At 72.0% G+C, this 56,848-nt stretch carries 56 protein-coding genes (1 of these 56 only partly in view); 36 read left to right on the top strand and 20 right to left on the bottom strand.

Annotated features, from left to right (window positions below):
* The 17 genes from EXU48_RS17045 to EXU48_RS17125 form a co-directional block, all read left to right on the top strand.
* Positions 1–716, top strand: the 3' end of a protein-coding gene (locus EXU48_RS17045) for a peptidoglycan D,D-transpeptidase FtsI family protein (RefSeq protein ID WP_165962869.1). The gene continues 1,069 nt to the left of window position 1, outside the view; the window shows 716 of its 1,785 coding nt (coding positions 1,070–1,785); its start codon lies off the left edge, out of view; it ends in the stop codon at positions 714–716.
* Positions 717–735: 19 nt separating this feature from the next.
* Positions 736–2,313, top strand: a complete 1,578-nt coding sequence (locus tag EXU48_RS17050; RefSeq protein ID WP_133108881.1) for a UDP-N-acetylmuramoyl-L-alanyl-D-glutamate--2,6-diaminopimelate ligase — start codon at positions 736–738, stop codon at positions 2,311–2,313.
* A complete protein-coding gene (locus tag EXU48_RS17055) occupies positions 2,310–3,758 on the top strand; it encodes a UDP-N-acetylmuramoyl-tripeptide--D-alanyl-D-alanine ligase (protein ID WP_133108882.1) in 1,449 nt (482 codons plus the stop codon). Before EXU48_RS17050 ends, EXU48_RS17055 begins: the two co-directional genes overlap by 4 nt.
* Complete coding sequence (gene mraY, locus EXU48_RS17060; protein ID WP_133108883.1) at positions 3,755–4,837, top strand: phospho-N-acetylmuramoyl-pentapeptide-transferase; 1,083 nt, start codon at positions 3,755–3,757, stop codon at positions 4,835–4,837. Before EXU48_RS17055 ends, mraY begins: the two co-directional genes overlap by 4 nt.
* Entirely contained in the window at positions 4,834–6,297 is a 1,464-nt protein-coding gene (gene murD / locus EXU48_RS17065) for a UDP-N-acetylmuramoyl-L-alanine--D-glutamate ligase (RefSeq protein WP_235857094.1), read from the top strand. The genes mraY and murD overlap by 4 nt, the downstream gene beginning before the upstream one ends.
* A complete protein-coding gene (locus EXU48_RS17070; protein ID WP_133108885.1) occupies positions 6,294–7,667 on the top strand; it encodes a peptidoglycan glycosyltransferase FtsW in 1,374 nt (457 codons plus the stop codon). The genes murD and EXU48_RS17070 overlap by 4 nt, the downstream gene beginning before the upstream one ends.
* Positions 7,660–8,805 carry an undecaprenyldiphospho-muramoylpentapeptide beta-N-acetylglucosaminyltransferase gene (gene murG, locus EXU48_RS17075; RefSeq protein WP_133108886.1) on the top strand — a complete coding sequence of 382 codons (1,146 nt, stop codon included), beginning with the start codon at positions 7,660–7,662 and terminating at the stop codon, positions 8,803–8,805. The genes EXU48_RS17070 and murG overlap by 8 nt, the downstream gene beginning before the upstream one ends.
* Positions 8,802–10,193 (top strand): UDP-N-acetylmuramate--L-alanine ligase, encoded by a 1,392-nt coding sequence (gene murC, locus EXU48_RS17080; protein ID WP_133108887.1) that lies wholly within the window; start codon positions 8,802–8,804, stop codon positions 10,191–10,193. Before murG ends, murC begins: the two co-directional genes overlap by 4 nt.
* Positions 10,190–11,167, top strand: a complete 978-nt coding sequence (locus EXU48_RS17085; RefSeq protein ID WP_133108888.1) for a cell division protein FtsQ/DivIB — start codon at positions 10,190–10,192, stop codon at positions 11,165–11,167. Before murC ends, EXU48_RS17085 begins: the two co-directional genes overlap by 4 nt.
* Positions 11,168–11,408: 241 nt before the next feature.
* Entirely contained in the window at positions 11,409–12,662 is a 1,254-nt protein-coding gene (gene ftsZ, locus EXU48_RS17090) for a cell division protein FtsZ (protein ID WP_133108889.1), read from the top strand.
* Positions 12,663–12,669: 7 nt separating this feature from the next.
* Positions 12,670–13,377: a peptidoglycan editing factor PgeF gene (gene pgeF, locus EXU48_RS17095; RefSeq protein WP_328591652.1), complete on the top strand. Its 708-nt coding sequence runs from the start codon at positions 12,670–12,672 to the stop codon at positions 13,375–13,377.
* A gap of 146 nt (positions 13,378–13,523) precedes the next feature.
* Complete coding sequence (locus EXU48_RS17100; RefSeq protein WP_133108890.1) at positions 13,524–14,009, top strand: cell division protein SepF; 486 nt, start codon at positions 13,524–13,526, stop codon at positions 14,007–14,009.
* A gap of 2 nt (positions 14,010–14,011) precedes the next feature.
* Positions 14,012–14,305, top strand: a complete 294-nt coding sequence (locus EXU48_RS17105; RefSeq protein WP_133108891.1) for a YggT family protein — start codon at positions 14,012–14,014, stop codon at positions 14,303–14,305.
* A gap of 88 nt (positions 14,306–14,393) precedes the next feature.
* Positions 14,394–15,083 (top strand): DivIVA domain-containing protein, encoded by a 690-nt coding sequence (locus EXU48_RS17110; protein ID WP_207947795.1) that lies wholly within the window; start codon positions 14,394–14,396, stop codon positions 15,081–15,083.
* A gap of 86 nt (positions 15,084–15,169) precedes the next feature.
* Positions 15,170–15,916 carry a signal peptidase II gene (gene lspA, locus EXU48_RS17115; RefSeq protein ID WP_133108893.1) on the top strand — a complete coding sequence of 249 codons (747 nt, stop codon included), beginning with the start codon at positions 15,170–15,172 and terminating at the stop codon, positions 15,914–15,916.
* Between the two features lie 10 nt (positions 15,917–15,926).
* On the top strand, positions 15,927–16,835 hold the full coding sequence (locus tag EXU48_RS17120) for an RluA family pseudouridine synthase (RefSeq protein ID WP_407938745.1): 909 nt from the start codon (positions 15,927–15,929) through the stop codon (positions 16,833–16,835).
* Positions 16,832–17,320, top strand: a complete 489-nt coding sequence (locus EXU48_RS17125) for a GNAT family N-acetyltransferase (protein WP_133108895.1) — start codon at positions 16,832–16,834, stop codon at positions 17,318–17,320. The genes EXU48_RS17120 and EXU48_RS17125 overlap by 4 nt, the downstream gene beginning before the upstream one ends.
* A gap of 96 nt (positions 17,321–17,416) precedes the next feature.
* Here EXU48_RS17125 and soxR read toward each other — a convergent pair whose 3' ends face one another.
* A complete protein-coding gene (soxR, locus tag EXU48_RS17130) occupies positions 17,417–17,878 on the bottom strand; it encodes a redox-sensitive transcriptional activator SoxR (protein WP_133108896.1) in 462 nt (153 codons plus the stop codon).
* Between the two features lie 51 nt (positions 17,879–17,929).
* On the opposite strand from soxR, the gene EXU48_RS17135 reads away from it, so the two are divergent.
* A complete protein-coding gene (locus tag EXU48_RS17135; RefSeq protein ID WP_235857096.1) occupies positions 17,930–19,402 on the top strand; it encodes an MFS transporter in 1,473 nt (490 codons plus the stop codon).
* Positions 19,403–19,450: 48 nt separating this feature from the next.
* On the opposite strand, the gene EXU48_RS17140 is transcribed toward EXU48_RS17135, so the two are convergent.
* The gene (locus EXU48_RS17140; RefSeq protein ID WP_133108897.1) at positions 19,451–19,657 is read right to left on the bottom strand and encodes a hypothetical protein; all 207 of its coding nucleotides are present in this window, start codon (positions 19,655–19,657) and stop codon (positions 19,451–19,453) included.
* A gap of 91 nt (positions 19,658–19,748) precedes the next feature.
* Here EXU48_RS17140 and EXU48_RS17145 point away from each other — a divergent pair, with 91 nt between their 5' ends.
* Positions 19,749–20,222, top strand: coding sequence for a YqaA family protein (locus tag EXU48_RS17145; RefSeq protein WP_165962870.1), 474 nt, complete (start codon positions 19,749–19,751; stop codon positions 20,220–20,222).
* 26 nt (positions 20,223–20,248) lie between these two features.
* Here EXU48_RS17145 and EXU48_RS17150 read toward each other — a convergent pair whose 3' ends face one another.
* The gene (locus EXU48_RS17150) at positions 20,249–21,526 is read right to left on the bottom strand and encodes an aminotransferase class I/II-fold pyridoxal phosphate-dependent enzyme (RefSeq protein ID WP_133108899.1); all 1,278 of its coding nucleotides are present in this window, start codon (positions 21,524–21,526) and stop codon (positions 20,249–20,251) included.
* A gap of 19 nt (positions 21,527–21,545) precedes the next feature.
* Complete coding sequence (locus EXU48_RS17155; RefSeq protein ID WP_165962871.1) at positions 21,546–22,415, bottom strand: endo alpha-1,4 polygalactosaminidase; 870 nt, start codon at positions 22,413–22,415, stop codon at positions 21,546–21,548.
* A 163-nt stretch (positions 22,416–22,578) separates the two neighbouring features.
* Here EXU48_RS17155 and dnaE point away from each other — a divergent pair, with 163 nt between their 5' ends.
* Positions 22,579–26,124 carry a DNA polymerase III subunit alpha gene (dnaE, locus tag EXU48_RS17160; protein WP_133108901.1) on the top strand — a complete coding sequence of 1,182 codons (3,546 nt, stop codon included), beginning with the start codon at positions 22,579–22,581 and terminating at the stop codon, positions 26,122–26,124.
* 37 nt (positions 26,125–26,161) lie between these two features.
* Here dnaE and EXU48_RS17165 read toward each other — a convergent pair whose 3' ends face one another.
* The 3 genes from EXU48_RS17165 to EXU48_RS17175 form a co-directional block, all read right to left on the bottom strand.
* On the bottom strand, positions 26,162–26,506 hold the full coding sequence (locus EXU48_RS17165) for a cupin domain-containing protein (RefSeq protein WP_133108902.1): 345 nt from the start codon (positions 26,504–26,506) through the stop codon (positions 26,162–26,164).
* Between the two features lie 117 nt (positions 26,507–26,623).
* Positions 26,624–26,875 carry an RNA-binding S4 domain-containing protein gene (locus EXU48_RS17170; protein ID WP_133108903.1) on the bottom strand — a complete coding sequence of 84 codons (252 nt, stop codon included), beginning with the start codon at positions 26,873–26,875 and terminating at the stop codon, positions 26,624–26,626.
* An 18-nt stretch (positions 26,876–26,893) separates the two neighbouring features.
* Positions 26,894–27,280 (bottom strand): nuclear transport factor 2 family protein, encoded by a 387-nt coding sequence (locus EXU48_RS17175; protein WP_133108904.1) that lies wholly within the window; start codon positions 27,278–27,280, stop codon positions 26,894–26,896.
* Positions 27,281–27,399: 119 nt separating this feature from the next.
* Here EXU48_RS17175 and hisD point away from each other — a divergent pair, with 119 nt between their 5' ends.
* Positions 27,400–28,719 carry a histidinol dehydrogenase gene (gene hisD, locus EXU48_RS17180; protein ID WP_133108905.1) on the top strand — a complete coding sequence of 440 codons (1,320 nt, stop codon included), beginning with the start codon at positions 27,400–27,402 and terminating at the stop codon, positions 28,717–28,719.
* 38 nt (positions 28,720–28,757) lie between these two features.
* A complete protein-coding gene (locus EXU48_RS17185) occupies positions 28,758–30,020 on the top strand; it encodes an MFS transporter (protein ID WP_133108906.1) in 1,263 nt (420 codons plus the stop codon).
* 24 nt (positions 30,021–30,044) lie between these two features.
* On the opposite strand, the gene EXU48_RS17190 is transcribed toward EXU48_RS17185, so the two are convergent.
* Positions 30,045–31,727: an acyl-CoA dehydrogenase family protein gene (locus tag EXU48_RS17190; RefSeq protein ID WP_133108907.1), complete on the bottom strand. Its 1,683-nt coding sequence runs from the start codon at positions 31,725–31,727 to the stop codon at positions 30,045–30,047.
* Complete coding sequence (locus EXU48_RS17195) at positions 31,724–32,338, bottom strand: P-loop NTPase family protein (protein WP_133108908.1); 615 nt, start codon at positions 32,336–32,338, stop codon at positions 31,724–31,726. Before EXU48_RS17195 ends, EXU48_RS17190 begins: the two co-directional genes overlap by 4 nt.
* 118 nt (positions 32,339–32,456) lie before the next feature.
* Here EXU48_RS17195 and EXU48_RS17200 point away from each other — a divergent pair, with 118 nt between their 5' ends.
* Complete coding sequence (locus EXU48_RS17200; RefSeq protein ID WP_133108909.1) at positions 32,457–32,717, top strand: PspC domain-containing protein; 261 nt, start codon at positions 32,457–32,459, stop codon at positions 32,715–32,717.
* 21 nt (positions 32,718–32,738) lie between these two features.
* Here the strand turns inward: EXU48_RS17200 and EXU48_RS17205 are convergent, their stop codons facing one another.
* Positions 32,739–34,958, bottom strand: a complete 2,220-nt coding sequence (locus EXU48_RS17205; protein ID WP_133108910.1) for a RecQ family ATP-dependent DNA helicase — start codon at positions 34,956–34,958, stop codon at positions 32,739–32,741.
* A 328-nt stretch (positions 34,959–35,286) separates the two neighbouring features.
* On the opposite strand from EXU48_RS17205, the gene EXU48_RS17210 reads away from it, so the two are divergent.
* Positions 35,287–37,086: an FG-GAP-like repeat-containing protein gene (locus EXU48_RS17210; RefSeq protein ID WP_133108911.1), complete on the top strand. Its 1,800-nt coding sequence runs from the start codon at positions 35,287–35,289 to the stop codon at positions 37,084–37,086.
* A gap of 121 nt (positions 37,087–37,207) precedes the next feature.
* On the opposite strand, the gene EXU48_RS17215 is transcribed toward EXU48_RS17210, so the two are convergent.
* From EXU48_RS17215 to EXU48_RS17225, 3 genes are all read right to left on the bottom strand, one after another.
* A complete protein-coding gene (locus EXU48_RS17215) occupies positions 37,208–39,163 on the bottom strand; it encodes an HNH endonuclease signature motif containing protein (RefSeq protein ID WP_133108912.1) in 1,956 nt (651 codons plus the stop codon).
* Positions 39,164–39,939: 776 nt separating this feature from the next.
* Complete coding sequence (locus tag EXU48_RS17220) at positions 39,940–40,665, bottom strand: aminoglycoside 3'-phosphotransferase (RefSeq protein ID WP_133108913.1); 726 nt, start codon at positions 40,663–40,665, stop codon at positions 39,940–39,942.
* Positions 40,666–40,705: 40 nt separating this feature from the next.
* Positions 40,706–41,110, bottom strand: coding sequence for a DUF952 domain-containing protein (locus EXU48_RS17225; RefSeq protein ID WP_133108914.1), 405 nt, complete (start codon positions 41,108–41,110; stop codon positions 40,706–40,708).
* Positions 41,111–41,498: 388 nt separating this feature from the next.
* Between EXU48_RS17225 and EXU48_RS17235 the strand changes: the two genes are divergently transcribed.
* The 11 genes from EXU48_RS17235 to EXU48_RS17285 all read left to right on the top strand — a co-directional run bounded on the left by EXU48_RS17235 (position 41,499) and on the right by EXU48_RS17285 (position 49,314).
* On the top strand, positions 41,499–42,641 hold the full coding sequence (locus EXU48_RS17235) for a histidinol-phosphate transaminase (protein ID WP_133108915.1): 1,143 nt from the start codon (positions 41,499–41,501) through the stop codon (positions 42,639–42,641).
* Positions 42,642–42,733: 92 nt separating this feature from the next.
* Positions 42,734–43,315 carry an imidazoleglycerol-phosphate dehydratase HisB gene (gene hisB / locus EXU48_RS17240; RefSeq protein ID WP_133108992.1) on the top strand — a complete coding sequence of 194 codons (582 nt, stop codon included), beginning with the start codon at positions 42,734–42,736 and terminating at the stop codon, positions 43,313–43,315.
* Positions 43,312–44,016, top strand: coding sequence for a hypothetical protein (locus tag EXU48_RS17245; protein ID WP_133108916.1), 705 nt, complete (start codon positions 43,312–43,314; stop codon positions 44,014–44,016). The genes hisB and EXU48_RS17245 overlap by 4 nt, the downstream gene beginning before the upstream one ends.
* Positions 44,013–44,633, top strand: coding sequence for an imidazole glycerol phosphate synthase subunit HisH (hisH, locus tag EXU48_RS17250; protein WP_133108917.1), 621 nt, complete (start codon positions 44,013–44,015; stop codon positions 44,631–44,633). Before EXU48_RS17245 ends, hisH begins: the two co-directional genes overlap by 4 nt.
* A 56-nt stretch (positions 44,634–44,689) precedes the next feature.
* Positions 44,690–45,421: a bifunctional 1-(5-phosphoribosyl)-5-((5-phosphoribosylamino)methylideneamino)imidazole-4-carboxamide isomerase/phosphoribosylanthranilate isomerase PriA gene (gene priA, locus EXU48_RS17255; RefSeq protein ID WP_133108918.1), complete on the top strand. Its 732-nt coding sequence runs from the start codon at positions 44,690–44,692 to the stop codon at positions 45,419–45,421.
* On the top strand, positions 45,418–46,197 hold the full coding sequence (locus tag EXU48_RS17260; protein ID WP_235857097.1) for an SseB family protein: 780 nt from the start codon (positions 45,418–45,420) through the stop codon (positions 46,195–46,197). The genes priA and EXU48_RS17260 overlap by 4 nt, the downstream gene beginning before the upstream one ends.
* Before the next feature lie 337 nt (positions 46,198–46,534).
* Entirely contained in the window at positions 46,535–47,101 is a 567-nt protein-coding gene (gene infC, locus EXU48_RS17265) for a translation initiation factor IF-3 (RefSeq protein WP_235857098.1), read from the top strand.
* A 30-nt stretch (positions 47,102–47,131) separates the two neighbouring features.
* Positions 47,132–47,326 (top strand): 50S ribosomal protein L35, encoded by a 195-nt coding sequence (gene rpmI / locus EXU48_RS17270; protein WP_133108920.1) that lies wholly within the window; start codon positions 47,132–47,134, stop codon positions 47,324–47,326.
* Between the two features lie 35 nt (positions 47,327–47,361).
* Complete coding sequence (rplT, locus tag EXU48_RS17275; RefSeq protein WP_133108921.1) at positions 47,362–47,751, top strand: 50S ribosomal protein L20; 390 nt, start codon at positions 47,362–47,364, stop codon at positions 47,749–47,751.
* Between the two features lie 34 nt (positions 47,752–47,785).
* Positions 47,786–48,661: a TrmH family RNA methyltransferase gene (locus EXU48_RS17280; protein ID WP_133108922.1), complete on the top strand. Its 876-nt coding sequence runs from the start codon at positions 47,786–47,788 to the stop codon at positions 48,659–48,661.
* Complete coding sequence (locus EXU48_RS17285; RefSeq protein WP_235857099.1) at positions 48,658–49,314, top strand: nucleoside/nucleotide kinase family protein; 657 nt, start codon at positions 48,658–48,660, stop codon at positions 49,312–49,314. Before EXU48_RS17280 ends, EXU48_RS17285 begins: the two co-directional genes overlap by 4 nt.
* Before the next feature lie 15 nt (positions 49,315–49,329).
* Here EXU48_RS17285 and EXU48_RS17290 read toward each other — a convergent pair whose 3' ends face one another.
* The 7 genes from EXU48_RS17290 to EXU48_RS17320 form a co-directional block, all read right to left on the bottom strand.
* A complete protein-coding gene (locus tag EXU48_RS17290; protein WP_133108923.1) occupies positions 49,330–50,253 on the bottom strand; it encodes a sensor histidine kinase in 924 nt (307 codons plus the stop codon).
* 64 nt (positions 50,254–50,317) lie between these two features.
* The gene (locus tag EXU48_RS17295; RefSeq protein WP_133108924.1) at positions 50,318–51,100 is read right to left on the bottom strand and encodes a hypothetical protein; all 783 of its coding nucleotides are present in this window, start codon (positions 51,098–51,100) and stop codon (positions 50,318–50,320) included.
* Entirely contained in the window at positions 51,097–52,017 is a 921-nt protein-coding gene (locus EXU48_RS17300) for an ATP-binding cassette domain-containing protein (RefSeq protein WP_133108925.1), read from the bottom strand. The genes EXU48_RS17295 and EXU48_RS17300 overlap by 4 nt, the downstream gene beginning before the upstream one ends.
* A gap of 128 nt (positions 52,018–52,145) precedes the next feature.
* The gene (locus tag EXU48_RS17305; protein WP_133108926.1) at positions 52,146–52,835 is read right to left on the bottom strand and encodes a response regulator transcription factor; all 690 of its coding nucleotides are present in this window, start codon (positions 52,833–52,835) and stop codon (positions 52,146–52,148) included.
* A gap of 47 nt (positions 52,836–52,882) precedes the next feature.
* Positions 52,883–54,187 carry a DUF6176 family protein gene (locus tag EXU48_RS25155; RefSeq protein ID WP_235857100.1) on the bottom strand — a complete coding sequence of 435 codons (1,305 nt, stop codon included), beginning with the start codon at positions 54,185–54,187 and terminating at the stop codon, positions 52,883–52,885.
* 2 nt (positions 54,188–54,189) lie between these two features.
* Complete coding sequence (locus EXU48_RS17315) at positions 54,190–55,302, bottom strand: DUF4037 domain-containing protein (RefSeq protein ID WP_133108927.1); 1,113 nt, start codon at positions 55,300–55,302, stop codon at positions 54,190–54,192.
* 62 nt (positions 55,303–55,364) lie between these two features.
* On the bottom strand, positions 55,365–56,174 hold the full coding sequence (locus tag EXU48_RS17320) for a nucleotidyltransferase domain-containing protein (protein WP_133108928.1): 810 nt from the start codon (positions 56,172–56,174) through the stop codon (positions 55,365–55,367).
* Between the two features lie 338 nt (positions 56,175–56,512).
* Between EXU48_RS17320 and EXU48_RS17325 the strand changes: the two genes are divergently transcribed.
* Positions 56,513–56,803, top strand: coding sequence for a hypothetical protein (locus tag EXU48_RS17325; RefSeq protein WP_133108929.1), 291 nt, complete (start codon positions 56,513–56,515; stop codon positions 56,801–56,803).
* Positions 56,804–56,848 lie beyond the last annotated feature (45 nt).

A 56,848-nucleotide genomic window follows, 5' to 3' on the forward strand; every position in this document is an offset into this window, starting at 1 on the left:
TGACCACGACGGGCGTGCTCGCCGAATCCGCGAACACGGGGACCGTGAACATCGGGTCCCTCATGTCGGACGCCACCCGGTACGAGTACATGCAGCGCCTCGGCTGGGCGGAGGCGACCGGGATCGGGCTGCCCGGGGAATCCGGCGGGATCCTGAACGCCGCCGAGGAGTGGGACGGCCGCCAGCGGTTCACGACCATGTTCGGGCAGGGCGTCGCGGTGACCCTCCTGCAGAACACCGGGGTCTTCTCCACGATCGCGAACGACGGTGTCCACATCACCCCACGCCTGGTGGACGGCTACGACTGCGACGGCGAGTTCATCGAGAACGAGCCGGCCGAGCCGGAGCAGGTGGTCTCGCCGGAGAGCAGCGAGCAGATGATCCGGATGCTGGAGAGCGTCGTCGGCGACGCCGGCACCGGAGGTCACGCCGCGATCGAGGGGTACCGGATCGCGGGCAAGACCGGCACCGCGCAGGTGGCCGATGAGACCGGCCAGCTCAACGACGTCGCCGCGTCCTTCGTCGGCATCGCCCCGGCGGACGACCCGGATCTGGCCGTCGGGGTGATCCTGTACAACCCGTCCAGCGGGATCTACGGCGGCACCATCGCCGCCCCGGTGTTCCACGATGTCACCGCGTTCGCCCTGCAGTCGCGCGGTGTGGCCCCCAGCACGGAGCCGGCGCAGCCGTACCCGCTGACGCCGGATGCCTCCTGAAACGGTAGATTTTCCTCCCATGAGCACCACTGGCGAAGCGGGGCGACCACGCACCCTGGCGGCCCTCGCGGACGCGTTCGGTCTGACGCTTCCGGCGACGTCCGACGCCGCCGGGATCACGCTCACCGGCGTCAGTCTGGACAACCGCACGACTGCCGACGGGTACCTGTTCGCCGCACTTCCCGGCGCGAGGGTGCACGGCGCCGCGTTCGTCGCGCCCGCCGTTGAGGCGGGTGCCGTGGCCGTCCTCACCGACGCCGCCGGGGCCGCGCTCATCGCCGATGGTGCCGAGGTCGCCCGGACACGTGTGCCGGTGCTCGTCGCGGACGACCCCCGGCTGATCCTCGGTGACGTCTCCGCCTGGGTGCACCATGAACCCGCCGAGAAGGTCCGGACGTTCGGGGTGACCGGCACCAACGGCAAGACCACCACCACCTACTTGCTCGAGGAGATCCTCTCGTCGCTCGGCGGACGGACCGGGCTGATCGGCACCGTCGAGCTCAAGGTCGGCCCCGATCGCACCCCCGCCCGGCTGACCACCCCGGAGGCCCCGCAACTGCACGCGCTGCTGACCGAGATGGTCGCCGCGGACGTCGACGCCGTGATCATGGAGGTCTCCTCGCACGCGCTCGCCCTGCACCGTGTGGACGGTGTGGTCTTCGACGTGGTCGCGTTCACCAACCTGACCGAGGACCACCTCGACTTCCACGGCGGCATCGACCACTACTTCGCGACCAAGGCTTCGTTGTTCACGCCCGCGCACGCCCGCCGTGGGGTGGTGCTCGTCGACGACGCCTGGGGCCGTCGACTGGCCGAGCAGGCAGGCATCGACATCGTCACCGTGGGCACCGGGGCGGCCGGCCGCGACGCCGACTGGATGATCGTCATCAACCACACGGCCGCCGACCACACCGACTTCACGATCACCCACTCCTCCGGACGCAGCCTGTCGACCACGGTGCACCTGCCCGGCCGCTTCAACGTCGCCAACGCGGCGGTGGCGCTGGTCATGGCCATCGAGTCCGGCACCACGCCCGCCGAGTTGAACCACGCCCTGCCGCACGGCCTGCGCGCCGTGGTCCCCGGCCGCATGGAACTGGTCGCGAACCGGCCGCGGTGCATCGTCGACTTCGCCCACAACGCCGACGCACTGCGCCTCGCGCTGGCCGCGCTGCGACCCTCGACGAAGGGCCGCCTCTTCGTCGTGTTCGGCGCGACCGGGGAACGGGACCGGGGCAAGCGGGCCGTGATGGGGCGCGTCGCCGTCGAGCACGCGGACGTCGTGGTGATCACCGACGACGACCCCCACGACGAGGAGGCCTCGGCGATCCGCGCCGAGGTCATGGCCGGGGCCCTCCGGGCGCTCCCCGCGGCGCAGCGCACCGGACGTGCCGTTGACCTGTTCGAGGTCGCGCCACGGCGCACCGCGATCCACCGTGCGATCAGATTCGCCGGGCCTGCCGATACCGTGCTGATAGCGGGCCGAGGCCACGAGACCCTGCAGGAGATCGCCGGGGTGGAGTACCACCTCGACGACCGGGAGGAGGTGCGCACCGCGATGTCAGAGCGGTCCCCCCAGCGCACCGAGGAGCCATGATCCAACTCACAGTGGCGCAGATCGCCGCCAGCACCGGCGGGCGGGTGATCTGGCCCGAGGGGACCGCTGCGCCCACGGACTCACTCACGTCGGGGGAGAACTCGGTGGTGGCCGACGTCGTCATCGACTCCCGGGAGGCCGGCCCCGGCTCGCTGTTCGTGGCGTTGCCCGGCGAGCAGGTGGACGGCCACGACTACGTGTCGGCCGCCCTGGGCCGCGGTGCGGTCACGGCCCTGGTCGCCCGTCCGGTCGCCGGGGTGAGTGTCCCGCTGGTGCAGGTCCCGGACGTCCAACGGGCTCTGGGGGACCTGGCTCGGGCGGTGCTGGCCACGCTACGCGCGGAGCGGGACGTGCTCGTGGTCGCGATCACCGGGTCCGCGGGCAAGACCAGCACGAAGGACCTGCTCGCCCGGCTGCTCGCGCCACTGGGGCCGGTGATCGCCCCGGTCGGCTCCTTCAACAACGAGATCGGGCTGCCGCTGACCGTGCTGCGCGCCGACGGGGGCACCGTCGCGCTGGTGCTCGAGATGGGCGCCGACGCGCCCGGCAACCTCACCTACCTGACCTCGATCGCGCCCCCGGACGTCGCCGTCGTGCTGATGGTCGGCACGGCCCACCTGGCCGGGTTCGGGGACCGGGACGGGATCGCCGCCGCGAAGTCCGAGCTCGTCCAGGGTCTGCGCCGCCACGGCGTCGCCGTCCTGAACGCCGACGACCGGCGGGTCGCCGCGATGGCGCCCCTGGCAGCGGGGGAGCGCGTGCTCACGTTCGCCAGCGCCGACCCTGCGGCAGACGTGCGCGCCGAGGGCGTCACCCTCGACGCGGCCGGTCACGCCCGGTTCACCCTCACGACGGCGCAGGGACGGGCCGACGTGACGCTCGCCCTGGTCGGTGCCCACCACGTCGGCAACGCGCTCGCCGCGGCCACGGTGGCCCTCGACCTCGGCCGTCCGCTCGAGGAGGTCGCGGGGGTTCTCGCCGAGGCCGGGGCCCTCAGCGCGCACCGGATGCACGTCACGACCCTCGCCGGCGGCGTCACCCTCATCGACGATGCCTACAACGCCAACCCGGACTCGATGCGGGCCGGCCTGGACGCCCTGGTCGCCGTCGCGGGCGGCGGCCGGCGCAGCGTCGCCGTGCTCGGCGAGATGCTCGAACTCGGGGACACCGGCCCAGGTGAGCATCGAGCGGTCGGGCGCTACGCCGTCGAGCGCGGTGTCGACCTGCTCGTCGTCGTCGGTGCCGGGGCCCGACCGATCGCCGACGGTGCCTTCGCGGCCGGTGCGGGCGACGCCGTCCGCACGACCGGGACCGTCGAGGCGGCCCTCGACCTGCTCGGTGCGCAGCTGCGCCACGGTGACGTGGTCCTCGTCAAGTCCTCCAAGGGGGCGGGGCTGGCGGCGCTGGCCGACCGTCTCACCGAACTCACGGAGGTCCAGCAGTGATCGCCATCCTCGCCTCCGGGGCGGTCGCCCTGCTCGTCTCGTTGTTCGGCACGCCGCTTTTCATCCGGTTCCTGGTCCACCGCAACTACGGCCAGTTCATCCGCCAGGACGGCCCGACGGCGCACTTCACCAAGCGCGGGACGCCCACCATGGGCGGGGTGGTCATCATCATGGCCACGCTGATCGCGTACGCGTTCGCGAACGTCTTCGCCGGCAGCAGGCCGAGCGCCTCGGGCCTGCTGCTGCTGTTCCTCATGGTCGGCCTCGGCGTGATCGGCTTCCTCGACGACTTCATCAAGATCAGCCGGCAGCGATCCCTCGGCCTGAGCCCGAAATGGAAGATCATCGGCCAGGGCGTGGTCGGCATCGTGTTCTCGGTCCTGGTGCTGCAGTTCCCGAACGAGCGCTGGCGGACCCCCGCGAGCACGCACATCTCGTTCTCGCGTGACCTGGGCATCGACCTCGCGTTCGCGGGCGCCGCCGTCGGCCTGATCCTGTTCGTGATCTGGGCGAACTTCCTGATCACGGCGTGGTCGAACGCGGTGAACCTCACCGACGGACTCGACGGTCTCGCCACCGGCGCCTCGATGCTCGTGTTCGGGGCCTACATCCTGGTGACGATGTGGCAGATGAACCAGAGCTGCCAGATCCTGTCCCGGGTCGGGCAGAGCTGCTACGAGGTGCGCGACCCACGGGACCTCGCGATCATCGCCGCGGCGATCGTCGGGGCCTGCTTCGGGTTCCTCTGGTGGAACGCGTCCCCGGCGAAGATCTTCATGGGCGACACCGGGTCGCTCGCCCTCGGCGGCGCCCTGGCCGGCATCTCGATCCTCACCCGCACCGAGATCCTCGCCGCCATCATCGGCGGCCTGTTCGTGATCATCGTGCTCTCCGACGTGATCCAGATCGGGTTCTTCAAGATGACCGGCAGACGGGTCTTCAAGATGGCCCCGCTGCACCACCACTTCGAGCTGATGGGCTGGGGCGAGGTCACGATCGTGATCCGGTTCTGGATCATCGCGGCCCTGTTCGTGTGCGCGGGGCTCGGCCTCTTCTACGCGGAATGGGTCGTCGGTTGAGCGCCGGTACCGCCATCGACGAACTCCGCGGGACCAGGGTCGTAGTCGCCGGACTCGGCACGTCCGGGCTCTCGGCCGTCACCGTGCTCACCGAGCTCGGTGCCCGGGTCACCGCCGTCGACGCGGACCCGCAGGTCGGCGACCGGGTGGACCTGCCGAGCGGGGTCGCCCTGATCGCGGATGCCGACCCCGAGCGGCTGGCCGAGCGCGCCCTGGGCACCGACCCGGCCATCGTGGTCACCTCGCCGGGGCTGAACCCACGCACCCCCCTGCTCGCCCACGCCGTCGATGCCGGGACCCCGGTGTGGAGCGAGGTGGAGCTCGCCTGGCAGATCTGCAGGCCCGACGTGGACTGGCTCACCCTGACCGGCACCAACGGCAAGACCACGACGGTCGGCATGCTGGCCTCGATCCTGGCCGCGGCGGGACGGAACGCGCCCGCCGTCGGGAACGTCGGCACCCCGATCGCCGAGACCGTGCTGAACTCCCGCGCCGGCGGCGACCGGTTGGACGCCCTGGCCGTGGAGCTGTCCAGCTTCCAGCTGCACTTCACCCACTCGGTCTCGCCCGTGGCCGGAGCCTGCCTGAACCTCGCCGACGACCACCTCGACTGGCACGGCGGGCGGGCCGGCTACGCCGCGGACAAGGCCCGGGTGTACTCCGGTGCCCGGGTGGCCTGCGTGTACAACGTCGCCGATCCGGCCACCCGCGCGATGGTCGAGTCGGCCGAGGTCGTCGAGGGTGCCCGCGCGGTCGGGTTCACGCTCGGTTCCCCGGGGCTCAGCGAGGTCGGCCTCGTCGAGGACGTCCTCGCCGACCGGGCGTTCGTCCCGAACCGGTCCAGCCACGCCGCCGAGCTCGGCACGCTCGCCGACCTCGCGCACCTGGCCGCCGGACCGCTCCCGCCGCACGTCGTCGCGAACGCGCTCGCGGCCGCCGCGCTGGCCCGGGCCGCGGACGTGCCCGCCCCCGCGGTCGCGCAGGGGCTGCGCTCCTACGCACCCGGCGGGCACCGGATGGAGGAGGTCGCAGAGGTCGACGGCGTCCGGTACGTCGACGATTCGAAGGCCACCAATGCGCACGCCGCCGCCGCCGCCCTCGCGGGCGTCGAGGAGGGCCGGGCGGTCTGGATCGCCGGCGGTCTCGCGAAGGGGGCCCGGTTCGACGACCTGGTCGTCTCCCGCCGGGACCGGCTCCGGGCGGCCGTGGTCATCGGGGTGGACCCCGAGCCCATCGTCGACGCACTTTCCCGACACGCCCCCGACGTCCCGCGAACCGTGGTGCCCGCTGGTGACACTGAGGTCATGAGGACGGCAGTGACCCGGGCACGTGAGCACGCCCGGCCGGGCGACGTGGTCCTGCTCGCGCCCGCCTGCGCCTCGATGGACCAGTTCCGCTCCTACGCCGAGCGCGGTGACGCCTTCGCCGCCGCCGTGACCGACCTGGCGGCGGGCCGATGACCACGGTCGAGGCCCCGCGCCGGACCGCGACCCGCCCGGCCCGGCGACCCACCACCCGGGCCGGCGCGAGCCGCGCCACGCCCCCGCGTGCCGGCGGCACCAGCCGGGCCACGTCCGCTGGATCCACGCCACGCGCGGGCCGCGCGAAGGTCGCATCGACGGCTCGCACAGCCACCTGGAGCTCACCGGCGACGAGCTACTACCTGGTCGGCGGCTCGACCCTGCTCCTGCTCCTCCTCGGCCTGATCATGGTGCTGTCCGCCTCCACCGTGTACTCGCTGCGGGACTCCGGTGGGGCGACGCCGTTCGCCGACTTCCTCAACCAGGCCAAGTTCGCGCTCGTCGCCGCCCCGGTGGCGTACGGGATCTCCCGCCTTCCGCCACGGCTGATCCGCAGGCTCGCCTGGATCGGCATCATCGGCGCCCTCGGGCTGCAGCTGCTGGTGTTCACCCCGCTGTCGCTGAGTCAGGGCGGGAACTCGGGCTGGATCCACATCGGCCCGCAGAACCTGCAGCCCGCCGAGTTCTCCAAGCTGGCGCTGGCGGTCTGGCTCGGCGCCGTGCTCGCCGCCAAGGGCCCGCTGCTGAAGCAGTGGTCGCACGTGCTCATGCCCGCCGTGCTCGTCGCGGGCGCCTTCCTCGGCATCGTGCTCTACACGCACGACCTCGGCACCGCCCTGATCATGATCGCCCTGGTCGGCGGCGCCCTGTGGGTGGCCGGAGTGCCGCTGTCGATGTTCTCGGTGGCGGCCGCCGGGATCACCGCCGCGGTGGCCTACCTCGCGGTCTCCTCGGACAACCGCCGCGACCGCCTGCTGAGCTTCCTCTCCCCGGAGACCGCCGACCCGATGGGACTCGGGCTGCAGCCCCGGCACGCGCTCGGCGGCCTGGGCACCGGTGGCATCTCCGGAGTGGGCCTCGGCGGTTCCCGGGAGAAGTGGCTGTGGCTGCCGGAGGGGCACAACGACTTCATCTTCGCGATCATCGGCGAGGAGCTCGGCCTGCTCGGCACGCTGCTCGTCCTGGTCCTGTTCGGTGCCCTCGCGGTCGGCCTGACCAGGATCATCAAGCGACACCCCGACCCGTTCGTGAAGATCACCACCGCCGCGATCGGCTGCTGGATCATCGGCCAGGCCCTGATCAACATCGGCGTCGTGATCGGGGTGCTGCCCGTGATCGGGCTGCCGCTGCCGCTGGTCTCCGCCGGTGGCTCGGCCCTGGTCACCACGCTGGCCGCGCTCGGCATCGTGCTCGCGTTCGCGCGTTCGGAGCCCGGTGCGAAGGAGGCGCTCGCCGCGCGCAAGGCGTCGGTGCGCCGGTCCCTCGCCGTGATCGCACCGCGCCTGGCCTCGGGTAAGGCCCGTGGCTGATCTCAGCGTCGTCCTGGCCGGCGGTGGCACGGCCGGACACGTGAACCCGCTGCTCGCCACCGCGGCGGAACTGTGCCGCACCGAGCGCGACACCCGCGTCCTCGTGCTCGGCACCGCCGAGGGCCTCGAGGCGGACCTGGTGCCCGCGGCGGGCCTGGGTCTGACGGTCATCCCCAAGGTGCCGTTGCCGCGCCGACCGTCCACCGAATGGCTGGCGTTCCCCGGACGCTGGCGCGCCGCCGTCCGGACCGCGGCCGACGCCCTCGACGCGGCCGACGCCGACGTGGTGGTCGGGTTCGGCGGCTACGTCGCCACCCCCGCCTACATGGCGGCCCGACGGCGGGGCGTCCCGATCGTGGTGCACGAACAGAATGCCCGGCCCGGCCTGGCGAACCGTGTCGGCGCGAGGTTCGCGGCCGCCGTCGGCGTCACCTTCCCCGACACGCCCCTGCCCGGTGCGACGCTGGTGGGGCTGCCGCTACGGCCCGCGATCGCCGACCTGGTCGCCGCGCGGGCCACCGACGCGCCCGGTGCGGCCCGGCACGGGGCGCGATCCCTCGGTCTGGATCCCGACCGGACCACGGTGCTGGTCACCGGTGGGTCGCTCGGCGCGCTCCGGCTGAACACCGCCGTGCCGCAGGTCGCGGCCCAGTTCGTCGCTTCCGGGGCCCAGGTGCTGCACCTGACCGGCCGGGGCAAGTCCGCGGGGGTCACCGAGGCCCTGGCGGACGCGGGTGACGACGTCCGGGCCCACTACCACGTGCGCGAGTACCTGTCCGAGATGGAGGACGCGCTGGCCTGCACGGACCTCGTGATCGCCCGTTCCGGCGCCGGCACGGTCAGCGAGCTCAGTGCCCTCGGCATCCCCGCCGTGTACGTGCCGCTGCCCGTCGGCAACGGTGAGCAGCGACTGAACGCGGCGGCCACCGTGGCGGCCGGTGGCGGCATCCTGATCCCGGACGCCGACCTCACCGCCCAGTGGCTGACCGAGCGGGTCCTCCCGCTCGTCGCCGACGCCGAGCGGCTCACCGAGATGGGTCGTCGGGCGGCATCGGTGGGGGTGCGCGACGGCGCCACCCGTCTCGCCGACCTGGTCCGCGGCGCCGCTCGTCGCGACGCGCGGGGGTCCGCCGCATGAGGGTCCACTTCATCGCCATCGGCGGCGCCGGGATGTCCGTCGTCGCCGAACTCATGCTCGCCCGCGGACACGAGGTCAGCGGTTCGGACAGCCAGGCATCCGACGTCCTGGACCGGCTCGGCCGGCTCGGCGCGCAGGTACACGTCGGCCACGACCCGGCGCATGCGGCCGGGGCCGACCTCGTGGTGGTCTCCTCTGCGATCCGCACCGACAATCCCGAGCTGCTGGCGGCGCACGCGGCCGGCACCGAGGTGATCCACCGGTCCCAGGGTCTGGCCCTGGCCGCCGCCGACACCGACTTCGTGGCCGTCGCCGGCGCGCACGGCAAGACCACGACGTCCTCGATGCTGGCGGTCGCGCTGCGCGAGGCCGGGCTCGACCCCTCGTTCGCGATCGGGGGCCGGGTGCTGGCGCTCGGCACCGGCGCGCACCTGGGCACCGGCACCGTGTTCGTGGCGGAGGCCGACGAGTCCGACGGCTCCTTCCTGAACTACACCCCGCGCGTGGCCGTCGTCACGAACATCGAACCGGACCACCTCGACCACTACGGCACCGCCGACGCCTTCGAGGCCGCGTTCGACGACTTCGCCGCCCGGGTCCGGCCCGGTGGTGCGGTGGTCGCCTGCGCGGACGACGACGGGGCGCGTCGGTTCACCGAGCGGGCCCGCTCGCGCGGCGCCCGTGTCATCACCTACGGGCTCGCCGACGACGCCGACGTGCGGATCACGGGAGTCGACCTGGGCGCCGGGTCGTCCTCCTCCCGGCTGCGCGCCGCCGCGGGCGAGTTCGAGCTCGACCTGGCCGTTCCCGGTGCGCACAACGTTGCGAACGCGACCGCCGCCTGGGCAGCCGGGGTGGAGCTCGGTGTCGACCCGGCGACCATGGCGAACTCCCTCGGTACGTTCAGCGGCACGGCGCGCCGCTTCGAGGACAAGGGCACCGCGGCCGGCGTCCGGGTGGTCGACGACTACGCCCACAACCCCACCAAGGTGGCGGCCGCCGTCGCGACCGGCCGCCGGGCCGTCGGTGCCGGCCGGCTGCTTGTGCTGTTCCAGCCGCACCTGTTCTCGCGCACCGAGGCGTTCGCGGCCGAGTTCGCCGACGCCCTCGCCGGTGCCGACGAGGTGGTCCTGACCTTGATCTACCCGGCCCGGGAGGATCCCAGGCCCGGCGTCACCTCCGCACTGATCGCCGACCGGCTGCCGGGGGCGCGGTACCTGCCCGACCACCTCGAGGCCGCCCACGCCGTCGCCGCCGCCGCACGGCCCGGCGACCTCGTGATCACCGTCGGAGCCGGCGATGTGACCCGGCTGGGCCCGGTGATCCTCGCCGACCTGGCCGCGCGGGAGGACCGGCCCTCGGGGCTCGCACCGGAGCCGGGCCGATGAGGGCGCCGGCCAAGCCGCGCCAGACGAGGCCCACCACCGTCGCCAGGGCCGCGCCGCCGGCCACGCCGGCGGCGACGCGACCGGCCACCAAGACCACGGCGGGAGCAGCCAAGAAGACCGGGGGCGCCGCCAAGAAGACCACGGAGTCCGCCGCTACGCCGAAGGGGCCGAAGGGGCCGCCGACCACGCTCGTGAAGCCGACCTCCGCCGTCGGCCGGGGTGCCTCGACGGTGAGCCGGGTCAGCGGCCAACTGGCCGAACGGGTGGCCGAGCGCCGCTCGGCCCGGCGCCGGCTGCGGTGGCGCACCCTGGCCTGGATCGGTGCCGGCATCCTGGTCGTCGCGGCCCTGAGCTGGCTGGTCCTGTACTCCCCGGTGCTCGCCCTCGAGGAGGACGAGGTCACGATCAGCGGGACCACCCAGATCGTGACCGACGCCCAGGTCCGGGAGGTCGTCACGGCGCAGGCCGGCGTGCCCCTGGCCCGCCTCGACACGGCCGGCATGGCGGGCGGGATCGAGGCGTTGACCGGTGTGCGGGACGTGCAGATCAGCCGGGTCTGGCCCTCCGGCATCGAGGTGGTGGTCGAGCCACGGGTGCCGGTCGCGAGCGTTGCCGCCGAGTCCGGCGGGTTCGTGCTCCTGGATGCCGAGGGCGTGCAGCTGGCGCAGACCGAGGCACCGACCGAGGCGCTGCCGGTGATCACCGTGCCACTCGGCCAGGACAACACCGCGGCTTCCCTGCAGGCCGTCCTGACCGTGCTCTCGGAACTGCCACCCGAACTGCTCGCCGAGGTCGCCGACGCGGGCGCGCAGACCCCGAACCAGGTCCGCTTCACCCTCACCGACGGTGCCGAGGTGATCTGGGGGAGCGCGACCGACGGGGAACTGAAGGTGAGGGTGCTGGCCACGTTGCGCGGCATCCCCGCCGCTGTCTACGACCTGTCCTCGCCGCTGACCCCGATCACCAGGGAATGAGCCCGGGACCCGTGGATCGAAACCCGCGGCGCGACACGCCCGCGTGGTGATTGCCGATCGAGGCAGCGACACCTAGCGTCATGGACATCGAGAAAATGACATAACTCTCAACCTCAGGTTGAGGTTGAGAGTTGAGGGTCCCAGGGGTCGTCCCCGGGTGACCCACGAGTGGGAAGCACGATCGGCCGAGGCCGTGACTGAGGGCCCAGTACCGAGCGACTGGCGAACGAGAGGGACTGACGTGGCGGCACCGCAGAACTATCTGGCGGTCATCAAGGTGGTGGGGATCGGCGGTGGCGGCGTGAACGCCGTCAACCGCATGATCGAGGTCGGGTTGAAGGGCGTGGAGTTCATCGCCGTCAACACCGACGCCCAGGCCCTGTTGATGAGCGACGCCGACGTGAAACTCGACGTCGGCAGGGAACTGACCCGGGGTCTCGGCGCCGGCGCCGACCCGGAGGTCGGCAAGAAGGCGGCCGAGGACCACGCCGAGGAGATCGAGGAGGTCCTGCGCGGGGCGGACATGGTCTTCGTCACCGCGGGCGAGGGTGGCGGCACCGGCACCGGCGGCGCGCCGGTGGTGGCGAAGATCGCGCGCTCCCTCGGGGCTCTGACGATCGGCGTGGTCACTCGCCCGTTCACGTTCGAGGGTCGCCGACGCGGCGTCCAGGCCGACTCCGGCATCGACGCCCTGCGTGCCGAGGTGGACACCCTGATCGTGATCCCGAACGACCGGCTGCTGTCGATCAGCGACCGGAACGTGTCCGTGCTGGACGCGTTCAAGTCCGCCGACCAGGTGCTCCTGTCCGGTGTTCAGGGCATCACGGACCTGATCACCACGCCCGGCCTCATCAACCTGGACTTCGCCGACGTGAAGTCGGTGATGCAGGGCGCCGGCAGCGCGCTGATGGGGATCGGGTCCGCACGCGGGGAGGACCGCGCGGTGCAGGCGTCCGAGCTGGCGATCTCCTCGCCGCTGCTGGAGGCGAGCATCGACGGCGCCCACGGGGTGCTGCTGTCCATCCAGGGTGGCAGCGACCTCGGGCTGTTCGAGATCCACGAGGCGGCCCGACTGGTCCAGGAGGCCGCGCACCCGGAGGCGAACATCATCTTCGGTGCGGTCATCGACGACGCCCTCGGTGACGAGGTCCGGGTCACCGTGATCGCGGCCGGCTTCGATGCGGGCGGCCCGAAGGCGGCCAACCGCGCCGACCAGCAGCAGAACAAGCCGAAGCAGAGCGCCGCCCCGGCGGTCCAGCAGCGGACGCAGCCGCCGGCCGTCGTCGAGCCTCCCGCCGAGCGCGTCGAGGAGGTCACGCCGGCGCCGCGCCCGGCGGCCCCTGTGCGCGAGCCGGTGCCCGTGGCCCAGGCCGCTGGGGAGCGGGGCTCGCAGAACGGCCAGCCGACCCAGGGGCTGGAGGTGCCACGGGTCTTCGACGAGCAGCCTCGCAGCCGTCGCGACGACGACCTGGACGTGCCCGATTTCCTCAAGTGAGGTCCTCATCGCAGACCTCGGCCCGGGCGCCGTCGGCGGCTTCACCACTCGCGCCGGCGGCGTCAGCCGCGGGGTGTACGAGTCCCTGAACCTCGGCGCCGGGGTGGCCGACGAACCCGCCGCTGTCGCGGTGAACCGCCGCCGGGTGTCCGACCGGTTCGGGCGCCCGGTGGCGTTCCTGACCCAGGTGCACTCCGACCGCGTCCACGAGGTGACCGGACCACCGCCGGCGGGCACGGTCGCCGTGGCCGAGGCGGACGCCCTGCTGACCGCCCGCGTCGACGTGGCCCTCGGCGTGCTGGTCGCCGACTGCGTGCCGATCCTGCTCGCCGGTGACGGGCTGGTCGCGGCCGTTCACGCGGGGCGGCGGGGCCTGGTGTCGGGTGTCCTGACGCACACCCTCGCGCGGATGGCGGCCGCCGGGTCGCCGGCCGGGCGCGCGGCCATCGGGCCGTCCATCTGCGGCAGGTGCTACGAGGTTCCCGAAGCCATGCGCGCCGAGGTTGCGGCGCGGATGCCGGTGGTCGCTGCGACCACGTCCTGGGGCACGCCGGCCCTCGACCTCGCCGCCGGGGTTCGAGCCCAGCTCGCCGACGCCGGGGTGCCAGAGGTGCACCACGAGGCCCGGTGCACCCGGGAGGACCCGGACCTCTTCTCCTACCGCCGGGACGGCGTGACCGGACGGTTCGCGGGCGTGATCGCCCTCGAGGCGTGAGCGGCGGCGTGTTCGAGCCGCGGCGACACGCCGCGACCGGTGCCGGACGGCTCGGGAGGGCTGGTCTAGCGTCTGAGGCAACGACACCCACCCCACCCCGACGGGCGAGAACCACCCGCCGCCCGGCGAACACATGAGGAGCAGGCATGGCCGGAGCGCTGCGCAAGACGATGATGTACCTCGGGCTCTCCGAGGCTGACCGTGAGAACGCCTACGACGACCGGCTCGTGGACACCCACGACGTCGAGGACTCCTACGACGACTACGACGCGTACGAGCCCGTCGAGGAGACGCCCGCCCAGGAGGCCCAGGTGACACCGATCACACGCGCGGCGTCGCACACCGGCGCGAACCTGCGCCGCATCACCACCGTGCACCCGCGTACCTACAACGACGCGAAGGTGATCGGTGAGGCCTTCCGGTCCGGCACCCCGGTGATCATGAACCTCACCGACATGACCGACGCCGAGGCCAAGCGTCTCGTCGACTTCTCCGCCGGTCTCGTGTTCGGGCTACGGGGCGCCATCGAGCGCGTGACGAACCGGGTGTTCCTGCTCTCGCCCGCCACGGTGGAGGTGGCGACCGAGTCGCACGAGCCCGACACCAAGGCCCGGTTCTTCAACCAGAGCTGACCGTGGCGTGGGTCGTCGGGGTCATCTATCTGGTCCTCCTGCTGTTCCTGATCCTCCTGCTGGTCCGGGTGGTGCTGGACTGGGTGATCCAGTTCGCCCGGGAGTGGAAGCCTTCCGGCGTGATGCTGGTGGTCGCCGAGGTGGTGTACACCGTCACCGACCCACCGCTGAAGACGCTCCGTCGGCTGATCCCGCCGCTGCGCCTGGGTGGCTTCTCCCTCGATCTCGCGTTCCTCGTGCTGATCATCGTGGTCTCCGTGCTGATGGCCATCCTGCGACCGCTGACACCTGCATGAGGTGCAAGTACCGAGAAGTCCGCTACCGTGAACCTGCGTCAGTGACACACTGTCGCTGATCCGAACGACCTAGACCGAGGTGACGACTATGGCGCTGCTGACGGCAGACGACGTCCTCAACAAGAAGTTCCAGCCGACCAAGTTCCGTGAGGGCTACGACCAGGACGAGGTCGACGACTTCCTCGACGAGATCGTGAACACCCTGCGGGTGGTCGGCGGCGAGAACGAGGAGCTCAAGGCCAAGCTCGAGGCGGCGGAGCGTCGCGTCTCCGAGTTGTCCGGATTCGCCGGCGGTGGCGAGGCAGCCGCCGCCTCCGTCGAGGACACGACGCAGTTCGCCGCGGTCGGCGACCAGCCCGAGGCCGAGGCGGCCCCCGAGGCCGAGGAGGCACCGGCCCCCGCAGCCGCGGCCGCCTTCACCCCGCCGTCCGCCGGGACCGAGCCCGAGTCCGCGACCGGCATGCTCCAATTGGCCCAGCGGGTCCACGACGAGTACGTCAGCAACGGCAAGGCCGAGGCCGACCGGATCGTCTCCGACGCCACGGCCGAGGGCGAGCGCCTCACCCGCGAGGCCGACGAGCAGCGGGCCCGCACCCTCAACCAGCTCGAGGGTGAGCGTTCCCTGCTCGAGCGCAAGATCGACGAGCTGCGGGTGTTCGAGCGGGACTACCGCACGCGCCTGAAGAGCTACCTGGAGGGCCTGCTCTCCGACGTCGAGGGTCGCGGCAACGTGTCCTCGTCGTACTCGGACCAGGCCGGCGAGTCGCGCCGCCCGTAGGTCGTAGCGCACCATAGTTCCACCACGGCGGCGGGCCTCCGACCAGGGGGCCCGCCGCCGTTCCTGAGCCGGAGAGGGCAGCACCCATGGACCGTTCGACGGAGCCGACCCCGTCGGACGCCGAGCAGACGCACCGCTCGACCGACTCCTCGGCCGGTGGCCGCCACCAGGCCACCGCGCCGGCCCGGCGCCGGCGCCTGCTCGCGCTGTTGGTCGGGCTCACGGTGGTGGTGCTGGTCGTGGATCAGGCGACCAAGTACCTCGCGGTGACCCGGCTGGAGCCGGGTGAGTACGTCCCGGTCATCGGGGACTTCCTCGGGCTGAGCCTCGTGTTCAACTCCGGGGCTGCCTTCTCGTTCGCGGAGGGTTCCACCTGGATCTTCACGATCGCGGCGACCGTGGTCACCACCGTCATCATCGTGGTGGCCCGACGGCTCGGGTCGCTCGCGTGGGCGATCGCCCTCGGCGCTCTGCTCGGGGGTAACCTCGGCAACCTCGCGGACCGGCTGTTCCGCGAGCCCGGGTTCGGCAAGGGCCACGTGGTCGACATGATCAACTACAACAACTGGTTCGTCGGCAACGTCGCGGACATCGCGATCGTGCTCTCCGCGATCGGGATCGCGGTCCTCACCTTCCGCGGCCTCGGCGTGGACGGTCGCCGCCTGGCTCCGGCCGGCCCCGACGCGGAGGCGACCACCGACGACGAGGCGAGTTCCGCCGTCGAGCCGGAGGGGACCGGACCCGATCGGGACCCGACCACCGACGAGGAGGCGAGCACCGCCGTCGAGCCCGGTGACGGCGCGACGACCGCCGACGGCTCCGACCGTGGCTGACACCCGCGCGATGCCTGTCCCGGACGGGCTCGCCGGCGAACGCGTCGACACCGCGCTGGCCCGGCTGCTCGGTCTGAGCCGTACCCGCGCGGCCGAGCTCGCCGCGAACGGCGACGTGCTCCTGGACGGGCGCCCGCTCGGCAAGTCCGACCGGCTCACCGCGGGCGGCTGGCTCGAGGTGACCCTCGCGGACCTCGCGCCGACGCCGGCTGCGCCACCGGAGCCGGTGCCCGGCATGGCCATCCGGTTCGACGATGAGGACGTCGTGGTCGTGGACAAGCCGGTCGGAGTCGCCGCGCACCCGAGCCCGGGCTGGACCGGGCCGACGGTCGTCGGTGGACTGGCCGCGGCGGGGTACCGGATCTCCACCTCCGGCGCACCGGAGCGGCAGGGCGTGGTACACCGACTCGACGTCGGCACCTCCGGCCTGATGGTCGTGGCCAAGAGCGAGCGCGCGTACACCGTGCTCAAGCGTGCGTTCAAGGAGCGCACCGTCGAGAAGGTCTACCACGCCGTGGTCCAGGGGCATCCGGATCCGTCGACCGGCACGATCGATGCCCCGATCGGGCGGCACCCCACCCTCGACTACAAGTGGGCCGTGGTCGCCGACGGCAAGGACAGCGTCACCCACTACGAGACGCTCGAGGCGATGCGGCGGGCGTCCCTGCTCCAGATCCGGCTGGAGACCGGCCGGACCCACCAGATCCGGGTGCACATGAGTGCCGTGCACCACCCGTGCGTGGGTGACCTGACCTACGGAGCGGACCCGAGCATCGCCACGGAACTGGGCCTCACCCGGCAGTGGCTGCACGCGATGCGGCTCGGCTTCCACCATCCCGGCACGGGGGAGTGGCTCGAGGTCACGAGTTCCTACCCGGAGGACCTCGCCCTCGCCCTGGAGAGGCTGCAGGCGCCGTGAGGGTGGTCCGGATCGACCCGGCGGACCCCGCGGCACTGGCCCGGGTGCACGCGATCCGGTTCGAGGTGTTCGTCGGCGAACAGGGTGTGCGCGCCGACGAGGAACTCGACGACCTGGACGCCCGGCCGGGCACCTCGCACGTGCTCGTCACCGACGACCCCGACGACGCCACCGGGGCCGCCGACCTCGGCACCGCACGGCTGCTCGCCGACCCGGCGCACCCGGGCACCGTGCACGTCACCCGGGTCGCGGTGCGGGGCCGGGCCCGACGGCGGGGCGTGGGCGGGGTGCTGATGGTCGCCCTCGAGGAGATCGCGCTGGCCGAGCACGCGGCGGGGGAACCGGCGACGGTACGGGTCGAGCTGTCCGCACAGGAGGGCGCGCTGCCGTTCTACGCGGCCCTCGGCTACGCGATCGGCACCGACCGCTACCTCGACGCCCGGATCTGGCACCGCGACGCCGTGAAGGTGCTCACGGCGCGCTGACGTCCGGCACTCCGCCCGGCGAGCAGGTCCAGGCGAGCGAGTCGGGCACGGGCGGCTCGGTCGGCGTGAAGCGGCTCGGTCGGCCGGACGCGACACTCAGCCGACGTCGTCCCAGCGCCGCGGGCCGGCTCCGGTCTCGCCGAGGGTGTCCGACGGGTTCTGCAGCGTGCAGGTGCGCAGGCTCAGGCAACCGCAGCCGATGCAGCCGGTCAGGTCGTCGCGCAGGTGCTCCAGCGCCGCGATCCGCTCGTCGAGTTCGGTGCGCCAGATCCGGGACAGCCGGGCCCAGTCCGCCTTCGTCGGGGTGCGGCCCGAGGGTAACGACTCCAGCGCCTCCCGGATCCTGGCCAGCGGGATCCCGACCCGTTGGGAGACCCGGATGAACGCGACCCGGCGCAGCGTGTCCCGCCGGTAGCGGCGCTGGTTCCCGGGCGTGCGCTCGGCGCCGATCAGCCCCTGCCGCTCGTAGAAGTGCAACGCCGACGGCGCCACCCCGCTGCGCGCGGAGAGTTCGCCCACGGTCAGCACGTGCGTCTTCCCACCCTCGATCCGGGGCATCGTCGAAACCTCCTTGACCTCAACCACTGTTGAGACTCTAGCCTGCTCGTCATGACCCCATCCGTGGCCGCGGAGCCACCCCTGACCGTGCTCGGCCCGCGGCTGCGCTGGATCAGCATCGGCATGTGCGCCCTCGTGTTCCTGGCCGCGTTCGAGTCCCTCGCGGTGACCACGGTGATGCCTGGCATCAGCGCCGCTCTGGACGGAGCCTCGCTGTACGCGCTGGCGTTCTCGGGCCCGCTTGCGGTCGGCATCATCGGGATGGTGGTCGCGGGCCAGTGGTCGGACCGGACCGGGCCGCGGAGTCCGCTGCTGGCCTCCCTCGCCCTGTTCGTGGTCGGGCTCGCCATCGCCGGGCTCGCCGGCTCGATGGAGATCCTGGTCGCCGGGCGGCTCCTGCACGGACTCGGTGGCGGGGCGATCACGGTGGCCCTGTACGTGATGGTCGCCCGGATCTACCCGGCCGACCTGCACCCGCGGATCTTCGCGGGCTTCGCCGCCGCCTGGGTGGTGCCCTCCCTGGTGGGACCGTTCCTGGGTGGGCTGGTCGCCGAGCATCTCGGCTGGACCTGGGTGTTCCACGGCGTGATCCTGCTCGTCGTCCCGGCGGTCCTCATGCTGCGACCTGCGCTGCGCCGGCTCGCCGCGGACACCCCGAGTGCCCGGGCGCCCTGGCGCCCGGCCACCGTCGGCTGGGCGGTGCTGGCCGCGGCCGGGGTGCTCGCTGTCGACATCGCCTCCGCCACCGGGACCACCGGGGGCCGGGTTGGGGCCGCCGCCGCGTTCATCGTGGTGCTCCTTGCGCTGCGTCCGCTGCTGCCGACCGGTGCCCTGCGGGCCAGGCGCGGTCTCCCGGCCGTCATCACGCTGCGCGGCGTGCTGTCCGGGGCGTTCCTGGGCGCGGAGGTCTACCTGCCCTACCTGCTCACCGACGTCCACCACGTGAGCCCGGTACTGGCGGGCTTCGCCCTGACGTTCGGTGGGCTCGCGTGGGCGCTGGCGTCCCAGATCCACGGGCGGGTCGCGGCCCGGGTCAGCGACCGGGGCGTGCTGCGCCTGGGCACCAGCCTGGTGCTGTTCGCGATCGCCGCCTCGATGCTGACCAGTCTGCTCGCGGCCCCACCGCTGGCCACGGTGATCGTGTGGACCTTCGCGGGCGCCGGCATGGGGCTGGCCTACCCGCGGATCTCCACGATGGTCCTCGCGATGTCCACGGACACCGACCGCGGGTTCAACAGTTCGGCGGCGACCATCGCCGACTCCATCGGCGGTGCCGTGGCCCTGGCCGGGACGGGCGTCGTGTTCGGCACCCTCACCGGCGGCCCGACGGCGAACGCCCCGTTCACCGGGGTGTTCGCCCTGGCCACGCTGTTCGCCGTGGGCGCCGCGCTCCTGGTGCGCCGGGCGGCCGCCTCACGCCGGGCCGGCTCCGAGACGCGCGCCGCACCGGCCGCCGGTCCTGAGGCGCCCACCGCCGGTCCCGAGGCGCCCACCGACCCGGACGAGGTCACGGTCGCGGCCTGACCGCGAGTGCGAAGTTGCCGACCTCGTCCACCAGAACGGAGCGCGCGCCTACAGGTGGCCCGTCTCGGGGTCGATCTGCGCGAGGAATCCTCGGATCTCGGCCTCGAGGAACCGGGCATCGAGGTCGGCGCCGGTGTTGCTGCCGATGCTGAAGCCGTACCCGGGGTTCGGCCCGGTCAGCCAGGTGAGGTGATAGGTGCCGGCCCAGCGGCGCACCTCGAACCGCTCGCCGTCGACCGTGACGGTCTCGACCATGGACATAGGTTTCCTCCCGCCGTGCCTCGACCAGTGGGCCGGGCGTACCGGACGCCTCCATCCTCCCAGACCGCCCGGTACTGTTCACGGCGTGCTGGAACTTGCCGCGGCCTTCGGCTACTGCCTGGTCTCGGCGATCCTGATCGTGCTGCCCGCCGAGGTGTACCTGCTCACGATGGCGGTGGTCTCGGAGGTCCCCGCGGTGTGGCTGGCGCTCGCCGGAGCGCTCGGGCAGGTGGCCGGCAAGATGCTCTACTATCTCCTCGGCCGCGGCGTGCTGGACCTCGCCCACCTGCGCAAGCGGTCGACGGCGAAGGGTCGGTGGGTGGACCGCATGGACCAGGTCGAGACCTGGTGCCGGCGGCACGTCTGGGGTCCGAGCCTGGTCACCGCCGTCAGTGCGTTCGCGGGCGTGCCGCCGTACGCGCTGGTCAGCGTGCTCGCCGGGACGGTGCGGATGCGTTGGTGGCTCTTCGCGCTGATCTCCGTCGCCGGACGCTGGTTGCGGTTCTGGGCCGTGATGGCGGTCCCGCACCTGCTTCCGGACACCCTGTTCGGGATCTGAACCGGACAGTCGAGACCGGCGGACCCTCAGTGGCCGAGCACCCGCAGCCGCCGCACCGCCTCGGTGAGCACCTCGGTCGACTTCACGAACGTGAACCGGACCGTCGTGGCCAGGGCCGTGTCGGCGTCGGACCCGGCCCGGGTGAACGCCGAGGTGGGAACGCCGACGACGCCGGCCAGGGCGGGAAGTTCCCGGCAGAGGTCCGCGCCGGTATCGATGCCGGTGGGCGCCAAGGTGCCGGCGAGCAGGTCCGCGGCGTCGGCGATCACGAAGTAGGTGCCCTGGGGCCGGATCACCGTGAACCCGGCGTCGGTCAGTCCCGCACAGAGCAGGTCCCGGCGCCCGGCCAGCGATGCGGCGAGGTCACGCACCCAGGTCGCGTCCGGACCCGACCCGGTCTCGAGCGCGAGCGCGGTGGCGATCGCCGGCTGGAACGGCGATCCGCTGACGTAGGTGAGGAACTGCTTGACCGCCCGGACCGCGTCGACGAGTCCCGCCGGACCGCTGACCCAGCCGATCTTCCAGCCGGTCAGGGAGAACGTCTTGCCGGAGGAGGAGATGGTCAGGGTGCGCTCGGCCATGCCGGGCAGGGTCGCCATCGGGACGTGCGTGACGCCGTCGTAGGTGAGGTGTTCGTAGACCTCGTCGGTCACCACCAGGGCGTCGTGCGCGAGCGCCAGGCGGGCGATCTCGGTCAGTTCGGCGCGGGTCAGCACGGCGCCGGTCGGGTTGTGCGGGGAGTTGAGCAGCACCACCCGGGTCGCCGGGGTGAACGCGGCCCGCAGTGCGTCGAGGTCCAGACGGAAGCCGTCGGCCGGGTCCTCGCCAGGCCGCAGCGGCGCGCTCGTGTGCCTCGCGCCGGCGAGGGCGATGACGGCGGCGTAGGAGTCGTAGAACGGTTCGAGGGTGAGGACCTCGTCGCCCGGACCGGCCAGGGCCAGGATCGCCGCGGCGATGGCCTCGGTGGCCCCGGCGGTGACCAGGACCTCGGTGTCCGGGTCCGGAGACAGCCCGTAGTGACGCTCCTGATGGGCGGCGATCGCCTCGCGCAGCTCCCGGATCCCGGGCCCCGGCGGGTACTGGTTGTGTCCGGCCGCGATCGCGGCCGCCGCGGCCGCCTTGACGGTCTCCGGGCCGTCGGCGTCGGGGAAGCCCTGACCGAGGTTCAGCGAGCCGGTGCTGGCGGCGAGCGCGGACATCTCCGCGAAGATCGTGGGCCGGGGCGCACCGGAGGCACCGAGCAGGCCCGCGGCGGCGGCCACCTCGCGCCAGGGTCCACGCGGCAGCGCGCTCAGTTCAGCCATCCGCCGACAGTATCCGCACTCACGGGCACCCCGCTCGCCACTCGTCGAGGTCGCGGTTCTTCAGGACCAGCGAGAACCCGGCCAGGGCAGGGTCGGAGCAGTATCCGTGGAAGGCGTCGGTGTCCGTCCGGTCGGTGTACTCGATCGCGAACACCGGCCGGCCGGCGTCGAGGTAGCCGCTCACGTCGGCGCACCAGCCGTCGGCCGCACAGTCCTCGGTGACGGCGAAGTCGAACTCCCCGACGAGGTCCTCGGTCAGGTCGGGCGCGTTCTTCTGCCCGACGGCGAGTCCCCGCTCGTGCGCGGCGCTCGCCCACCAGAGGGCGTAGGCGACGGCGTCGGCGCGGGTCAGGTCGAAGCCGGTCGCGGTGTCGTAGGAGTCGATGTTGTCCGGGTCGACGGCGTCGAAGCCCGCCGCGGCGCACCCATCCAGTCGTGCCTCCATCAGCGGCGCGAGGACCTCCAGACGGCGGATGTCCAGGAAGCGTTCCCCGTCCCAGCCCGGGTAGGCCGCCCCGATCACCTCGGTGGGGAACTCGTCGGCGTCGTCTCGCCAGTCCTCCCACGCGCCGGCGTTGACGTAGCAGATGGTGTGCGCCCCGGTCGCAGCGAGGGCGGCGACCCGGTCGGGTGCCGTGTCGGCGCCGTCGAGGTCGTACACGTCGACCCCGTCGAGTTCGGCGAGCTCCGCGCCGGGCTCGGCCGCGAGCACGATCTGCCAGGAGGGCACGGTCGGCCCGGCCTCGGGTGACCACCGGTCCGGATCTCCTGCACCACCGGCACCACCAGTACCTCCGGCACCGTCGGCGCACCCGACCGACACCGCCACCAGCGCAAGGGTCAGCACCAGCGGCGCCGCCCGCCGTCGGCCCCGAACCGTCCGCACCACCCGCACAGCGTACGGTTCGCGCCCGGCCCGGGCGCCGCCGTCGGAGATCGGGAAGCCTCCCGAGCGGCCCTGAACGGGACACGCCGGGCGGGACACGCCGAGGGCGCCGGGCACGCCGGACGGCCTACCCGAAGTGTCGGCGGCTCGACCTAGAATCTCCTGCATGTCCGACGATTTCGTGCACCTCCACGTCCACACCGAGTACTCGATGTTGGACGGGGCGGCACGGCTGGACGACCTGTTCTCCGAGGCGCAGCGGCTCGGCCAGTCCGCGGTCGCGACCACGGACCACGGATATCTGTTCGGCGCCTACGACTTCTGGTCGAAGGCCCGCAAGTACGGCATCAAGCCGATCATCGGCGTCGAGGCGTACGTCACCCCGGGCACGTCCCGCTTCGACAAGACGCGCGTGCGCTGGGGCGAGGCGAGCCAGGCGGGCGACGACGTCTCGGCGCGCGGCGCCTACACGCACATGACCCTGCTCTCGCGGACCACCGCGGGCATGCACAACCTGTTCCGGATGAGTTCGCTGGCCTCGCTCGAGGGGCAGCTCGGCAAGTGGCCGCGGATGGACCGGGACCTGCTGTCCACCTACTCCGAGGGCCTGATCGCCACGAGCGGGTGCGCGTCCGGTGAGATCCAGACCCGGCTGCGCCTGGGCCAGCGCGACGAGGCGGTCCGGGCGGCCGGGGAGCTCCAGGACATCTTCGGCAAGGAGAACTTCTACATCGAGATCATGGATCACGGTCTCGACATCGAACGGCGCACGTTCGCGGACCTGATCGAGATCGCGAAGGAGATCGGCGCGCCGCTGCTGGCCACCAACGACCTGCACTACACCAAGGAGGAGGACGCCCACGCGCACGAGGCGCTCCTGTGCGTGCAGTCCGGGGCCACGCTCGACGAGCCCACCTACGATCAGGGCGGCAAGCGGTTCGCGTTCGGTGGCCAGGGCTACTATCTGAAGTCCGCCGCCCAGATGCGCGAGCTGTTCCGGGACTACCCGGAGGCCTGCGACAACACGTTGCTCGTGGCCGAGCAGTGCGACGTGACGTTCACCGAGCAGGTCGGCAAGTACATGCCGCACTTCCCGGTGCCCGAGGGCGAGGACGAGATCTCCACCTTCGTGAAGTCCGTGGAGGTCGGTCTGCACAAGCGGTTCGGCGAGACCGTCCCGGACGAGGTCCGCAAGCAGGCCTCCTACGAGATCGACATCATCACCTCCAAGGGGTACGCCGGCTACTACCTGGTGGTCGCCGACTTCATCAACTGGGCCAAGGACAACGGCATCCGGGTCGGGCCAGGCCGTGGCTCCGGAGCCGGGTCCATGGCCGCGTACGCGATGAGCATCACCGAGTTGGACCCGCTGCAGAACGGGCTGATCTTCGAGCGGTTCCTCAATCCCGAGCGGATGTCGCTGCCGGACTTCGACATCGACTTCGACGAGCGTCGCCGCGGCGAGGTCATCAAGTACGTCTCGGACACCTACGGCGAGGACAAGGTCGCCTACATCGTCACCTACGGCACCATCAAGGCCAAGCAGGCTTTGAAGGACTCCTCCCGGGTGCTCGGCTACCCGTTCGGGATGGGGGAGAAGCTCACCAAGGCGATGCCCCCGGCGGTGATGGGCAAGGACGTCACCCTCACGGGCATCTACAACCCGCAGGACAAGCGGTACGCCGAGGCGGACGAGTTCCGCAAGGTCGTCGAGCTCGACCCGGACGCCCAGCGGGTGCTCGAGACCGCCCGCGGCCTGGAGAACCTGAAGCGCCAGTGGGGCGTGCACGCGGCGGGCGTCATCATCGCCAGCGAGCCGCTGATCGACATCATCCCGATCATGCGCCGGGAGCAGGACGGCGCCGTGATCACCCAGATCGACTTCCCCGCCGGGGAGGACCTCGGCCTGGTGAAGATGGACTTCCTGGGGCTGCGCAACCTGACCATCCTCGACGACGCGCTCGACAACATCGTCGTCAACGGCAAGGAACCGGTGGTCGTCGAGGACCTGCCCCTGGACGACCGCCCCACCTACGGTCTGCTCTCGCGTGGCGACACCCTCGGCGTGTTCCAGCTCGACGGCGGCGGCATGCGGTCGCTGCTGCGGCTGATGCGGCCGGACAACTTCGAGGACATCTCCGCCGTCGGCGCCCTGTACCGGCCGGGCCCGATGGGCGCGAACTCACACACGAACTACGCCCTGCGCAAGAACGGCCAGCAGGACATCACCCCGATCCACCCCGAGCTGGCCGAACCGCTCGAGGAGGTCCTCGGCACCACCTACGGCCTGATCGTCTACCAGGAGCAGGTGATGGCGATCGCCCAGCACCTGGCCGGGTACACGCTCGGGCAGGCCGACCTGCTCCGGCGGGCGATGGGCAAGAAGAAGCGCGAGGTGCTGGACGCCGAGTTCGACAAGTTCAGTTCCGGCATGGTCGAGCGCGGTTACTCCGCGAAGGCGATCAAGACCCTCTGGGACGTGCTCGTCCCGTTCTCCGACTATGCGTTCAACAAGGCGCACTCGGCCGCGTACGGGCTGGTCTCCTACTGGACGGCCTACCTCAAGGCGAACTACCCGACCGAGTACATGGCCGCCCTGCTCACGTCGACGCGGGACGACAAGGACAAGTCGGCGCTCTACCTCAACGAGTGCCGCCGGATGCGGATCACGGTCCTGCCGCCGGACGTGAATGCCTCCGCGGCCACGTTCACCCCGGTCGGGTCGGACATCCGGTTCGGCCTCGCCGCGGTGCGTAACGTCGGCAACAACGTGGTCGCCGCGATCGCCGCGGCCCGCGAGGAGAAGGGGGACTTCACCTCTTTCACGGACTTCCTCGAGAAGGTGCCCGCGGTGGTCTGCAACAAGCGGACCATCGAGTCACTGATCAAGGCCGGCGCGTTCGACTCCCTCGGCCACACCCGCCGTGCGCTGCTGATGGTGCACGAGCAGGCGGTGGACTCCGTGATCGGGGTCAAACGCAAGGAGGCGGAGGGCCAGTTCGACCTGTTCGCCTCGCTCGGCGGTGGGGACGCCGACGGCGGAGGTTTCGCCGTGGAGGTCCCGGACCTTCCCGAGTGGGACAAGAAGCAGAAGCTCGCCTTCGAGCGGGAGATGCTCGGCCTGTACGTGTCCGATCACCCGCTGTCCGGCATCGAGCACGTGCTCACCCAGGCGGCGGACGTCTCGATCGCGACCCTGAACGCGGACGAGGCCCGCCCGGACGGGTCCACGGTGACCATCGCGGGGCTGATCACCTCGCTGCAGCGCAAGATGTCGAAGCAGGGCAACGCGTGGGCAGCGGTCACGATCGAGGACATGGAAGGCTCGGTCGAGGTGATGTTCTTCGGCGAGACCTACCTGGCGTACTCCACGATCCTCGCCGAGGACCAGGTCGTGGTGCTGCGCGGGCGGGTCCGACGCCGGGACGAGGTCATGCAGTTGCAGGCCATGGAGGTCTCCATCCCGGACGTGTCCGTGGGCGACGACGCACCGATGCTGCTGTCCATCCCGACGAACCGGTGCACCACGCCGGTCGTCGAGCAGTTGCGCGACATCCTGTCCACGCACCCCGGGGTCACCGAGGTGCACGTCAAGCTCACCGAACCCGGGCGGGCCACGGTGCTCCGGCTCGAGGACGGCCTGCGGGTGGAGCGCACCCCGGCGCTGTACGGCGACCTCAAGGCGCTGCTCGGGCCGAGCTGCCTGGTCTGAGCCCGGCGCCGGCCGCCGCCGGACGGGCCGGACCGGTTCATTCCAGCCAGGTGGTGACGAACCGCTCGTTGGCATGGATGTGCACGGCCTCGTAACCGTCGGAGCCGGTCCGGAACGTGTGCGGGGTGTCCGCGGGGGCCACCAGGATCTGCCCGGCGTGGCCCTCGAGCTCGACGTCGCCGATCGTGAACGTGGCCGAGCCGCGGCGGATCAGGAACGTCTCCGCGTAGGGGTGCTGATGCAGGCGGGGGCCGACCCCGGCGCGGGAGGTGGACTCGAGGATCAGCGAGATCCCGGCTCCGCCGGGCAACTCCTCGTAGTTCTCGGCCCACTCCTCGCCGTCGCTGCGACCATCGGTGCGGTTGATCACGAGGCTGTCCATCGCTTCACCGTAACCGCGGACCGTGACGGCCACCAGGGTGCGCGCGTGCTCGCCGGCCGCGCCGGCCCGCGGCCGTGCCACCGGGCGCCACCGGGTCCCACCCGGCCGGCCACCCGCTCAGACGGGCCTGACCACCCGGAGCCGCCGGACGCCGTCGGGCAGGTCCACCTCGACCAGGTCGCCGGGGTGCAGCTGCCGGCCGCGGCGGGACTCCGCCTCGCCGTTGACGTCGATCGCCTCGTCGGAGAGCAGGGCGCGCGCGGTCGCGCCGTCGTCGGCGATGCCGGTGAGCTTGAGGAACTGACCGAGGCGGATCATGTCGTCACGGATCTCGACGTCGGTGGGCTGGTCGGGCTTCGGCGTGGCCATCGGGCCAGTATCCCAGCCTCACGAGGCGTCGACGGTGACCCAGGCCGCGCGCCACTGGGGTGCCTCGAACGGCTCGGCCCAGTACGCCGTCTCCCGGGCGATCCGGCGGTCCCGGAACTCGAAGATGAACACGCTGCGGTAGGCGGCCCCGCCTCCGTAGTCCAGCGTGGCCTCGAGGACCACCAGATCCGCGGCGGTCAGGATCCGTCGCGGCGTGACGGTCGGCAGGCCCGGGAACGCCCCGTAGACGGCCCGGCGGTTGTCGCCGCCGATCACCTGTTCGCCGGACTGGGGCCAGTCCATGACGGCGTCCTCGTGGAACAGCTCGTCCATGACCTCGGTCCGCTTGTCGTTGAGGCACTGGACCAACCGCTCGACGACGGCTCGGTTCTCGATCTCGTTCATGACGACCTCCTGGCCGCTCTCGCACGCTCCATCGCGTGCGGACCAGGCAAGTGTAGGCCCGACGTCGTCAGGGTACCTGGGAGTTCGGGCCGGTGGCCCGACGCCCTAGACTCGTGCGCGTGATGCGAACGATCGACCTGCGTGGCCGGGCACTTCCGGCGTCCGAGCTGCGAGCGGTGCTGCCGCGCGCCGAGGTGGACATCGAGGTGGCCATCGGGCGGGTCGCACCCATCCTCGACCGGGTCCGTGCCGAGGGCGCCCCGGCCCTGTACGCCTACGCCGAGCAGTTCGACGGCGTCCGGCCGGCCAGTCTGCGGGTGCCGGCCGTGGTGCTCGCAGCCGCCCTCGAAGAGCTCGCGGTCGACGTGCGCGTGGCCCTCACCGAAGCGATCCGGCGGGCCCGGCTCGGCCACGAGGCGCAGCTGCCCACACCGCGGACCACCGCGTTCGGACCCGGTGCCCGCGTGCACCAGAGGTGGATCCCGGTGCAGCGGGTCGGCCTGTACGTGCCCGGCGGGCTCGCGGTGTACCCGTCCTCGGTGGTGATGAACGTGGTCGCCGCGCAGGTCGCCGGCGTGGAGTCGCTCGCGGTCGCCAGCCCGCCGCAGAAGGACAACGACGGCCTGCCGGACCCGACGATCCTGGCGGCCTGCGCCCTGCTCGGTGTCGACGAGGTGTACGCCGTCGGGGGTGCCCAGGCGATCGGGATGTTCGCTTACGGGCTGCGCTCCGAGGGGCCCGAGGACTCCTGCGAGCCGGTGGATGTGGTCACCGGACCCGGCAACATCTACGTCGCTGCCGCGAAGCGGGCCGTGCTCGGGGTCGTCGGCATCGACGCCGAGGCCGGCACCACCGAGATCGCGGTGCTCGCCGACGCCGGCGCCGACCCCCGGTTCGTCGCGGCGGACCTGATCAGCCAGGCCGAGCACGACCCGGCCGCCGCGTCCGTGCTGGTGACCGACTCCGAGGACCTGGCGGCCGCCGTCGCCAAGGAGATCGAGACCCGCGCCACCACCGCCAAGCACGCCGCGCGGATCCGCGCGGCCCTGAGCGGTCCCCAGTCCGGCGTGGTGCTCGTCGACGACCTCGACCACGGCATCGACGTGGTCAACGCCTACGCCGCCGAGCACCTGGAGATCCAGACGGCCGACGCCGCCGCCGACGCTGCGCGGATCCGCAACGCGGGAGCGATCTTCGTCGGCCCGTACTCGCCGGTTCCGCTCGGGGACTACATCGCCGGCTCGAACCACGTGCTTCCCACCGGCGGCACCGCCCGGTTCGCCAGCGGGCTCGGCGTGCAGGCGTACCTGAAGTCGGTCCAGGTGATCGACTACGACGAGGCCGCCCTGAAGGAGGTCACGGACGACCTCGTCGCGCTCGCCGAGTCCGAGGACCTGCCTGCGCACGGTGAGGCCGCGCTGCTTCGTCGCGGGGACTGAGAACCCTTCCGACGACGACGGAGGACCGGGGGACGGGCATGAGCGAGGAACGACTGCGCACCCGGCCCGGGTTCGTGCGGTTCTGGACGGCGTCGACGGCGGCCGGGTTCGGCTCCTACGTCAGCGCCCTCGCGCTGCAGGTCCTCGTGGTGCAGGTCCTGGAGGCGGGCGCGACCGGCGTCGGCCTCGTCAACGCCGCCCGCTGGCTGCCGTACCTGCTGTTCGGCATCGTCGCCGGGGTCCTGGTGGACCGGGCCCGACGGCGGCCGGTGCTGGTGGGCGCGGACGTCGCCCGTGCGTTGCTGCTGACCGCGGTGCCCGCGCTGGCGCTCACCGGATACCTGAGCGTGTGGTCTCTGATGGTGGCGATGGCCCTCTTCGGGCTGATGTCGCTGCTGCATGACGCGGCATCCCAGTCCTACCTGCCGCGGCTCGTGCCGGGACCGCTCCTGGTCCGGGCGAATGCCCGGCTCGACCAGAGCGACGCGCTCGCCCAGACCACCGGGCCGGTCGTCGCCGGAGCCCTGGTCTCGATCCTGACCGCGCCCTGGGCGATGCTGGTGGACGCCGCCACCCGCCTCGTCTCCGCCTTCATGATCGCTCGGATCCCGATCGAGGAGGCGCCGTCGCAGAAGCTGACCCTGCGCGGGGTCGGCCGCGAGGCGAGGGAGGGGCTGGGCTGGCTGTACCGGCACCGGACCCTCGGCCCGCAGACGATCGGCACCCATGCGTGGTTCCTGTTCAATGCTGCCGCCGGTGCCGTGCTCGCCCCCTACGTGCTGACGGAGCTGGGGCTGAGCGCGTTCACGCTCGGACTGGTCCTCGCGATCGGCGGCACGGGTGCCCTGCTCGGCAGCCTCAGCGCGGTTCGGCTCGGCACCCGCTTCGGGGCCGGCCGGGTGGCGATCGCCTCCATGGCCGTCAACGGCGTCGGCTGGGCGATCATGGCGATCGGTGTGGGCCCGTGGGCGGGCGCGCTGCTGGTCGGTCTCGGTCAGGCGGTGCTCGGCTACTCGATGGGTACGTCCAACCCGAACGAGATGGGCTACCGGCAGGTCGTCACCCCCGATCACCTGCAGGGCCGCACGAACGCCACGGCGCGCTCCATCAACCGCGCCATGGTCGTCGTCGGCGCACCCGTGGGTGGGCTGGTCGGGGACGCGATCGGGTTCCAGCCGGTCCTGCTGGTCACGGCTGTCGGGTTCGTGGCGATCGCGGCGATCCTCTGGCTCACCCCGTACCGGGGCGCCCGGCTCGAGGAGCGCCCGGAGCCCGGCGCCGGGCCCGGTTCCGACCAGTAGGTGCGGCCGGCGCCGAGACCGCGGTCAGTGCCGGGCCAGGATCGCGGTGACGTCCGTCCCGGCCGGCAGCACTCCGTACTGCGCCGCCCGGTCCGCACCGAGGCGGGCCGCGACGAACGCCTCGGCCGACGCCGTCGGTGAGTGCCGCAGCATGAGCGAGGCCTGCATCGCCAGGGCGAGGGCCTCGGTGAGCCCGCGGGCGCCAGCCTGGCGGTCCACCGGTTCCTGGCCGGCGGCCGCGGTCAACAGTTCCCGGACCCGGCGAAGGTGTGCGTCGTAGGTGGGGTGCGCGCCGGCGGTGGTGGCCAACTCGTCGAGGACCGCCTGCACCGAACCGGGCTCGCGGGCGAGCGCGCGCAGGACGTCGAGGGCGATGACGTTGCCCGAGCCCTCCCAGATCGCCATCACCGGCTGCTCGCGGTAACGCATCGCGAGCGGGAACGCCTCGGTGTACCCGTTCCCACCGAGGCACTCCAGCGCCTCGAACGCGTGGTGCGGCCCACGCTTGCAGACCCAGTACTTCGCAAGCGGGGTCGCGAGGCGGCGGAACGCGACGTCCGCCTCGGAGGCGTCGTCCTCGTAGGCCGCGGCCAACCGAAGAGACGTGAGGGTCGCGGCCTCGGCCTCCAGGGCCAGATCCGCGACGACCGCGGCCATGGCCGGCTGGTCGACGAGCCGGGACCCGAACGCCTGCCGGTGTCGGACGTGCCAGAGCGCCTCGGCCACCGCCTGGCGCATGCCCGCGGTACTGCCGAGCACGCAGTCGAGCCGGGTGCGGGCCACCATCTCGATGATGGTGCGAACGCCACGTCCCGGCTCGCCCACCAGGTGGCCGACGGTGCCCTCGAACTCGACCTCGCCGGAGGCGTTGGACCGGTTGCCGAGTTTGTCCTTGAGTCGCTGGATCCGGAACACGTTAGGGGTCGCATCCTCCAGCACGCGGGGCACCAGCAGGCAGGACAGCCCTTCGGCGTTACCGTTGCGGGACGTCTGGGCGAGCACCAGGAACGCGTCGGACATCGGCGCCGAGCAGAACCACTTGTGCCCGGTGATCAGGTAGTCGCTGCCGCCGGCGTGCTCGCCCCAGGTGGTGTTGGCGCGAACGTCCGAGCCACCCTGCTTCTCGGTCATGGCCATACCCAGGAGTGCGCCGGGCTTCGCAGCCGGCTCGGCGAGGGCACCGTCGTAGCCGCGGGCGAACAGTCGCGGCAGCCAGCGATCGGCCAGGTCCGGCGTGGTGCGCAGCGCCGGGACCGCCGCGTGCGTCATCGACACCGGGCACGCGTGCCCGGGCTCGACCTGGGCGAAGAGCATGAACGTCGCGGCCCGGGCGACGTGCGCGCCGGGACGGGGGTCAGACCAGCCGCTCGTGTGCGCACCGTGCGCGACCGCCTCGGCGATCACCCGGTGGTAGCCGGGGTCGTAGTCGACGAGGTCCACCCGGCGGCCCCACCGGTCGTGGCTGCGCAGCAGCGGAGGGCGGGTCTGCGCGGCCACCGCGTCGGCCTGGAACGCGGCCGACCCGATCAGGGCGCCCGCCTGCTCAAGCACCGGCAGCCCCCACCCCGCACCGAATGTGGCCACGGCGTCGACGAGAACCGTGTTGCTGGTGAACTCGTTGACGTCCTCCCGCGCGGGTGCCTGGTTGACCACGTCGTGGGTCTCCCGGGCCCGTGGGTGCGTCGACTCCCGCTCGATGTCGGTCATGGCCGCAGGGTGGCCAACCACTGCTCGGTCTCGCGGGAGGTCCGCAGGCGCACCACGGTGGGAGTCTCGGGCTCCGCCCCCGGGCCGCCGCCGGCCGCGTCCCCCGGAGTCTCGCTCGGCACCCGCCCGCGACCCGGCACGGTCGACGGGTCGGCGGCCCAGCGCCGGATCCGCTCCCGCTTGCGGGCCCAGCTCTGGAAGTGCCACCTGATGATCGAGTCCTTCGAGAAGGCCTGACGCCAGGACTCGGTGTTGCCGTTGCACATCTCCTCACGGGTGATCGCGCGGGAGAGGGTCCGGCGAACCAGCCGCTGCAGGGAGAACCAGCGCGGGTAGTCGAGGGCGACGATCAGCTCGACCCGGGCGAGCGGCACGTCGACCCACTTGCCGTAGGCGGTGTCCATGACCCAGTGTTCCCGGGCGCAGATCTGCTCGGCGAGCCGGCGCTGCTCCTCAGGCGGCCGTTCGGTCCAGCCCGGAAGCCACCCGATCTCGTCGTCCACGGAATGCCATGGCAGGCCGCGGGCCTCGCCGATCCTGCGGGCCAGGGTGGTCTTGCCCGAACCCGTGACGCCGTAGACCAGGATCCGCCGAGCACGTGCGTCGTCCATCGGGCCATGCTGGCACACGGTGGGTGTTCCGTCAGGGTCCCGCTCGAGCCGATCCAAGGGGGGCGGTCAGGGCGATCCCGGATGTTGCGGTCGCCGATTGGCCCGTACCGTTGAGGACATGGACGCAATCTTCGACACCATCCGCAAGTTCGGCTTCCGCCGGGGGCCCAGCCGGATCCTGGGCGGCCTCGGTGGCGGGATCGCCGAACAGACCGGCGTCAGCGTCGGTCTCGCCCGGATCCTGATGCTGCTGCTCGGCCTGCTGCCCGTCATCGGCTGGGGCACCTACCTCGTCGCCTGGCTGCTGCTGCCCTGGCAGGACGGCTCGATCCCGCTCGAGCGATTCATCCGCCAGCTGACGAACAGCCGCACCCAGTAGCCCGCGTGCCCTGCCTGCCGCTCAGGCCTGTGCGAGCACGAGCGGCAGGACCGCGCCGGCGCCCGCGCGCCGCAGCAGCATCGCAGCATAGGCGAGCGTCCAGCCCGAGTCGGTGTAGTCGTCCACCAGGACGACGCTCTTTCCGGCCAGACCGGTGGCGGCCGCATCGGACAGGTCCAGCTCGAGCCGGCGTGCCACGGCCGCCAGGCGCTGGGCGGAGTTCACGTCATGTCGACCCGGCCCGCGTTCCGGCGCCGGCGCGACCCGCCCCACCATCGGGACCTTGAGCAGGCGGGCGACCCCCTGTGCGAGGTGCTGCACCAATTCGGGGCGGGTGGCCGAGTCCACGAACACCACACCGTCGGCGTTCGGTGCCCAGTCGGCGACCACCCGCATCAGCGGCGTCCGCAGGCCGACCGGCAGTTCGCCGTCGGGCGTGGACCCACCCACCGGCGCGAACAACTCACGCAGCGGCACCGACCACCCCAACCCGTCCAGCCGCGCGATGGCGCGACCCGTTTGCGCCCGCTCGCCCTCGCCCAGCCGTCCGCGCAGGTCCACCCCGAGCTCGGACATCCCGCTGGGCCACTGCCGCCGCGGTGTGATCTCGATGCCCGGGGTGTCCAGGCGCTCGCGGGCCGCCTCCACCACGTCCAGGTCCGGCGGCTCCGGCACGGTGACTCCACCGCAGTTGTCACAGCGCCCGCAGCGTTCGCCTTCCGCCAGTTCCGGGTCGTCCAGGTCCCGGCGCAGGAACGCCATGCGACATGCGTCGGTGCGTTCGTACGCGATCATCGCGTCCTGCTCGGCGACGCGGGCCGCCTCGACCCTCTCGTAGCGGTCGGCGTCATAGGCCCATTCCTGACCCGTGGCCGCCCAGCCACCCTGGACCCGGCGCACTGCGCCGTCCACGTCCAGGACCTTGAGCATCATCTCCAGCCGGGTCCGGCGCAGGTCGACCTGCGTCTCGAGGGCCGCCACGGACAACGCCCCCTCGCCGAGCATGGGCAGCGCGTCGATCGCGGTGCGCACGTCGGAGGCCTTCGGGAATGCGAGCGAGCCGAAGTAGTCCCAGATCTGCTTGTCCTCCGCGCCGGGCAGCAGGACCACGTCCGCGCGTTCGACGGCGCGTCCGGCGCGGCCGACCTGCTGGTAGTAGGCGATCGGCGACGGCGGCGCACCGAGGTGGATCACGAAGCCCAGATCCGGCTTGTCGAAGCCCATCCCGAGGGCGGAGGTGGCCACCAGCGCCTTGACCCGGTTCTCCTTCAGGTCCGACTCGAGTGCCTCCCGCTCGCTGGGGTCGGTCGCGCCCGTGTACGCCTGCACCGCGTAGCCGGCGCCCCGCAGCTGCCGGGCGACCTCCTCGGCGGCGGCCACCGTCAGGCAGTAGACGATCCCCGAACCGGCGTAGGAGCTCAGGTTGGCCGTGAGCCAGGCGATCCGGGTCGGTTGGTCGGGCAGGTGCGCGACGGCCAGGTGCAGGGAGGGCCGATCGAGCCCACCACGCAGCACGAGCACATCCGTGCCGAGCTGCTCGGCGACGTCCGCGGTCACGCGCTCGTTCGCGGTCGCCGTGGTGGCCAGAACCGGGATGCCGTCGGGGAGGTCGTCGAGCAAGGTGCGGATCCGCCGGTAGTCGGGCCGGAAGTCGTGACCCCAGTCCGAGATGCAGTGCGCCTCGTCCACGACGACGAGTCCGGCGCTCGCGGCCAGGCGGGGGAGGACCTCGTCCCGGAACGCCGGGTTGTTCAGGCGCTCCGGTGAGCAGAGCAGCACGTCCACCTCGCCGGCGGCGATCTGCTCGTGAATGGCGGCCCACTCGGTGGTGTTCGCCGAATTGATCGTCACGGCGCGGATCCCGGCCCGCGATGCCGCCGCGATCTGGTCACGCATCAGCGCCAGGAGCGGGGAGATGATCACGCTCGGCCCGGCGCCGTGTTCGCGCAGGAGTGAGGTGGCCACGAAGTAGACGGCGGACTTGCCCCATCCCGTGCGCTGCACCACGAGAGCCCGACGGCCGTCGTCGACCAGCGCGGCGATGGCCCGCCACTGGTCGTCGCGCAGTTCCGCGGCGTCGGAGCCCACCAGGCGCCGCAGCACGGTCGTTGCCCGCGCCCGGGTGTCGATCGGTGCGTGACTGTTCGTGGTGTCACCGTTCCGCTCGTCATCGTTCGGTGCGGCTGTGCTCGGAGCGGTGAGGCCGGCATCCGCGGTGTCGCTCGCTGGTGTCTCACTCATCGACGGCAGCCTTTCATGCCGGGCCGACACACGCGCGCGGCCTGTGGATCGACCTGGTCCACCAGCCCGGAAGTGTGTCGCGAAGTGTCCTTCAATGTCTAGACGATGAGGGATCGCGTCGAGCACTTGTGTTACCCAGGGGTGTTCGGTTCATGCCGATTGAGGCGAACTGGCGGAGTCATCGTCGATGATTCCAGCCGACAGTTCGCCTCGAGGTGCCATCTCCGTCTAGGCTGACGACTAGACGTAGCGGCGTCCATGCCGCACAATCCAGTGGTCCGTCCGGCCTCTGGCGACGGACAGACCTACCACCCCTTGGAATCGAGCCATGACGCCCCACTCCCTTCGTGCCCGTGCCGGTACTCGCGTCGGAGCCGCGACGATCGCGGCCGTGCTGATCCTCGTCGGGTTCGGAAGCCCGGCCTGGGCACAGCCAGCCGCGGACGACACGACCGCACCCGCCGAGGAGACGTCCGAGCCGGTCGAGGGCGAGACCCCGCAACCCCAGCCCACCGACCCGACGGACGGCGGCCCGACGGACGGCGACCCGACGGCGCACCCCACCCCCGAGGTGACGGAGCCACCGACTGACGAGGACGGTTCGACCGCCGCACCCGACGAGTCGTCCGCGAACCTGGTTGCGCCGCAGTCCGTGACGGCCGCGGCCGTTCCGATCCTGGTCGCCCCGCTGCGCCCGGGCACGTACCGCATGACGTCGGCGCAGGGACCACGGTGCGCCCCGACGATCAATGCCTCGCTTGCCCACATGGGGCAGGACATGGCCGCCCCGCTGGGCACGCCGATCTATGCGATCGCAGCCGGGGTCGTGCGCTACGCGAGGCCGGAGGCCTCGGCCGGGCAGTGGATCGTCATCGAGCACGTGATCGACGGCCGCATCGTCAGCAGTTCCTACTCGCACTCGCGTAACGCCACCGAGTTCGTCCGCGCCGGCGACCGGGTGGCGGCCGGCCAGCGCATCGCCACCGTGGCCTCGACCGGTGTCTCCACCGGGCCGCACCTGCACCTTGAGATCTGGGAGGGTCGCTACGGCAACGCAGCCGGCGGGAAGGTCGTCAACCCGGACACCTGGCTCGCTGCCCGCGGCGTGTCCCTGCGCGCCGGGGCGACGTCCGTATCCACGGTGAAGCCACCGACCTCATGCACCTACTGGGCGGCCGGGACGACAACCCTGTACGCGTCCCCGTCACGCAGCGCCGCGATCGTCACCATGGTCCGGGGTGGAACCGTTCTGACCACCCCCGGTGCCGGTGTGAAGACCAACGGGTTCATCCAGGTCACCACCTCGGGCACCACCGGGTGGGCGCCGGCGGGCCAGGTCTCCCCGAAGCGCACCAGCGTGACGCCGATCCCTCGCCACGTCGTCAACCTCGACTACACCGGTGATGGCGTCTCCGACGTCCTCGCGGCCGACGCGGCCGGACGCCTTCGCCTGTACCCCGGGAACGGCGCCGGGGGATGGGCGAGCTCCCGGCAGGTCGGTGCCGGCTGGTCCGGGTTCCAACTGATCGCTGCCAATGACTTCAACCGGGACGGCCGGGCCGACATCTTCGGTGTCGACACGACGGGACGCCTGTACTTCTACGCGGGCACCGGCAACGGCGGGTTCTCCACGCGGGTAGCCTTCGGGCGCGGCTGGTCCGCCCTGACCAACGTCTTCTCACCGGGTGACTTCAACGGTGACGGGAAGGCGGACCTGGTCGCCACCGACAGCGCCGGCCTTCTCTGGCTCTACCGAGGCAACGGCTCCGGTGGATTCTTACCCGGCCGCGTCCAGATCGGGCACGGTTGGCAGATGTTCACCCAGGTCATCGCCGGTGGAGACGCGAATCGCGACGGCCGTCCGGACATCCTGGCGGTAAACCGCTCCGGCCGACTGTTCGGCTACTTCGGCAATGGAACCGGCCGCTTCACCGGGTCACGGCAACTCGGTCACGGGTGGTCCGGTCTTCAGGTGCACGGTGTCGGCGGGTTCGACCTGGACGCTTACGACGACTACCTGGCGATCACGGCAGACGGGCGGATGTACCTCTACCGCGGTTCCCCGTCGGCCTGGGTGGGTGCCGGTCAGCAGGTCGGCCGCGGCTGGTCGACGATGCGCCTGGCCTGATCCGGCGCCGTCCGGGTCCTGCACCGCCTCGACGGTGGCGCCAGGTTTGCTCACGGACAGCCGTCCGTGTGGGGCTAAGTGGCGGGGACCACCCGCCCGTGGTCGCGCCGGCCGCCGGGTCTCACGCAGCCGTGGCGTCCGGGCGAACTTGCCCGTCCTCCGTGCGAGGTCCGTCGGCGACGTTCTCCTCGGCTCGGGCCTGCTCGTTCTGTCGGTGGATGTCCCAGTTGCCCATGACGGTGCTGACGGCGTCCACGAGGTGCAGCGGGCCGCCGCCGATGGGGGTCAGAGGGTGGTTGGGATCGCGGAACTGGTCGGGGTCGGATGCTTCCGCGGAAGCGACGCCTGGACCTGATTCGTCGCGGATCGTCGGAGCTGCGCCGGATTCGGGGCTCGTCGGCCCTGATCCGGCGAGCTCCTTCGGCGTGGTCGTGGCCACGGGGGCTGCGACGGGCTCGGACGTGTGCGCGGCAACCGTAGAAGGGGCCACGGTGACTGGCGGCGTTGGTACCGAGGTGAGGATCCGGCCGTCGGGGGTGGTGAAGAAGACGGTCCCGTCTTCTCGCAGGGTGATGTCGTAGTTGCCTTCGTGGAGGAGTCGGTGGTGGGTGGCGCAGAGCAGGACCAGGTTGGTCAGGGTGGTCGGGCCGCCGTCGGCCCAGTGGTGGATGTGGTGGGCGTGGAGGTAGGCGCGGCGGTGGCAGCCGGGTGCGCGGCAGCCGTGGTCGCGGGACCAGAGTGCGCGTCTGAGGGCGGCGTTGGTGCTGCGTACGCGTGGGCTGACCTCGAGGGTGCGGCCGGGGCGGGCGTTGGGCACGACGGTGAATCCGGAGGTGTGGTTGGCGTGTAGGTGGGTGACGACGCCGGTGTCGCAGGTCAGGCGGCGCGCGGTCTCGGGGTGCAGGGCCGGGCCCAGCTCCAGGTGTGGCCCGATCAACTTCGCCGTGTCCGGCGGATCCTCCTCAGCCGTGGCCGGGTCGGCCCCCGGCGCTTCCGCGGAAGCGCCGGGGCCGGCGATGCCTGTGATTGGGGTGACGGTGGTGAAGCCACCGCGTTGCGCGCCGTCCTCGACTGCCTCGTGGGTGGCGTCATCGGAGCGCGCCGCTGGATCGCTCCTGAGAGTTCGGGTGTCCTCGCGCCCGAGCCCGTCGGCGGTCTCGGTGGGCTCGAGGACCTCGGGTTCAATGGGGCCGGCCGTGTCCGTGGGTGCGGGCCGCGCGTTGGCGAGGTCGTCGAGGGTGACGTGCAGGACGGTTTCGCCGCGTCGCTGGCCCCGGGGGGTGTGCGCACCGGTGGAGACCGCCGCCTGATCACCGGTGGTGGCGGCGTGGCCGGGGTGGGCCACGACGGACTGTTCACAGATCAGGATCAGCGCATCGATGAGGGCGTGCCCGTGCACGACACTCTCCCGCAGCCAGGGCGGTGGTTCGGGATCCGTGGAGTGCCCGGCGTCGGTGTCCTTGAGGTAGTCACCGACCCGGTTCAACTCCTCGATCAGGACCGCGGCGTCCTCCGGCGAGCACCGCCCGGAGAAGGAATAGGAACCATCGAGTTCCTCCCGGAAACGCAGGTGCCGCTCACCGTGGAGCTGGTTCACCTCATCCAGCGACCGCGCGGTGCGCACCCCGGCCACGAACCGCTCCAACTGGTTCGCGGTCGCCGACGCGGCCACGGCCAGCAGTTCCGGTTCGGTCTCGGCCGTGGCGACTCTGGTGATCGCCCGGACCTTCGAGAACGACAAGTGCCCGGCCGCGAACACTGCCGTGGTACCCGGTAGGACGGTCAGAGCATGCGCGATCCGCACATGTTCACGGGCGGTGGTCGCCGACATCCCGCACCGCCAGGACAGCCAGTTCACGCAGGAAGCGAACCCGCCCGTGTTCCAACCCTGACGATCATCGAACTCGGCCAATAACAGCAGGAACCGACACGTCGACGCCGCGATCTTGACCGCCAACCCGGACAGCTCCGCCTCGATCTCCTCCAACGGCCGCACCTCGCCAGGATCGAGTGGGGCTGCACCGGGATCGTCGGACAGCCGACTCGCGGGTTGGGTCTGGAAACTGGCTGTGGTCATGGCAACCTCCTAGTTGAAACACCTGTTCTAATCGTAGGCTCGGGCACCGACAACGTGATCGGGGCTTGTGGATGGCTGGTGCGGCTGCGTCCGCGGGGCGCTTCCGCTGAGGCGGTCTGCGGTCGCGAGGGCGGGCGCCGGCGGGGACGAGACGCTTCCGCTGAAGCAGTCTCGGGTCACGGGGACGGCGCGCCGGCGGGGAGGGGGCGCTTCCGTTGAAGCGGTCTCGGGTCACGGGCCGGGGGTGTCGGCGGGGACGGGATGCTTGCGAGAAGCGGTCAGTGGTCGCGGGGGACGGAACGCTTCCGCTGGGGTGTGTGCGGACGGGACGGGACGCTTCCGCGGAAGCGTGTCGTGGATTCGGATCCCGGTCTGTCGCAGCGCACATCCGGGGCGCGCCGACGAGGCGGCGGCGAATGGTCCGCACGTGCGGTGGCGCAGTGACGGGGCGCTTCCGGGGAAGCGGTGGGCGATCCGTGGACGGCCGTGCCCGGGCTGCTGCCTGCGCGGTGGTCGATCGCCGCGCCAGCCCGGTGAGTGGGCGTATGGCGCGATGTGCTCGGTCCCGACGATGGCTGCGTCGCGTGGCGCGCTCGGTCCGACTATTGCTGCATCGCGTGCGGACGATGGATGCGTCGCGTGGTGCGCTCGGACCCGACGATGGCTGCGTCGCGGTGCGCTCGGTAGCCACCGCCAGCGTCGCTGGTCCCGGAAAAAGCGCGCCGAGGCTCTCCACGAGAATCAGGCGAGCGAGCGGACTCCGGGAGGTGCGCCGGTCACGTCGCGTTCCACAGGTCGCGGTAGTACTCCAGGCGGGCGCGGTCTGGAGCGAGACCGTATGCCTCGATGAGCGCGTCCTCCCAGCCCGGCCCGTAGTTCCATTCCGTGCTCATGGAGGCGACCGCGATGTCGGCCCACCGGTCCGCGACGCCCATCGCGCCGAGGTCGACATGGCCCACCCAGGACCCGCGGTCGTCGAGGAGCGTGTTGGGGCAGCACGCGTCGCCGTGGCACACGACGGGCCGGTCGACGGCCGGTGGCTCCCGTAGGGGGTCCGGCACGCGGATGCCGCGGGCGGCCGCGTTCGCCAGGCGGGCGGGCACGCCCCAGTCGAACGGGCAGCCGTCGACCGGCAACGCCTCGTGCAGAGCCCGGAGTCCGGCGCCGACGGCGCGCACGGCACTCGCCGGATCCGCGATCCAGCGGGCCGCGACCGCCGACTCCCCCTCGAGCGCGGCCGTCATCAGCCACTCATGCGTCGCGTCGCCACCCTCAGCGATCACGCGTGGCACCGCGGTGTACGAAGCGGCCCAGACCAGCCGGGCGGCCTCGGCCTCCATGGACGTCTCGGCGTTCTTGGGACCGTACTTGAGGTAGCGCCCGTCGTCCGTGCGGAAGGTCACCCCGCCGAGCCCGTTGCGCCACACGGGAGTCAGCCGTGCGTCGCCTGCGAGGCGTCGAACGGGCCGTGGTTCGGCAACGGGTTCGCTGGGGATCGACACGGCTCCATCCTGCCGCTTCCGCGGAAGCGCGGACCGAACCTCAGTCGGGACGAGCGGTCGAGGCCGCCGGGTCCGCGCCCCCGTCGGTGAACCCGAACCGACCCGTCGCGTCGAACATCGCCCCGCGCACGGCCACGACCGCGGCCACCGGCAACGGCCCGCCGTACACATGCGGGAACGGCTCGGGTGCGCCGTCGAGCGCCTCGACCCGCACGGTGCGCCCGGCCGCCTCGAGAGCCGCGACATCGATCTCGAGCACCACCAGGGGCTCCGGATCGTCGGCGTAGAACGCCTCCGCCACCCCGGCGACCTGTCGCTCGTAGGAGCAGTGCAGGTACCCGACCTGCTCGATCGTGGCGCCGCGGGTGGACACGGCGTACTCCCCGGTCGCGGACGCGGCGGCCCAGTCGGCGGCGTGGGCCAGATGCAGGATCGTCTCGCTCATGCTCGCGAGCGTACGGTGCCCGACGGCGGAGCGCGCCGAGTCCGGTGGGGTCGCCCCGGTCGTGGGGCGAGAGACGAACGGCCGGGTTCCGCCGAGCGGCCGGGCGCCGGGCCGCCGGCTTCGAGCGGGTTCGCCGGGCCGCCGGCTTCGAGCGGGTTCGCCGGGTTGCCGGCTTCGAGCGGGTTCGCCGGGCCGCCGGCTTCGAGCGGGTTCGCCGGGCCGCCGGCTTCGAGCGGGTTCGCCGGACCGCCGGCTTCGAGCGGGTCCGCCGGGCCGCCGGCTTCGAGCGGGTCCGCCGGGCCGCCGGCTTCGAGCGGCGGAGCGCCGGACCTGTCCGAACAACGGGCGCCACGAAGGGTGCGCGCTGCGACCCTCCTAGACTTACCCCGTGACCGGTGACCCGACGACCCAGCCCGCCCCCGCCGTCGTGCTGCCCCTGCGCGCCGACCTGGTCGGCGAGGTGCCCTACGGCGCCCCGCAGTTGGATGTCCCGCATCTGTTGAACGTCAATGAGAACCCGTATGCGCCGCCGGCCGACGTGGTCGCGGACATCGCCCGGTCCGTCGCGGCCGCGGCCTCGGACCTGAACCGGTACCCCGACCGGGACTTCCCGGGCCTGCGTCAGGACCTCGCCGACTACCTCGCCGCCGAGTCCGGCGCCGACGACCTCGAGGTCGCGAACCTCTGGGCCGCGAACGGCTCCAACGAGGTGATGCTGCACCTGCTGCAGGCGTTCGGCGGCCCCGGGCGAAGCGTGATGTCCTTCGCGCCCACCTATTCGATGTACCCCGAATACGCCCGGGACACCCTCACCCGGTGGGTGGCCGGCACCCGCCGGAGCGACTTCGGCCTCGACCCCGACGAGACGATCGCCCAGATCGAGAACGAACGTCCCGCCGTCGTGCTCCTCGCGAGCCCGAACAACCCGACCGGCACCGCCGTGGACGTGGCCACCATCGACGCGATCGCGTCGGCGACCACCGGCACCGGCCCGGACGGTGCCGCGACCGTGCTCGTGGTCGACGAGGCCTACGCGGAGTTCCGGCGCGTGGGCACCCCGAGCGCGTTGAGCATCCTGGCCCGGCACCCGCACCTGGCGGTGTCCCGGACGATGTCCAAGGCGTTCGCATTCGCCGGTGCCCGCCTGGGCTACCTGGCCGCGGCGCCCGCTCTGGTCGACGCCCTGCAGGTGGTCCGGCTGCCGTATCACCTGTCCGCGGTCACCCAGGCCGTGGCGCGCGCGGCGCTGCGACACCGCGACGTGCTGCAGGCGCAGGTCGCGCAACTGCGTGACGAACGGGACGCGACCGTGGCCTGGCTGCGGGAGTTGGGCTTCACCGTCGCGGACTCGGACGCGAACTTCGCATTCTTCGGCCGGTTCACCGACCGGCACACGATCTGGCAGGGTCTGCTCGATCGCGGCGTGCTGATCAGGGAGACTGGTCCCAGTGAGTACCTGCGCGTCTCGATCGGGACGGGCGAGGACATGGCCGCGTTCCGCGGCGCATTGAAGGAGGTGACCGGCCGGTGAGCGAGTCCAGCCAGGTCGAAACGCCCGTCGAAACGCCGGTCGAGACGCAGAGCCCGACGGCGCCGGCTCGGTCGGCGCCCCGCACCGCCCGGGTGGAGCGCACCACGTCCGAGTCCAGCGTCGTGGTGGAGCTCGACCTCGACGGCACCGGTGCCGTCGACGTGTCCACGACGGTGCCCTTCTTCGACCACATGCTGAACGCCCTGGGCAAGCACTCCCTGATCGACCTCACCGTACGGGCGACCGGTGACATCGACATCGACGCGCACCACACCGTCGAGGACACCGCGATCTGCATCGGGGAGGCGCTGCGCCAGGCCCTCGGCGACAAGGCCGGCATCTCCCGGTTCGGGGACGCCCTGGTCCCTCTGGACGAGGCGCTCGCGCAGGCCGTCGTGGACGTCTCGGGCCGGCCGTACATCGTGCACACCGGTGAGCCCGAGGCGCAGGTCTATCACCTCGTCGGTGGCCACTTCACGGGGTCCCTGACCCGGCACGTGTTCGAGGCGATCGCGCTGCACGCAGGCATCTGCCTGCACATCCGCCTGCTCGCCGGCCGCGACCCGCATCACATCGTCGAGGCCCAGTTCAAGGCGCTGGCGCGCGCCCTGCGGTTCGCGGTCGCCCGAGACCCGCGGGTCACCGGCGTGCCCTCGACCAAGGGCTCGTTGTGAACGAGGGCCGGCCCGACGGCGCCGGCTCGCCCGAGGAGTTCGACGAGGCCGCGTTCGAGGCCGCCTTCGAGGAGGCCTTCGGTGCGACCGCCGAGCCCGACCGCACGTTCCGGCGTGCCGCCGACGCCGACGGCGACTCCGCGGAACCCACCGTCGACGGCGGCGCCGCGCCCGGGGCCGAGCCGCTCTACGCGCCGGACGGAGTCCGTAAGCGCTCGGTGGTGGCCGTCGTGCTGACGCCGATCACCTCCGCGCCGGCCCTCGCCGGGCTGTGCGCGATCGCCAAGATCGACGCGGACATCGTGCCGGTCAGGCGTGGCAGTCTCGCCGTGCGGGTGATCCCGCAGTCCGACCAGGTGGACCCGGAGGAGTTCCTCACCGGGGCACCGGCCGCGGCCGTCGACCTCGCCGCGACGCTGTCCCGGACCGCGAAGGCCGGAGTCATCCTGCTCATCTCCCGCCTGGGGGAGGGTGACGAGGGCCTCACCGGCACGATCAGCGGGCGCAGCTACGTCAATGGCGACCCGGGCGAGGAGGTCAGCGCCGGCCTGATCCTCGCGAACGCCGATGACGTCCTGGAGAACCTGCTGCTCGGCGTCATCACCCCGGAGGAGGCCCCCGGCCACCTGAAGCCGGCGAACCTGACCCGCTGGCAGGCCGGCCGGCTGTTCGGGCGGACCCAACGGAAGAAGAAGCCGTGAGCGCACCCGCGCCCACGGTCGTCGTCCTCGACTACGGCTCGGGGAACGTCCGCTCCGCCGTCCGTGCACTCGAGCGCGTCGGCGCGCAGGTCGAGCTGACGGCGGATCCCGATGCGGTCGCCGCAGCGGACGGTCTGGTGGTTCCCGGTGTCGGTGCGTTCGCTGCCGTCATGACCGGCCTGAGGGAGGTCGGTGCAGCACGGATGATCGAGCGCCGGCTCTCCGGTGGCCGCCCGGTCCTGGGCATCTGCGTCGGCCAGCAGGTCCTGTTCTCCGCCGGCGTCGAGCACGGCGAACGCACCGAGGGCTTGGACCAGTGGCCTGGTGTGGTCGAGCGCCTGGACGCCTCGGTCGTCCCGCACATGGGCTGGTCCACGGTGACCCCGCCCACCGACAGCGTGCTCTTCGAGGGGATCGCCGATGAGCGCTTCTACTTCGTGCACTCCTACGCCGCGCGCACCGCCCCCGACTATGCCCGGGTGACCTGGGCGACGCACGGCGTGGAGTTCGTCGCCGCCGTCGAGAACGGCGCCCTGAGCGCCACCCAGTTCCACCCCGAGAAGTCCGGTGACGCCGGTGCACACCTGTTGCGCAACTGGCTCGCCACCCTGCGCTGAGTCTCCGGGCTGAGCCTCCGCCTCGACCATCCCCGTTGGAAGGACCCCGATTCCCCGTGACCACTCGCCTCGAACTGCTGCCCGCCGTCGACGTCGCCGACGGTCAGGCCGTGCGCCTGGTCCAGGGCGAGGCCGGCTCCGAGACCACCTACGGCGCCCCGATGGACGCCGCGCTGGCCTGGCAGTCCGGTGGCGCCGAGTGGGTGCACCTGGTGGACCTGGACGCGGCGTTCGGGCGCGGTTCGAACGCTGAACTGCTCGCCGAGGTGGTCGGCACCCTCGACGTGGCAGTGGAACTGTCCGGCGGCATCCGCGACGACGCCTCGCTCGAGCGTGCGCTGGCCACCGGCTGCCGCCGGGTCAACCTCGGCACCGCCGCTCTGGAGAACCCGGACTGGACCGCAGCGGCAATCGCGCGGCACGGCGACCGGATCGCCGTCGGGCTCGACGTGCGCGGCACCACCCTCGCCGCCCGCGGCTGGACGAAGGAGGGCGGCGACCTGTGGGAGGTCCTCGCCCGCCTCGACGCCGACGGCTGCTCCCGCTACGTCCTGACCGACGTCACCAAGGACGGCACCATGCGCGGCCCGAACCTGCACCTGCTCCGCGAGTTCTGCGCCGCCACCGACGCCCCGGTGGTCGCCTCCGGCGGCATCTCCAGCCTGGAGGACCTGTCCGCCCTGCGGGGCCTGACCGACCTCGGCGTCGAGGGTGCGATCGTCGGCAAGGCTCTGTACGCCGGCGCGTTCACGCTCGGCGAGGCGCTGGACGTCGCCGGCCGCCCGTGAGACCGGCGCCCGACCGGCTGCCCGACGGTCGCCCGCTGCCGGACGGCGGCGGGCGGTCCCTGCCGCCCACCCCGAAATACGCGGGGGACGACGGCGGCACCGACCCGTCGCTGGCCGCGGCGCTCTCGGAGCCCGACGGCGGCGCGCGCCTTCGTGCGGTCGTGCGCGCCCTGGGCGGGGCGCGGGTGCTCGTGCCCGTGGTGGCGCACCTGGAGGAGCGAGCCGACGCCGTCGGGCACGAGATCAACGGCCACGAGGTGCAGGTCGCGGGCGAGAAGAGCGCCTCGGCCGCGATGGTCACGGTGGCCACGCCGGACGGGCGCGCGGCGGTCCCCGTGTTCTCCGGGATGGCCGCCCTGACCGCGTGGCGCGCGGACGCCCGGCCGATCCCGGCCGAGGGGGTGCGGGCCGCGCTGTCCGCGGCGGCCGACGCCGACGGACTGCTGGTCCTGGACCCGGCCGGGCCGGTGCCGGTCCTGGTGCCCCGCCCGGCCGTCTGGGCGATCGGCCAGCAGCGCGAGTGGGTGCCGGCCGTCGATGACCCGGAGGTCGCGGAGGCGATCCGGGCGGCCCTGGCCACGGTGCCCGGCGTGGTCGAGGTCCGGGTGCAGCCGGGGGAGCGGGCCGAGGTCAGGGTGGTGCTGGGGTTGCGGCAGGGGCTGGACCGGGCCGGCCTGGATCAGGTGCTGCGCGACGCGAGTGGCGCGCTGGCCGCTCAGCAGATCGTGGCCGAGCGGGTGGACTCGCTGGAGTTGCGGGTGGTCGGCGCGGGTTGAGACCGGTGCCACACCGGCCCCGGGTGGTCCGCGACCGCCCTCATGCTAAAGTTGGTCATTGACCGACCGGTCTCGCTTCGGCACGACCGGTGTGCAAGCGGAGTTTCTCCCACCTTTGCTCGACCGGAACGGATCATGCCGCCGACAGGGTACGGGTTCAGGTCGAGGGTCCTGCCGGACCCTCAGTACCGGCCGAGGCGATTCGTGCCGGAACAGACCCGAGGCCTCCGTGTGCACCGCACCCGGAGGCCTTTTCCGTGCGGCGCGGTGAACCGACACGACTTTCTCTCGTAAGGAGCACCACATCAGCGAGCCCCGCATCAATGAGCGGATCCGCGTGCCTGAGGTGCGTCTGGTCGGGCCGAACGGTGAGCAGGTTGGCATCGTTCGGGTCGAGGACGCCCTGCGACTGGCTGCGGAGGCCGACCTGGACCTGGTCGAGGTCGCCCCCGAGGCGCGCCCACCGGTCTGCAAGCTCATGGACTTCGGCAAGTTCAAGTACGAAGCCGACATGAAGGCGCGTGACGCCCGGCGCAACCAGGCGAACACCGTCCTCAAGGAGATCCGGTTCCGGCTGAAGATCGACCCGCACGACTACGGCACCAAGAAGGGCCATGTCGAGCGGTTCCTCAAGGCCGGCGACAAGGTCAAGGTGATGATCATGTTCCGCGGGCGTGAGCAGTCACGTCCGGAGATGGGCATGCGCCTGCTGCAGCGGCTCGCCGAGGATGTGGCGGAACTGGGCCACGTCGAGAGCACCCCGCGTCAGGATGGTCGCAACATGACGATGGTGCTCGGCCCGAACAAGAAGAAGACCGAGACCCGCAACGAACAGCGCCGCCGCGCTCAGCAGGCCGCCGCCAAGGCGGAGCCTGCCGACGCGGAGGCCACCGAGGCCGGCTGACCCCAGCCGGCTACCAACAAGGAACAAGAGATGCCGAAGAACAAGACGAACTCCGGTGCCAAGAAGCGCTTCCGGATCACCGGTTCCGGGAAGGTCATGCGCCAGCGTGCCCGCCACGTCCACAAGTTCCAGGAGCGCCGCGCCAGCCAGGCCCGCCGCCTCGTGAACGACGTCGTGGTCTCCCCGGCCGACGAGAAGAAGATCAAGAAGCTGCTCGGCAAGTAACGCCGCGCCCTACCACCGAGATTTAGGAGTACGACGTGGCACGCGTCAAGCGGGCGGTCAACGCCCAGAAGAAGCGCAGGACGACCCTCGAGCGGGCCAGCGGTTACCGCGGCCAGCGCTCGCGCCTGTACCGCAAGGCCAAGGAGCAGGTCACCCACTCGCTGACCTACGCCTACCGGGACCGCCGGGCGAAGAAGGGTGACTTCCGTCGCCTGTGGATCCAGCGGATCAACGCCGCTGCCCGCGCCAACGGGATCACCTACAACCGGTTCATCCAGGGCCTGAAGGCCGCGGGGGTCGAGGTGGACCGTCGCGTCCTCGCCGACCTCGCCGTCACGGACGCCACCGCCTTCGAGGCGCTGGTCACCCTGGCCAAGAGCAACCTGCCCGAGGACGTCAACGCGCCGGCCACGCCGGCCGCCTGACCCACTCGAAGCACAGACACACCCGAACGCCCGGATGATGCCCGATCCGGACCTGACCAACCCCCGCGCCGAGCGGGTGAAGGCGGTCCGGGGCCTCGCCGGGCGTTCGGCGCGCTCCCGGCACGGTCAGTTCCTCGCCGAGGGACCACAGACCGTGCGGGAGGCCGTCGCGTTCGCGGCCGAGCACGTCCGGGACGTCTACCTGACGCCGCAGGCCGCCGAGCGCTACCCCGAGATCGTCGACGCGGCCCACATCGCCGGCCTGTATCTGCACCTGGGCAGCCCCGAGGTGCTCGACGCGATGAGCCCGGACGCCCAAGGGGTCCTCGCGGTCCTGAACACCTGGGACACCCCGCTCGCGTCGGTGCTGGCCGCCGACCCGGCGCCGCGCCTGATCGCACTGCTGTCCCAGGTGCGCGACCCGGGCAACGCGGGCACCGTCATCCGGGCCGCGGACGCCGCTGGGGCCGATGCGGTGATCCTGACCTCCGCGAGCGTGGACGCCCACAACCCGAAGGTGGTGCGCGCCACCGCCGGCTCCCTGTTCCACGTCCCGGTCGTCACCGGGCTCACCCTGGACGATGCGGTCACCGCTGCGCGCGCCGCCGGGATGCAGATCCTCGCCGCCGACGGCGCCGGCGCCGTCGACCTGGACGAGCTCGCCGAGTCCCCGCGCTCCGGGGCCGACGGCGCCGGCGGCGCCGACCTCGCCGCGCCGACCGTCTGGGTGTTCGGCAACGAAGCCTGGGGTCTGGGTGCACCCGAACGCGCGCTCGCCGACGCCGTGGTCCGGATCCCGATCCGAGGCCGCGCCGAGTCGCTGAACCTGGCCATGGCCGCCACCCTGTGCCTGTACGCCTCCGGCCGGGCACCCAGGCACCGCCGCCCGTGGGAACCGACCGAGTGGTGAGCGGACTGCCCGCGGCACCGGACGCCGTCGTGCCGTTGGTGCGGCGGGTCCGCGGCCTCGCGGCCACCCGCGACCGGGTCCTCCTCGGCGTGGTCGGCTCGCCCGGCGCGGGCAAGTCCACCCTGACCGATGCCCTCGGTGCGGCGCTCGAGTCGGACGGGCTCCGTTGCGCCGTCGTCGGCATGGACGGGTTCCACCTCGCGCAGGCCGAGCTCGAGCGCCTCGGTCGGGCCGACCGCAAGGGTGCGATCGACACGTTCGACGGCGACGGGTACCTCGCGCTGCTGCGGCGGCTGCGTGCGCAGCGCCCGGGTGACGACGTGATCTACGCGCCCCGCTATCTGCGTGGCGCGATGGAGCAGCCGATCGGCAGCCACACGCCGGTCGCCGGCGACGTGCGGGTGCTGCTCACCGAGGGCAACTACCTCCTCGCCGACGTCCCGCCCTGGCACCGGGTCCGTGAGGTCCTGGACGAGATCTGGTTCCTGCGCACCGACCCGCTCGTCCGGCGGGAACGGCTGCTCGCCCGGCATCTGGCGAACGGCAAGACCCTGGAGCGCGCGCTCGCGTTCACCGACGGCTCCGACGCCCGCAACGCGAAGCTCATCGAGGCGACCGCCGGGGCGGCGGATCTGGTCGTCGACTGGGACTGACCGGCGCTCGGAGCGCTACGGTCCGGCGGGTCGACGGGGAACGGCGACCCAGAGCACGAGCCGATCCTCGGGGCTCTCCTTGCGATGCTCGAGCGTTGCCGAGGCGCAGCCGCCCAGCTGCCGGGCCAGCACGCTGACGATCGACAACCCCAGCCCGGTGGTGCGGTCGGAGCGCGAGGAGTCGGCTGTGAAGAAGCGCTCGAACAGTCGGTCCGGGTCGACCGCGGCACCCGGCGGGAACGGGTTCGCACACCGGATCTCGACGTGGTCGCCGGTCGTCACGACTGCGACCTCCAGATGGCCCTGCCCGTGCTGGGCGGCGTTTCGGACGAGGTTCTGCACGATCCGGGTCAACTTCTCGCGGTCCGTGGTGACCAGGACCGGGCCGGGCGGGTCGAAGCGGACGTCGAGGCCGGCGTCCTCCAGTGATTGGGTCGCCGCGAGCAGGACGTCGGCGACCAGGATCGCGACGTCGACCTCCTCGTGCACGATCCGCGGCTCGGCCTCGAGTAGGTAGCTGTACTCGTAGAGCCGTTGGACCAACGTCTCCAGTTCGGTCGCGTGCCGCTGCGCGACGGCGAGCTTGGCGCGCTGGTCGGCGTCCAGGTCGGAACGGCCGAGCAGTTGTTGGTAGCCGCGCACGGCGGTCAGCGGGGTGCGTAGGTCGTGGCTGATGTCGGTGATCAGGGCACGGAACCGCAGTTCGTCCCGGTGGGACCGGACCTCGGCGTCCCGGGTCGCCCGGAGAGCCTCGTCGGTTCGCACCGCGAGGGCCTCCAGCGCAGGGTTGATCAGGTCGAGGGTGATCGTGGTGCGTTCGTCGCCACGCAGGCGCGAGGTGAGCTGCCGGGTGAGGGTGCGGACCTGGCGCACGATCAGCGCCAGGTAGACCAGCACCGCGACGAGGGCAGTGGCGAGCAGAACGATCGCGGTGACCACGGTGCCCTCCCGGTGTGGCTGTCCCCGGGCGCGGACGGCGCCCCCTGCGGGCCACTGTAGGGCGCTACTTGACGTCCGCCCGGCGGAAGAGCAGCCACGCCAGCGCGCCCATCGCGGCGATGAACACCACCGAGACGGCGGTAGTGGTCAGCAGGTCACCGGTGCTGCTGTCCGGGAGCGGCATCCGGTCGGCGGAGAACGGGGTGAGCCCGGCGATCGCCTCGCCGGGAGCGGTGTCCGAGACGGTGCTGACGAGCAGGTCCGCGACGAACGACCAGACGAAGCCCGTCGCCATCACCACGATGGGCCGCTTCAGCACGAAGGCGAGCGGGATGCACACAGCGAGCTTCGCGGCGTAGAGCAGCCCGGTCACCACACTCACCGCGACCAGGTGGACGACGCCGCCCGCGTCGAGCTCCACGGAGTCGGCCGTGAGCAACGCGAACGTCGTCGGGAGCGCCGGCTCGAAGGACGCGCCCGTTGCCCGCCCCACGAGCGCGGCCAACCCGTAGGGCAGGCTCACCAGGATCACCGCGAGCGAGGCGGTCATGGCCTTCGAGGCGACGACCGGTCCGCGGCCCGCCGCGAGCAGTGCGGCGTGGACGGACTTCGTCTCGAAGGGGCGGGCGATGGCGAGACCGATCAGCAGCGGGCCGAGCAGACTGATGATCAGGATGTCGCTGACGCCCTGCACACCGCTCGCGGACGCGGGATCGAGACCGCCGCTCGCCAACCGGTACTGCAGGAAGGTGTAGAGCGCAGCGGCTGCGCACGCCACCAGGACACTGACGGTCATCGCGGTCGAGTGGCGTTGGACATAGAGGTCGGCCTGCAGTTGGTTGATCATGATCTCCCCGCTCCGGTGACGGTGAGGAAGAAGCTCTCGAGCGACTCTCCCTCAGGGCTGAAGGCGGTGGGCCACACGTCCTGGCGGACCAGGGTGCGCAGCACGGACTCGGCGTCGTCGAGGTGCGAGGTGAGCCGGACCGAGCGGTCCGGCATCACGGTGAAGTCCGACGTCCCCAGGCCCTGCTCAAGAACGGTGGTCAGGCGCTCGGTATCGGGTGCCTCGATGCGTAAGAACCTCTGCGTCTGCGCATCGAGCTCGGCGAGGGTAAGGGTCCGGCGCACGGCGCCGCGGTCCACGATGATGTAGTCCGTTGCGGTCTGGTACAGCTCCGGCAGGTTGTGGCTGGAGAGCAGGACCGTGATGCCGCGCTCGATCGCGAGGTCCCGGATGAGGCGCCGCACCTCGACCACTCCGGCGGGATCCAGCCCGTTGACCGGCTCGTCGAGGACCAGCAGTTCCGGCGCCGAGATCAGGGCCAGCGCGATTCCCAGGCGCTGGCGCATGCCGAGCGAGAAGTTCGAGACCCGCTTGCGGCCGGTGTCGGCCAGCCCGACGAGCTCCAACAGCTCGGTCTCGACGTTGGGGTCGGGCACGCCGCGGATCAGACGGTGCACGTGCATGTTCTGCCGCGCCGTCATCGCACCGTAGGGCGTCGGGGTCTCGATCAGGGTCCCGATCCGGGCCAGGTCCTGCTGCCGTGGACGCTCCGCGTCGGAGCCGAACAGACTGATCGTGCCGGCGGTCGGGATCGCCAGTCCCGAGATCATCCGCATCAGGGTGGTCTTGCCGGCCCCGTTCGACCCGATCAGGCCGTACACGCGACCACGCTCCATCCGGATGCTGACGTCGTCGACCGCACGCTGCTCGCCGTACCGTTTGGTGAGCCCGCGGGTGACGAGTACCTCCTCGGTCATGCCGATCTCCTCCGCCGGTTCCCGGGCCGATCGCGGCCCGGATCTTCTGGACGTCACCGACCGTACGGACCGGAGGTTCAGCCGACGTCAAGTGGCGACCGAGAGGGTGTGGAAAGGGTCAAGAAGCGTCAGGATCGCGTCAGGACCCGCCGCAACCGGTACCCGAGGCCCCAGACGGTCTCGATCGGATCCGAGTCCGGGGCTGCGTCGCGAAGTTTGGCGCGCAGGTTGGACAGGTGCGTCTTGACCGCGGCGTCGTCGCCGACGAACGGCTCCTCCCAGACGGCCTCGTAGATCGACGGACGTGACCGGACCGTGTCCGGGGACTCCAGCAACAGGCGCAGGATCCGCAGCTCGGTCGCGGTCAGCGCCACCGGCCGGCCCGCGATCGTGGCGCGTGCCGAGGCCGGGTCGAGTGTGAGGTCCCCGTGGGCCAGGGACCGGTCATCGGTGGCCGGGTGCGCGCGGCGCAGCAGGACCTCGATCCGGGTCGCCACCTCGGTGAGGTCGAAGGGCTTGGTCACGTAGTCATCGGCGCCCAGCCGCAGCAGGTCCACCTTGGTGACCACGGCATCCCTCGCGCTGAGCACGAGCACCGGGACGGAGCTGTGCCTGCGGATCTCGGTCAACAGCACCGATCCGTCGACGTAGGGGAGCATCAGGTCCAGCACGACGAGGTCGACGGGGGCGCCGGCCAGCGCGGCGCGTGCGGCGAGACCGTCACGGACCCCGCGCACCTCGTGGCCCTCGGCGGTCAGTGTCTCGACCAGCAGGGCGTTCACGTCGGCGTTGTCCTCTACCACCAGGATCTGCGCCATGAGGGCAACGCTAGCGGTCCGATCGTCGACTGGGACTGACCGGCGCCTCAGGCCTGGCCGGTCCGGCCGAACCGGGTCAGGGCGTCGAGGATCGGTGCCGGCGCGAGCAGGAACATCGGGGTGAGTTCCTCCCACCCGCGTTCCTTGACCCGCCGGGCGAACGCCTCGTGTGCGGCGTCCACCGGGTTCGATGTGTCCAGACCCGACCCGTCCGTGCCCAGGAGGGCGAGGTGGTACATCCACACCGACCCGTCCGCCTCGGTGTGCTTGAACGTTGCCTCGAACGCCGCTCGCTCGGCGGGGAGCGTGGCTTGGCACTCCGCGTAGCGGTCGGTGAGCATCTGCATCCAGATGCCGAGCTCGGCCTCCTTGCCCGGCAGGATCCGGGCCCGGGACAGCTCCAGTCGGAGGCCGTCGGGCACGGTGGCGGGCATGGGGTGCGGGGGCGCGTCCGGGGGATCCGGGCGGAACGGGGTGTTCGCCTGCCGATCCACGGCGTCGGTGCCCGCCTGATCGCCGGCGGGGCCGGGCCCGGCGACGGGTGCGCGCCCGAGCACCATCAGGTGGGCCGAGGCGCCGATGAGCGTGGGCTCACGCTCGATGCGGCGGATCGCCTCGAGCACCCGCCGCTGCGCCGCACCGCCGTCGAGCAGGTCCGCCATGGTGGGCGCGGAGCCGGACGGTCCCTCGATGGCGATCGGGCCGTCGACGTCGAGACCCGCGGCCGCGACCTCGGCGGTCAGTTCCTCGGGGCGGTGGAAGTACGCCGTCGTGAACCACCCGCGGACGTTGGCGGGGTTGAGGTGTCGTCCGGTCGCCACGTCCGCGGCCACGATCTCGGCGAACTCCTCGCTCTCCAGATGCGAGGCTCCGATGGCGTCCAGGGTCGAGGCGAAGCGGCTGATCCCGACGGCAACCACCACCCCGCCCGGCCGCAGCACCCGGCGTGCTTCACGTAGGGCGAGCGCCCGGTCGTCCGGCTCGGTCAGGTGGTACAACGGGCCCAGCATCAGCACGACATCCACACTCGCGTCCGCGACGGGCAGGTCTCGCGCATCGCCCAGCGTCGCCGAGCGCAGCGGTGTGGCCGACGAGGCACTCGCCGCGCTCGCCTCCTCGACGTGCCGTGGCACCGGGTCCAGCAGGTCCACGGTGTACCCGCGCTCGGCCAGCCAGAGGGCGTAGGCACCCGGGCCGCCGCCGACGTCGAGCACCACGGCCGGTGCCGGCGGCAGGAGCCGGCCGAGCAACTCCTGCGTGCGGACCCGTTCGAGCAGACCTGGGCCCTCGCTGAGCCGGCCCGCCTCGCGGCCCTGGTCGTAGTAGTCGCGGATCTCGTCCTCGATCGGCATGGCTACGGCGTCCCGTCGTCGGTGGGTGGAGGAGCAACCGCCCCGGCGGCGCGACGGCGTCGGGTCGGGTCCGTCAGCACGGCCACGTTGCCGACCCACTGCTCGAGGGAGCCGACCTCGGGCGGCAGCGCGAGCACGTCGGGGTCGGTGAGCGACGCCCGCAGGGGGCCATCGTGGGAGACCAGGGAGCGGAACGGCCGGTCCCAGAAGTTCTCGATGGCCGGGGTCGGCGTGGGCAGGCCGAGGTCCCGCTGCCGCGCGCTCAGGACCTGCAGGGCCTCGACGAGGGCAGCCTCCCGCCCGCGCCACCCCGGCGCGGTCACGGCTGCGGCCAGGGCGGGCGCGGCCGTCGAGGCGTGGGGGAGCGCTGCGAACAGGGTGCCCCGCCACTTCGGGTAGGGCGGCCAGGACCGGTCGAGGAGGAACCCGAGGTGCATCGCGATGTCGACGAGACGGGCGGTGATGACAGCGGCCCCGGTCTCGTCACCGCGGGTCCCGGTGCGGCCGACGAACGGCAGTTCCTGGGTGAGCCGAGCCCAGTCCGCGGCGAGCAGGTACCGCCACAGGTCGTCGGGGTACCAGGCGAGGCGCCGCCGCAGTTCGGTGAGCGTTCCGGCGGTGTCGATGAACACCGCGCCGGCGGTGACCTCGAGCATCGCCTGCCCGGTCACGCCGAGCCAGTCCGTCACGGTCAGGTCGGTGCGGGTGTCCAGCCCGGTCCGGGACTCCACGAAGTCGTGGGCCTCGGCGACCTCCACCTGGTGGCCGACCGCCGGGTGCCAGCTCGTCGGGAACCGGGTCGGCAGGCCCGCGTACGTGCGCGGTAGCTGTGCCTCGAGGAACCCGTCGACATCGGCGACGGAGCCCGCCGGCACCAGCAGGGTCAGCCGCAGGCCCCAGTCGTGGTCGCGGGACATGGCGTCGTCCAGGCCGAGCACGTCGGAGCCGCTGCCGAGCCGGGCCGCGGCGTGTGGGAGACCGGGCCACCTGGTCCCGACCAGTGGACCCACCACGTCACGGTAGTAGGCACCGGCGAGGGCGATCCCGGACCGGACGCCGACGTCGTCGGCCCTCGCGCGATCGGACCACACGGGTGCCGTCGGTGCCTCATCCATGCCGCGACCCTGTCATGCTCCGGCGCGGCCGGGCCAGGGCTTTCCGGAGGCACCCCCGGCGTTCAGAGCCCGGCGGCGTCCTCGATGACGCGGTTCATGAGGTCGGCGGTGCTCACCCGCCAGTGCTCGCGCGGTGGCGCGGCGGGCGGGGCGTGCCCGGTCAGTGAGGCCAGTGCCACGGCCACGATCGGTTCGACATCCCGCCCGAAGGCGCGGATCCCGTACGCTCCGGCTTCCTGTTTCGAGAGCACGGCGCCGGTCGCGATGGTCGCGTGCAGCCGCAGCGGGCCGAGGACGTTCCATTCCACGGCCGCCGCCCGGATCGGCCGGCCGCCGACCGCGAGCCGCTCGGCCTGGGCCGCCCAGTAGTCTCGCAGGTTCGCCAGGTTCCACTCCCGGAGGTGGTCGGGTTCGGGGTCGAGGTCGAGCTCCGCCGGCTTCGGCCCCCGTACGGTCATGCCTCGGGTGGCGAGCACCTGCCACATGACCGGGTTCACGTCGAACCCCGCGCCCGCGGTGAACTCATGGCCCACATGCGAGGCGACCGGCACGATCCGGGTCACCGGCAGGGACAGGTCCGCCCGGTGCACGAAGACCGCGTTGCACATCGCGAAGAGCCGACGGGTCCGGGCCAGTCCAGCCAGCATCCGCGGAGTCTGCGCCAGGTGCAGGGCGCGCAGCCGCCGCCGGTCGGCGGCCGTGACGGCGGCGTCGTCCAGGACCACCAGCAGGTCGATGTCGCTGCGCCCCGGCCGGTAGGCACCCAGCGCCGTGGAACCGAACACGTAGGCGCCGACCACCCGACCGGGCAGCAGCCGGTCGGCCCGGCCGAGGTAGGAGCCGACGGCCCGGCGGACCTCGGCGGGGAGCATGACCGGCACCCTACGCGGCTCCGGGCTTCGCGCTGTGCTGAACAACTCAGTCCACTTGGTCGAGGCGCGTTGCTGTTGTCAGCGTCGCCCGACTCCTCGAACCACAGATCAGTTGCGACGGCATGGCAACTCCGTATCGATGATCAGGCCAGCACAGCCATCAGATCGAACGGGCCGGCCCGACCATCGCGTTCACCGTCTCCGCGCCATCGCCGACCCGGACGAGACAGCAACGAACGACGACTCACTCTCCTGTTTCTGCCCCATCGCAGTCATGTCCAAGTGTCGCTCTTGCCCGAAGACACGGTCCCGAGGTCCGGAAATGGGAGAATATGACGATGGTGACACCTGAGGAAGCGCGGCAGTTGCTCGTCGAGTACTTCGCGAAGAATCCGCCGGCGGTATCGGGTGACCTGTACGTCGCGCCTGAATGGTTCGAAGACGAGGACGACTTCCTCACCGTGTGGGGATCTCGGCAGTTCTTCCTCGAAGGCAAGGCGGAGTACGGCAGCTGGAACAACGAGGTCCTGTTCATGGACAAGCGCACCGGGGAGGTCCGCCGCGATATGCACAACGCGAACTTCCGCAAGATCCGGGCGATGACCCCGATCGATGTGGGTGAGGGATGACGGTGCGGCTCACGGCAGTCCAGCTCCGATCGCCCCGGACACGAT

Origin of the sequence: Occultella glacieicola (assembly GCF_004353825.1) — a bacterium.
Classification (GTDB): Bacteria; Actinomycetota; Actinomycetes; order Actinomycetales; family Beutenbergiaceae; genus Occultella; species Occultella glacieicola.

Coding starts and splice junctions, on each gene's coding strand:
- EXU48_RS17050 (WP_133108881.1), top strand. CDS start 736: ATGAGCACCACTGGCGAAGCGGGGCGACCACGCACCCTGGCGGCCCTC.
- EXU48_RS17055 (WP_133108882.1), top strand. CDS start 2,310: ATGATCCAACTCACAGTGGCGCAGATCGCCGCCAGCACCGGCGGGCGG.
- EXU48_RS17070 (WP_133108885.1), top strand. CDS start 6,294: ATGACCACGGTCGAGGCCCCGCGCCGGACCGCGACCCGCCCGGCCCGG.
- murC (WP_133108887.1), top strand. CDS start 8,802: ATGAGGGTCCACTTCATCGCCATCGGCGGCGCCGGGATGTCCGTCGTC.
- EXU48_RS17085 (WP_133108888.1), top strand. CDS start 10,190: ATGAGGGCGCCGGCCAAGCCGCGCCAGACGAGGCCCACCACCGTCGCC.
- EXU48_RS17100 (WP_133108890.1), top strand. CDS start 13,524: ATGGCCGGAGCGCTGCGCAAGACGATGATGTACCTCGGGCTCTCCGAG.
- EXU48_RS17110 (WP_207947795.1), top strand. CDS start 14,394: ATGGCGCTGCTGACGGCAGACGACGTCCTCAACAAGAAGTTCCAGCCG.
- lspA (WP_133108893.1), top strand. CDS start 15,170: ATGGACCGTTCGACGGAGCCGACCCCGTCGGACGCCGAGCAGACGCAC.
- EXU48_RS17120 (WP_407938745.1), top strand. CDS start 15,927: ATGCCTGTCCCGGACGGGCTCGCCGGCGAACGCGTCGACACCGCGCTG.
- soxR (WP_133108896.1), bottom strand. CDS start 17,878: ATGCCCCGGATCGAGGGTGGGAAGACGCACGTGCTGACCGTGGGCGAA.
- EXU48_RS17135 (WP_235857096.1), top strand. CDS start 17,930: ATGACCCCATCCGTGGCCGCGGAGCCACCCCTGACCGTGCTCGGCCCG.
- EXU48_RS17140 (WP_133108897.1), bottom strand. CDS start 19,657: ATGGTCGAGACCGTCACGGTCGACGGCGAGCGGTTCGAGGTGCGCCGC.
- EXU48_RS17150 (WP_133108899.1), bottom strand. CDS start 21,526: ATGGCTGAACTGAGCGCGCTGCCGCGTGGACCCTGGCGCGAGGTGGCC.
- dnaE (WP_133108901.1), top strand. CDS start 22,579: ATGTCCGACGATTTCGTGCACCTCCACGTCCACACCGAGTACTCGATG.
- EXU48_RS17165 (WP_133108902.1), bottom strand. CDS start 26,506: ATGGACAGCCTCGTGATCAACCGCACCGATGGTCGCAGCGACGGCGAG.
- EXU48_RS17170 (WP_133108903.1), bottom strand. CDS start 26,875: ATGGCCACGCCGAAGCCCGACCAGCCCACCGACGTCGAGATCCGTGAC.
- EXU48_RS17175 (WP_133108904.1), bottom strand. CDS start 27,280: ATGAACGAGATCGAGAACCGAGCCGTCGTCGAGCGGTTGGTCCAGTGC.
- EXU48_RS17185 (WP_133108906.1), top strand. CDS start 28,758: ATGAGCGAGGAACGACTGCGCACCCGGCCCGGGTTCGTGCGGTTCTGG.
- EXU48_RS17190 (WP_133108907.1), bottom strand. CDS start 31,727: ATGACCGACATCGAGCGGGAGTCGACGCACCCACGGGCCCGGGAGACC.
- EXU48_RS17195 (WP_133108908.1), bottom strand. CDS start 32,338: ATGGACGACGCACGTGCTCGGCGGATCCTGGTCTACGGCGTCACGGGT.
- EXU48_RS17200 (WP_133108909.1), top strand. CDS start 32,457: ATGGACGCAATCTTCGACACCATCCGCAAGTTCGGCTTCCGCCGGGGG.
- EXU48_RS17205 (WP_133108910.1), bottom strand. CDS start 34,958: ATGAGTGAGACACCAGCGAGCGACACCGCGGATGCCGGCCTCACCGCT.
- EXU48_RS17210 (WP_133108911.1), top strand. CDS start 35,287: ATGACGCCCCACTCCCTTCGTGCCCGTGCCGGTACTCGCGTCGGAGCC.
- EXU48_RS17215 (WP_133108912.1), bottom strand. CDS start 39,163: ATGACCACAGCCAGTTTCCAGACCCAACCCGCGAGTCGGCTGTCCGAC.
- EXU48_RS17225 (WP_133108914.1), bottom strand. CDS start 41,110: ATGAGCGAGACGATCCTGCATCTGGCCCACGCCGCCGACTGGGCCGCC.
- rpmI (WP_133108920.1), top strand. CDS start 47,132: ATGCCGAAGAACAAGACGAACTCCGGTGCCAAGAAGCGCTTCCGGATC.
- EXU48_RS17280 (WP_133108922.1), top strand. CDS start 47,786: ATGATGCCCGATCCGGACCTGACCAACCCCCGCGCCGAGCGGGTGAAG.
- EXU48_RS17295 (WP_133108924.1), bottom strand. CDS start 51,100: ATGATCAACCAACTGCAGGCCGACCTCTATGTCCAACGCCACTCGACC.
- EXU48_RS17300 (WP_133108925.1), bottom strand. CDS start 52,017: ATGACCGAGGAGGTACTCGTCACCCGCGGGCTCACCAAACGGTACGGC.
- EXU48_RS17305 (WP_133108926.1), bottom strand. CDS start 52,835: ATGGCGCAGATCCTGGTGGTAGAGGACAACGCCGACGTGAACGCCCTG.
- EXU48_RS25155 (WP_235857100.1), bottom strand. CDS start 54,187: ATGCCGATCGAGGACGAGATCCGCGACTACTACGACCAGGGCCGCGAG.
- EXU48_RS17315 (WP_133108927.1), bottom strand. CDS start 55,302: ATGGATGAGGCACCGACGGCACCCGTGTGGTCCGATCGCGCGAGGGCC.
- EXU48_RS17320 (WP_133108928.1), bottom strand. CDS start 56,174: ATGCTCCCCGCCGAGGTCCGCCGGGCCGTCGGCTCCTACCTCGGCCGG.
- EXU48_RS17325 (WP_133108929.1), top strand. CDS start 56,513: ATGGTGACACCTGAGGAAGCGCGGCAGTTGCTCGTCGAGTACTTCGCG.